Here is a 54,859-nt window from a genome sequence, read left to right as displayed (position 1 = left end):
CGATATCCACGGGCAGCGGCGGCAGCTGGAAGTGGCGGGCGAAAAGCTGCTGCAGCTGCCGGCCCAGCTCCACGTCGTGGCGGCGGTCGGCCCGGGTCACTTCGGTCAGGCCGTGCTGCGCGAGGATCAGCTGCATTGCCGCGGGATCTGCGGCATAGGTTTCCAGTGTGCGGAGTTCGACGATGCGGGACAGGTCGCGCCAGTCACGCAGGGCGGCATGATCAACCGGGGCCTGCAGGCAGGCCCGAAAGGCGGCATGCACCTCGCTGGTCAGTGCCTCGAGCAGGGCGGGGACACTGGCAAAAAAGTGATAGACCGAAGACGGGGGGATGCCGGCGCGTTCGGCAACGCTATAGATCGACAGTGCCGCCGTGCCCTGTTCCGCCAGTTGCGCGCGCACTGCCGCAAGAATTGCCGCAATGCGCGCCTGGCTGCTGGCCCGCGGCTTGCGTGAAGACGGCGGGCGGGGACGTTCCCCGGGCTTGCTCATGATTCCCGGCGTGTCAGGGGGCTTTGGCCGTGGCGGGTGCAGGGGCGGCATCCTTGAAGGCGGCCCATTGCGCATCAACCTGCGCAGTAGTGGCCGCACCCAGTTCTGGCATCAGCGACAGCCGGCGGCGGGTCTCCTTGTCCAGGGTGATACCGGGCTGGGCGCGCAGTTCTGCGGAGAGGAATTGGGCCGAATCGGCATTGGCATTGGGGTAAAGCGTCTCGCTGGTGATTTTTGCTGCGACTTCAGGCTGCATCATGTAGTCGAGAAACTGCAGGGCAAGATCGGGACGCTTGGCATTGGCGGGAATCACCATGCTGTCGACAAACATGACCGAGCCTTCCTCGGGGACGACAAATTCGACCGGCTGCCCGGCCGCTGCCGCATTCAGGGCGTCACCAACATACGCCAGCGCCACGCACAGGCTGCCGTTGTTGAGTTCGTCGATATACAGCTCGCTGTCGATCATGCGCAGGTTGGGGCGGACGAGCATCAGGGTCTCGCCGGCTTTCTGGATCTGCCGCGGCGAGCTGTCAGCCAGGGCGCGGCCTTTGTAGTTCATCACCAGTGTGGTCACATCGGTTGCCGCATCGAGCATGCTCAGCCCGCAGCTGGCGAGCTTCGCGCTCTGGTCTGGATCAAACAGCAGGCTCCAGCTTTGCGGTACCGGTCCGCCCAGCGCGGCCTCCGCCTGGGGCGTGTTGATGGCCAGGCCGATGGAACCCCAAAGGTAGGGGATGGCATAGCGATTGCGCGGGTCGAAAGCCGCGAGCTTGTTGAGGATCTGCTTGTCGAGGTGTTGGCTGTTGGGCAGCCTGGCCTGGTCAAGCGGCAGCAACTTGCCGCCTTGGATCAGCGCGGGAAGGTTGTCGTTGGAAGGGACGATAACGTCGAACGGTTCACCGCGCTCGACGGCGCCGAGCAACTCATCGGTAGAGCTGAAGGTCTTGTAGTCGACATGGATACCGGTCTGCTGTTCGAAATCAATCAGTACCTGTGGATCGATGTAGTCATTCCAGTTGTAGACGGAGATGACCTTCTCTTGGCTGGCAAGCGCCAGGCCGGGGAGTGCAGCGCACAGCAGGCAGGCAAGCAGGGTTTTCATGGGCAGCGATCCGTAAAGCTCAATGCGAGAGGGCGAAGGGGTGCGGCGCCTGTGCCCTTGTTGTTTATCCATCCTGCGCAGACCGCTGAAAGGTCTGCGCAGGCGAATGGGACACTGGGCTGGGCATCACTGCAATAGCTCGCTCCAGACCTGGTCGCGGGCCTTCTGCTGCGGTTCAGGCAGCGCTGTCAGCAGCGCCAGCCGGCGCTTGGTGGCTTTGTCGGGCACGATACCGATCCGGCTGCGCAGGCTTTCCGGCAGCAAGTCGGTGGAGGCTGCGTTGGCGTTCGGATAGAGGGTTGCCTTGGTGATCTTGGCAATCACATCGGGACGCATCAGGTAGTCGATGAAGCGATGTGCCTGAGCCGGATGCTGGGATGACCTGGGGATCGCCAGGCTGTCGATGAACAGGGTCGCGCCTTCATCCGGGATAAGAAACTCCACTGGCTGCCCGGCATCGGCCGCGGCCAGGGCGTCGCCGACAAAGGAGACAGCGACGCACAGGTTGCCGTTGGCCAGGTCGTCGATATAGCGCTCGCTGTCGACATAACGCAGGTGCGGCTTGACCTGTTGCAGCACTTCGCCGCTCCTGAGGATCTGTCCCGGTGTGGAGTCGGCAATGATCCGGCCGCGATAGTTCATCAGGCTGGTCATCACGTCATCCACGGAATCCAGGATGCTGACACCGCAACTCGACAGCTTGGTTACTTGCGCGGGGTCGAAAACCAGGCTCCAGCTGTTTGGCAGCGGGCCACCAAAGGCGGCCTCGGCCTTGGGCTTGTTGACGGCAATGCCCACGGCACCCCACAGGTAAGGCACCGCGTGGGTGTTGCCGGCGTCGAAAGCGAGCAGCTTCATCATCCACGACTGGTCGATGTTCTGGCGATTGGGCAGCTGGCTGAAGTCCAGCGGCAGCAACTGGTCGCGTTGGATCAGGTCTGCCAGGTCCGGGTTGGTTGGTACCACGATGTCAACCGGCGCGCCGCTGGCGAGCATTTCATTCATCTCGGCAGCAGAAGCGTAGGTCTTGTAGTCGATCTTGATGCCGGTTTCCTTCTCGAAGTCGAGCAGGACCTGCGGGTCGATATAGTCGTTCCAGTTGTACACGGTGAGAACGGTATCTTCGGCGGTGGCGAGACCGGGAAGCAGCGCAATGAACAGGCAGGCGATCAGGCGGCGCATCGGATTATTTCCCCTTGTGCTGCGCATTATTATCTGGAAACGAGCGAGAACTGTGGCTGCAGTGGTCGCTGTTTTAGCCTATCGGCGCAGGGTCAGGTGAATGTAGCAGCTAGGCCAAGCAAAGGACAACCGCGCGCCGGCAGCACGTGTGCTCGGGATGGGTTGGCAGTCTGACGGTTGGCCGGGGTATGCCGGATCGGGTGCCGGCATGTTTAAAATTTCAACCACCTGCCGTGAGCGATGTTTAGCGGGGCCAGACCCTCCGGGCAGTCCTGCGGGCCCTGCCTGTGCCCCCAAATGGGCTTCAGCGACCTATTTTGGCGCGTTGCTGGGGTGGCGAAGGACGAGGAGGGGGCTTCGTGGTGTGCTGGATTTTCGGGCTGTATTTAATTTTTTACAGCCCTATTGTATAAAAAAATGAACAGCGCTAAGCTCCGGAAAGTCCAAATAACAGCTAAAAAGCCCGGTGTTAAATGTCGCGCCAGTCGTTGAACGGTGAAATCGTCTGCGCCCAGCAGCCTGGCGCGAAGGCCCGCCATCGCGCTGGAACTGCAGGGGTTCGTGCCGCACGTCTGGAGCAGCAGGCGCTGATGCTGCCGAGCGCTTTGCGTCTTCGCCCAGACTTCTGGCGGCTGCCGCTAGGCTCCTTGCCCAGGATTGCACCTTCCCTTGCCGGGCAGCCCCTCTGCCGCCTTGTCGCCCGCGGCGGTGCGCACCGGCTGCCGCGCGGGCGCTCGCTTATCCAGCCAACTTCCGGATCATTGGCCTGCCAGACTGGAAGTGGGCGTAACAACACTGAGTCGGCTATAAACAAGGTCGGACTCTACACATTGAGGTCACTATGACTATCCCACTGGACCAGCTCACAGCCTGGTTGAAAGATCGCAAGATTACCGAAGTCGAATGCATGATCAGTGATCTCACTGGCATTGCGCGGGGCAAGATCGCGCCGACCAACAAGTTCATCGACGAGAAGGGCATGCGCCTTCCCGAAAGCGTGTTGCTGCAGACCGTCACCGGCGATTACCTGGCCGACGAGATCCATTACGAGCTGCTCGATGCGGCTGATATAGACATGTTCTGTCGTCCCGACCAGTCGGCTGCGTTCCTGGTGCCCTGGGCCGTCGAGCCTACCGCCATGGTGATTCACGACACCTTCGACAAGCAGGGCAACCCGATCGAGCTGTCGCCGCGCAATATCCTCAAGAAAATCCTCAAGATGTATGCCGACAAGGGCTGGAAGGCCATAGTCGCGCCGGAAATGGAGTTCTACCTGACCAAGCGTTGCGCCGACCCGGATTTGCCATTGCATGCGCCGGTCGGCCGCTCCGGTCGCCCGGAAGTCGGTCGCCAGTCTTTCTCGATCGATGCCGCCAACGAATTCGATCCGATCTTCGAGGATGTCTACGACTGGTGCGAGCTGCAGGAGCTGGATCTGGATACGCTGATCCATGAAGACGGCCCGGCGCAGATGGAAATCAACTTCCGCCATGGTGACCCGTTGCACCTGGCCGACCAGATCACCGTGTTCAAGCGCACCATGCGCGAAGCGGCGCTCAAGCATGATGTGGCCGTGACCTTCATGGCCAAGCCGATTACCGATGAGCCGGGCAGTGCCATGCACATTCACCAGAGTGTGGTGGATGCCAAGACCGGCAAGAACATCTTCTCCAATGCCGACGGCACCATGAGCCAGTTGTTCATGCATTACATCGGTGGTTTGCAGCGTTTCATTCCCGAGCTGCTGCCGCTGTTCGCGCCGAACGTGAACTCGTTCCGCCGCTTCCTGCCGGACACTTCGGCTCCGGTCAACGTCGAGTGGGGCGAAGAGAACCGTACCGTGGGGCTACGTGTGCCCGAGGCCACTCCGCAAAATCGGCGCGTGGAAAACCGCCTGCCGGGTGCCGATGCCAATCCTTATCTGGTGCTTGCCGCATCGCTGCTGTGTGGCTATATGGGCATGGTCGAAGGACTCAATCCGAGTGCGCCGGTCAAGGGACGCGGCTATGAGCGGCGTAACCTGCGCCTGCCGCTGACCATTGAGCATGCACTGGAGCGCATGGAAGCCTGCAAGGAAGCCGAAAAGTATCTGGGCGAGAAGTTCATGCGCGGCTATGTCGCCGTCAAGCGCGCCGAGCACGAGAACTTCAAGCGAGTGATCAGTTCCTGGGAGCGCGAGTTCCTGCTGCTTTCGGTCTGATCAGCGGATGCCGCAAAAAGTGGACTGTGCAGTTGGCATGTTTGCTGCTTTGAGTTGGGGCGGCTGATTTGCCTGCATGGATTAACCTGATAGCTGTAGTGCCGGCGACTTGATCATGCCGGCGCCGGTCGACAGTATGAGCATGCTGGCGATCAATCAGGACGATATTGCTCTACCGGTCAGCCGGGGCTGTTTGCGGTTTTGCCGCAGGCAGGGGCTGCAGGCGAGACGCCACCAGGCAAGTAATGAAACCGTGGTTGTTTATCAGCATCACCCAGGCTATGGCCAACGGCCGAAGCCGGTAATTCCTAACTTCAAGATTGGAGCTGGTTGCATGAAAAATTATTCCAAGACGCTGATTGCCCTGTCCCTCACTGGCGTTATTGCCGGATTCGCCCAGGCTGAAGACAAGCAGGTGCATGTCTACAACTGGTCCGACTATATCGCCGAAGACACCAATGCCAATTTCGAGAAAGCCACCGGCATCAAGGTGGTCTACGACGTCTTCGACAGCAATGAAGTGCTGGAAGCCAAGCTGCTGTCCGGCGCTTCCGGCTATGACGTGGTGGTGCCGTCCAACCAGTTCCTCGCCAAGCAGATCAAGGCCGGGGTGTTCCAGAAGCTGGACAAGTCCAAGCTGCCCAACTGGAAGAACCTGAACCCCGATCTGATGAAATCGCTGGAAACCGCTGATCCGGGCAACCAGTACGCCTTCCCCTACCTGTGGGGTACCACCGGCATCGGCTACAACGTGGACAAGGTCAAGGCTGCACTGGGCGTCGACAGCATTGATTCGTGGGACGTGATCTTCAAGCCGGAAAACATCGAGAAGCTCAAGTCTTGTGGTGTGTCGATGCTCGATGCTCCGCAGGAAATCATGGCCGCCGCGTTGTTCTACCAGGGCATGAATCCGAATCCGAGCAGCCCGGATGACATCGCCAAGGCTGAAGCGCTGCTGATGAAGATTCGTCCGAGCATCACCTATTTCCATTCGTCCAAATACATCTCCGACCTGGCCAATGGCGACATCTGCGTGGCCGTGGGCTGGTCCGGCGATATCTTCCAGGCCAAGTCGCGTGCCGAAGAAGCCAAGAATGGCGTGAATGTGGCTTACGTGATTCCGAAAGAAGGTGCAGCAGCCTTCTTCGACATGATGGCGGTGCCGGCTGACTCGAAGAATACCGAGAGTGCCCTGGCCTACCTGAATTACATCCTGACCCCGGAAGTGATTGCCCCGATCAGCGACTATGTGGCTTACCCGAACGGCAACGCCGCCTCGACGCCGCTGGTTTCGGAAGAGGTACGCAACAATCCGGCGATCTACCCAAGTCCGGAAACCATGAAGAAGCTCTACACCTTCGGTGAGCTCTCACCAAAAGTGCAGCGCGCGATGACCCGCAGCTGGACCAAGTTGAAGTCGGGCCAGTAAGCACCGCAACCCTCCAGCCAGCGCCGCCTGGCCGGAGGGTTCGAAATGAGTTTGGGCGGCACGAGCAGTTTGCGTAGCGCCGCCAGGTGGCGCTGCTGTGAATGGTTAAAGAGAACAGCGGGATAGGTTTTCCCTGTAGCAGCATCCCGCATCCGGCATTGTCTGCGGGGCTCGCTCGGGTCGGGTCAATGGCGCATGCCGCCGGCCTGACAATGGTCAAACCACCCATACGGATTTCAACCAGGCCAGGCCGATGGGCGTGGCTTTCGCTTCCAGCAAGAGGCTGGGAGATTTCTGCTGGTGACGTGTCGTCCCGACCGGCCACTTCCGCAGGAAGCCGATCAAGGTCGGGATATGTCAGGCGCTCGACATGCGCCGGCTGCCGAGCAGGGCTCTGCGGCAAATGGCAGGCACTGATCCGGGAACCAGGATGGACATTAATTCAAACAGGCCTGACCACCGTGGTCAGGCCTCCAAGCGTGGAGTTGTGGTAAATGGCAATAGCCTCCGGTGCACAAAAAAAAGCCCTCACCGGCAGCCAGCAGCCTGCTAAAGAGGTGTTGGTCAAGATCGACCGGGTGACCAAGAAATTCGACGAGACGGCGGCAGTGGATGCGGTATCCCTGACGATCAACAAGGGCGAGATCTTTGCCCTGCTCGGCGGTTCCGGTTCGGGAAAATCAACCTTGCTGCGCATGCTCGCCGGTTTTGAAAAGCCGACCGAGGGACGCATCTTCCTGGATGGCCAGGACATCACCGATATGCCGCCCTACGAGCGGCCGATCAACATGATGTTCCAGTCCTATGCCCTGTTCCCGCACATGACGGTGGCGCAGAACATCGCCTTCGGCCTGCAGCAGGACAAGCTGCCCAAGCAGGAGATCGATGAGCGCGTGGCCGAGATGCTCAAGCTGGTGCACATGACCCAGTTTGCCAAGCGCAAGCCGCACCAGCTGTCCGGCGGCCAGCGTCAGCGCGTGGCCCTGGCGCGTTCGCTGGCCAAGCGGCCGAAGCTGTTGCTGCTCGACGAGCCGATGGGTGCGCTGGACAAGAAGCTGCGTTCGCAGATGCAGCTGGAACTGGTGCAGATCATCGAGCGGGTTGGCGTGACCTGCGTGATGGTGACCCACGACCAGGAAGAGGCCATGACCATGGCCCAGCGCATCGCCATCATGCACATGGGCTGCATCGAGCAGATCGGCAGCCCGGTCGACATCTACGAGACCCCGATCAGTCGCCAGGTCTGCGAGTTCATCGGCACCGTCAACCTGTTCGAGGGTGAGGTGATCGACGACCAGCAGGACCACGCGGTCATCGCCTGTCCGCAGCTGGAGCGCAACATCTATGTGAACCACGGCATCACCACCTCCGTGGAAGACAAGCATGTCGGCTATGCGTTGCGCCCTGAGAAGTTGCTGGTGACCACCGAGCAGCCCGGCGACGACTACAACTGGGCGCGCGGCAAGGTGCATGACATCGCCTATCTTGGCGGTCACTCGGTGTTCTACATCCAGTTGCCAAGCGGCATGATCGTCCAGTCGTTCATGGCCAACTCGACGCGGCTGGGCACTCGTCCGACTTGGGAAGACGACGTGTTCGTGTACTGGGAACAGGACAGCGGCGTGGTACTGCGCTCATGAATATGCCAAAGCTCAAGACCCTCTATCCGCGGGGCCGGCACTTTGTCATCGGGGTGCCATTCGTCTGGCTCTTCGTGTTCTTCGTGCTGCCATTTGCCATCGTCCTGAAGATCAGCTTCGCCGAGGCGGATGTGGCCATTCCGCCCTACACCGAGATCACCAGCTATGTTGACCAGCAGTTTCAGGTAATCCTGAACCTCGGCAACTACTTCATGCTGGCCGACGATGCGCTGTACATTTCGGCTTACCTCGGTTCGCTGAAGATGGCCTTCATCAGCACCCTGCTGTGCCTGCTGATCGGTTATCCGATGGCCTATGCCATTGCCCGCGCCAGCAAGGAAGCGCAGACCGTGTTCCTGCTGCTGATCATGATGCCGACCTGGACTGCGATCCTGATTCGCGTCTACGCCTGGATGGGCATTCTCAGCAACAACGGCCTGATCAACAGCCTGCTGATGGGCATCGGCATCACCAGTGAGCCGATCCAGCTGCTGAACACCAACCTGGCGGTATATATCGGGATTGTCTATTCCTACCTGCCGTTCATGGTGCTGCCGCTGTTCGCCAACCTGGTCAAGCACGACCAGAGCCTGCTGGAAGCTGCTGCCGACCTCGGCTCCAGCACGATCAACAGCTTCTGGAAGATCACCGTGCCGCTGTCGAAGAACGGCATCATCGCCGGCTGCATGCTGGTATTCATTCCGGCGGTTGGGGAGTTCGTCATTCCGGAACTGCTCGGTGGTCCGGAAACCCTGATGATCGGCAAGGTGTTGTGGCAGGAGTTCTTCAACAACCGTGACTGGCCGGTGGCCTCGGCGCTGGCGGTGGTCATGCTGCTGATCCTGATGGTGCCGATCATTCTGTTCAACCGCATTCAAGCCAAGGAACTGGAGGGCAAGATATGAAGCGCTTCAGTCTCTCGAACTTCATGCTGTGGGCCGGCCTGACGTTTATCTACCTGCCCATGCTGATCCTGGTGATCTACTCGTTCAACGCGTCCAAGCTGGTAACGGTGTGGGGCGGCTGGTCGTTCAAGTGGTATGCCGGCCTGCTGGACAACAGCCAGCTGATGGGCTCGGTGATGCGCTCGCTGGAGATTGCCTGCTACACGGCGATCTCGGCAGTGATCCTCGGCACCATTGCCGCGTTCGTCCTGACCCGTATCGCCAACTTCAAGGGCCGTACGCTGTTTGGCGGCATGGTCACCGCGCCGCTGGTGATGCCCGAGGTGATCACCGGCCTGTCGCTGCTGCTGCTGTTCGTGGCCATGGCGCAATTGATCGGCTGGCCGGCGCAGCGTGGCATCGTCACCATCTGGATCGCCCACACGACCTTCTGCTCGGCTTATGTGGCCGTAGTGGTGTCCTCACGCTTGCGCGAGCTGGACTTGTCCATTGAAGAAGCGGCGATGGACCTGGGCGCGCGGCCGTGGAAGGTGTTCTTCCTGATCACCATCCCGATGATTGCGCCGTCGCTGGCGGCCGGTGGCATGATGTCGTTTGCCCTGTCGCTGGATGACCTGGTACTCGCCAGCTTCGTCTCGGGGCCTGGCTCCACCACGCTGCCGATGGAAGTCTTCTCGGCCGTGCGGCTGGGGGTCAAGCCGGAAATCAACGCGGTGGCCAGCCTGATCCTGCTGTCGGTGTCCCTGGCTACCTTTGTTGCCTGGTACTTCGGCCGGCGCGCCGAGCAACGCCGCAAGCGGGCCATCCAGCAGGCCATGGAGGCCATGGCGGATGAAGCCTCGGGTTCCAGCTGGAAGGGTGCTTCGGCGTCCTGAGACTGCTAACCTGCACTGCCGATAAAAGGGCCACGGATGTGGCCCTTTTGTTTTTCAGGTGAATTTCCCGGTGTAACGGAGGCTGCAATGAAACAAGCTGATGAGGCCGGTCCGGTTGAGCCGCGCTGGGTGCACAGGTGTGCGGCGGCCGGGCTTGATCCGCAGCGGCGGATGGCGGCCCGGCGCGCCATCCTCGAGGATCCGCAGGCACTCGACTGCACCCTGTACCGCGCCGACGAGGAGGATGCGGATGCCGAGGAAGAGGACCTGGGCGATGCCCGGATTCGCTTTGCCGGCGCCTTCCGGGCGCCTGCCGCATGGGGCGCGGCAGCGTGTGCGGAATACTTTGGCGACGACGATCCCGGGCTGTTCAGCTGCGCTTACATCGAGTGCGTGGCCGCGGTCTCCACGGCGGCGTTCTTCACCGCGGAGGTCGGTGACTATGTCGCGGTGATGACGGCCGCAGGGCAGGTCGAGATGTTCTTCGTGCATGACTGCAGCGAAGACGAGGCGGGCCGGCTGTGCGTGCTGATTCGCGATGACGAGCCGCTGTTCTAGCCAGCGTTCGGCGCCGCCAGTCATTCGTTGCCGGCACCTGCCCGACTAGTCGCCCTGCCCCGGCAGCTGGCCGAGCAGGCGGTAATAGAAGGCCGCGGCGGTGCCGAGATCCTCGATGGCAATCCGCTCGTTGAGGCCGTGAAAGCGCTGGGCGTCTTCCGGGGTCATGCGAATCGGTGCGAAGCGGAAGACATTCTGCGTGAGCGGCAGGAAGTAGCGGGAGTCGGTGCCGCCGAGGGTCAGGTTGGGCGCCACCAGGGTGTCGCCGAAGCTGTCGCGGATGGTCTGGCTGAGGTACTGGTACGCGGCGTCGTCCACGGCGGAAACCGCTGAAGGTGCGCGGGCCCCGGGCATGCGCTGGATGCTCACCTGCGGATCCTTGACTGCCGCCTCGACGTGCGCCTGTACGCTGTCAATGCTGTCGGCCGGATGAATGCGGAAGTTGACGATGGCACGCGCATCCGGCGGCAGGACATTCTCCTTGTTGCCGCCAGTGATGATGGTTGGCGCGATCACCGTGCGCAGTTGCGCCGAGCCGGCGGGCGTGCCTTCGAGCAGGCGCATGATCAGCGGGCCGAACAGCCAGCGGTTGGCCAGCGCCAGGCGCGGGACAAAGTCCTGCGCCGGGGCGATGCTGTCGAGGAAGGCTTCGGTTGGTCCTTCCAGATGGCTTTCGAACGGCGCCTGGCCGATCTGCTGCAAGGCCAGGCTCAGGCGGCCGATGGCGGTTTCATCGAAGGCCTGCGGCATCGACGAGTGGCCACCGATGGCAGCTGACTGCACTTTCAGGGTGACCGAGCCTTTTTCGGCGATGCCGACCATCGCCACGTTGGCGCGCACCCCGGGAACCATGCCGTGGGTGACGGCACCGCCTTCGTCGGACACCCATTCCAGCTGGATGCCCTGCTGCTGCAGGTGTTTGGCGATCAGCCGGTTGCCGTGATAGCCACCGATCTCTTCATCGGCGCCAAAACTGAACAACACGCTGCGCTCGGGCTTGAAGCCCTGGCCGAGCAGGGTCTCCGCCGCCTCGAGCATGGCGACCAGCGAGCCCTTGGTGTCGATGGTGCCGCGGCCCCAGACAAAGCCTTGCGCCAGCTCGCCGGAGAACGGCGGGTACTGCCACTTGGCGTCCTCTCCGGGAGCCACCGGCACCACATCCATGTGCGCCATCAGCAGCACCGGATGCAGTTGCGGGTTGCTGCCGGGCCAGGTGAACAACAGGCTGCCATTGTCGAACACTTCCAGCCGGCTGTTGGCCGCCAGCAGCGGGTAGGTGCGCAGCAGCCACTCCTGCATCTGCGTGAAGGCGGCGCGGCTGGCGGCCTGCTGTTCCTTGGCCACCCCGGGCTGATGGGCAATGGTCTTGAAGCGCACGGCCTCGCCCAGATGCCTGGCGACCCTGTGCGCATCGATCCCGGCCGGCAGGGCCGGGGTGCTGCTGCTCAGCAGGGGTGCCGGCAGCAGCGTGCGGCCGACGAGGAGCGCCAGCAGGAGCAGCAGCCCGAGGGCGATAAACCGGAAGGTGCGTTGCATGCGCTGACTCCTGCGGCGTGGCCGGTCAAGGGGTGAGGATCAGGGTCGAGCGGGTGTTGGCCGTGACGTCTTCCGCACTGAAGTGCTGCGGCACGTATTCGCCCTGGACGTAGGCTTCGGCCTGGTCCTGGTAGTGGCGGTCAAACAGCACGCCACTCTGGCCCACCGGGTTGATCCCGAGGCTGTGCTCGGGGTCGGCAAAATCCACCAGGCGGCGGGTCGAGGGGCCGTAGGCGACCTTCCATGGCGCGCTGCCGATGCGCGAGGACAGGTTGTTCGGCATCTCGCGGCCACCCGGCACGCTGAACGGACCGACATTGAACAGCTGGTCCAGCGGTTCCTGGCGGGCCAGCGGATGGTTGTGCGTGAGCGTGTGCGCCTTGCCCCATTGCCACTGGCTGCTGTCGTCGCCATAGGTCTTGCGCAGGTGCTGCAGGCTGGCCTGCCAGGCCTGCTTGACGGTGTCCGCGCGGGACTCCACCTCGGGCGTATTGCGCTGGTCCCACCACGGCGAATTGGCCGCGGCCGCCAGGCGCGGCAGGGCCAGGTCGAGCGCGCGGGTACCCAGCAGGTTGTCGAAGAAGGCTTCGCCCAGTTCGTCGCCCATGGCGTTGCGCGCCAGTTCATAGACCAGCTGGTTGAACAGGGTGGCGGGAACCGAGTCGAGGGCGTGATCGCCATTCCAGCCCGCCAGCTGGTCGACCAGGGCGCGCTCCTGCTGATCCGCGGCCGCCGCTTGCAGGTCATCCAGCAAGGGTTGCAGCAGGCGCTGCGGATAGCCGCTGGCGTTATCCAACTGTACGGCCTGGCTGTTCTGCAGGTCCCAGCGGATCGCCGGGTCGGCCAGCCGCTGGTGCAGGCGCTGCGCCCGGTCCGGCAGGTTGTAGTAGCCGGGCACCTGAATCCCGCTGGCGGGCACCGGCTGGTGGTTGGCGGAAATGATGTAGCCGCGGCCGGGGTTGAGTTCCTGCGGATTGTCGCGGAACGGGTAGAAGCCAAGCTTGTCGGCCTGCGCGGTGCTGCCGTTGAGGATGAACGCGGGGTTCACCCCGGCCGGGCGGATGGGCAGTGCGGCGGCGGCCCACCAGGCGATATCGCCGGCGGCCGAGGCCCACAGGATATTCAGCCCGGGCGCCTGGATCTGCTCTGCGGCCAGGGCTGCCGAAGCGGCATCGGTGGCATGGTTGAGGTCGTAGAAGCCGTTGAGAATCGGGTTGGGGGTTTCCAGGAAGCCCCACCACATGGCGACCGGGGTCTGGCTGCTGGCGATGCCGGCGCCCAGCGCATCGTTGATGATCGGGCCGTGTGGCGAGCTGTGCAGGGTCAGCTTGACTGTCTCGCCATCCTTGACGCGGATTTCCGCCTGCGTGGTGGTCAGGTCGACCCAGCGGCCCTGGTACCAGACCTGCTGCGGATTGTCCGGGTTGAGCTTTTCGGCGATCAGGTCGAGGTCGTCATTCTGGAACATGGTCAGGCTCCAGCCCATCTGCTGGTTGTGGCCGAGCATGGCGAACGGGTTGAGCGCCTGGTGGTGGCCGTACAGCTCGAAACCCGGCGCGCTGAGCTGGGCTTCGTACCACACCGAGGGGGTGGCAAAGCTGATGTGCGGATCTCCGGCGAGCAAGGGCTTGCCGCTCCCGGTGTGGCTGCCGGCAATCACCCAGGCATTGCTGCCTTCATACTGCGGCAGGCCGGCAGCCTGCATGGCCTGCTGGCTGATGCGGGCAATCCGGTTGAGTTCGCGCCAGTCGCTGGCGGCCAGTGCCGGTGCAGTGGCCACGCCCTCGGGATGCCAGTCGAGATCGAACGCCTGCAGGTATTCGGCGCCGAGCTGGTCGCGCACATAGGTCAGGGTCGGTTCGGTCCGCAAGCCGGCGGCAAACGAATAGGCCAGATAGCCGGCGATGCTGGCGCTATCCTCGGCGGTGAAGGCGCGCTTGGGGATCCCCAGCAGGTCGAATTCCAGCGGTGCCGGGCGGCTTTCCTGGTACTGGTTGACCCCGTCCAGGTAGGCCTGCAGGGCCAGCCACGCGGGCGACTGCCGGTCCTGCCGGGCGATCATGTCGCTGGCGCGGTCACGGATGCGCAGGGTGCGGAACAGGCGGTCGGTCTCGACCAGTTTTTCGCCCAGCACTTCGGCCAGTTCGCCGCGCGCCAGGCGGCGCAGCATTTCCATCTGGAACAGCCGGTCCTGGGCATGCACGTAGCCCAGCGCACGGTACAGGTCGAGCTGGTTCTGTGCCTGCAGGTGCGGCACACCGCGCTCGTCGTAGCGCACGCTGACCGGTGCGCTCAGCTGGTTGAGGCTGAGCTGGCCATCGCGGACCGGTTGCTTGCCGAGCAGGTAAACGGCAGTGCCGGCCGCGGCGGCGATAACCAGCGCCAGCGGGGCGAGAACGAGCGTTTTGCGGTGCATGGAATTCCTCGGTTTCTGGTTGTTGTGCGGTCGCCGTGGCGCGCAGCGCCGAGCAGCGCAAGGCCGCAGTTTGGCCCACTAGGGTTTGGTACGCCAGTCACAAAAACAGCCGGTGGCGAGGCTCTGGGTGGCGTTGACCGGCCTGCCGTCGAGCAGCGCCTGCAGTACCGGTTCGATGAAGCTGTTGCTGCTGTTGCAGGTTGCCCCCTCGCTGTAGGGGCCGAAATACGCCAGCCGGCCTGCCTGATCCCAGATCGCCACCGCCGGGCTGGCGGGCAGGTCTTCGGCTCCCGGCGGCAAGGCCAGGGCCGGCATGTGCTTCAGCGGATCCGGCAACTGGCCATGGCTGCCAGGCTTTTGTACCGCATAAAAGCGCACCCCGAGTGGTGCAAAGTGCGCCAGCAGTTCGGCCAGGTGCTGCTGGTTGCCGATGTTGCACGGGCAGGCCGGGTCCCAGAAATGCACCAGGCGGATCGGCCCGGCCCCGGCGAGTTCGGCCGGCAGCGTCAGGCGGGCGGCGCTGAACAGTTCGCTGCGCAGCTCGAACGGCCGGATGAAGCGCTGCTGGTACCACCAGAAGGCCGCCAGCAGGGCGAGCAGCCAGAGCAGGCCGAAGGCTGCGATCAGCAGGTTCTTTGTTGGTGCGCGCATGCTGCTCCGCCGGTTGGATCCCATCCGCCAAGCTTGCCATGGACGCGCCCGCAGCAGAATATCGGCGGGCAGTTTTACCGCCTATTGGCGAAGGCTGCTTGTCGTGGGGTGGGCGTAGAGGTTCAACCAATAACATTCATGGAAAGGCCGATGCCAGAAGCTTTTGCTCCCGATCTGTTGCGCGCCAGCCTGCGACCCTTGCTCGCGGATCCGCACGAGCCGGAGCAGGCCATGGCCTACCGGGAGTTCTACCGGCTGCAGTTTGCCGCCGCGGTGGACAGTCGCCTGGGCTGGATTGCCGCCGCCGGCTACCGGCTGGCGGTGCAGGCCTGGTGGCCGGCCCGGCCGCGCGCCACGCTGGTGCTGCTGCACGGCTATTACGACCATGTCGGCCTGTACCGGCACCTGATCGAGTGGGCGCTGGGCATGGAGTTTGTCGTGCTGACCTGTGACCTGCCCGGGCATGGCTTGTCCAGCGGGACGCCCGCCAGCATCAACGACTTCGCCGAGTATCAGGCGGTGCTCAAAGCCCTGCTGGAACTGGCCGAAGTGCTGCAGCTGCCGCAGCCCTGGCACCTGTTCGGGCAAAGTACCGGCGGAGCCATCCTGCTCGACTACCTGCTGACCGGTGCGCCGCGGCCGCAAATAGGCGAGACCATCCTGCTGGCACCGCTGGTGCGGCCGCGCGCCTGGTGGCGTTCGCGGCTTGGCTACCGGCTGCTCAAGCCGTTCGCCGAGAGCATTCCCCGGCATTTCTATGCCAACTCCAGTGATGCGCAATTCATCGATTTCGTGCAGTCGCGCGACCCGCTACAGGCGCGGACCCTGCCGGTGGCCTGGGTCGGCGCGCTGGCCCGCTGGATTCCGCGGATCGAGGCGGCGCCACGCTCGGCCCGAAGCCCGCTGATCGTGCAGGGCGATGCCGACCTGACAGTGGACTGGCAACACAATCTGCGCGTGCTGCAGGACAAGTTCAGCCAGCCGCCGGTTTGCCTGCTCGCGGGCGGACGGCATCACCTGGCCAATGAGGCACCCGCCCTGCGTGCCCGCTACCTGGCATTTCTCGCCGCGCGACTGGGCTAAGCCGTCAGTTGGCGCTGGCTGTGCCGGCCGGCGTGGGGGCCATCGCCGCGCGCAGGGCGAGCAGGGCGGCCTGATAGTAGTTGCGCCCGGCGGGCGACTCGCTGAAGCGGACAAAATCCGCCAGCTCGGCATCGGAGAGGTCGCGATAGACGTAGAGCAGGGTGTTGTCCAGGTCACTGCCGATCTGCTGCTGCAGGCGCGCGCGCTGGGTGTTCAGCAGTTCCTGGGTCTGGCCATTGCCGAGAACCCCGGGGAGCATTTCACTCAGGCTGTCCGCGGCCACGCCGGCCAGGGCCAGGCTGACTTCGGCGCCGGCTTCGCGGGCGGGCAGGCTCTTGCCCAGCTGGCTGATCAACTGGCGGCGCACCGCCCCGGCATTGCTGCGCGGCAGGCCCTGGCTGTAGAGCGCCAACTGGTCGCTGCGGCTGGCGCGCACTTCGTCGGCAATCACCTTGCTGCCCGTTTCGCTCTGGAAGAACTGCAATGCCGGCTGCGGATCGGCCAGGTTGCTGCGCAGGCTGCCAAGGGCGCGCTGGTCCATGGCTTGCGGGGCGAAGCGGCGGTTGCTGCTTTCCAGCAGCGCCTGGTACAGCGCCGGCGGCAGGGTGTCGCGGTAGCGCAGCTGGGCGGCAGCCAGGGCCTGGCTGAAGTTGGCCCGCTGCTGCGGCCAGCCGGCCACCTGGTACAGCTTGAGATAGTCGTCGGCCTGTACCGACAGGCTGAACAGCATGAACAAAGCGGCAAGCAAAACGCGCATGGAATCTCCTTGGCTGGCAGCAGCACCCGTGACACCTGTCGCGGGCGGCGGGCAGGGGCTTATTTTCGGCCCCATGGGTCTGCCTTGTCGAGGCGCTGGTAGAATCAGCCGATGAACACCTTGCCTGCCGACAGCCTGTCCAAGCGTCTGGTGGATGAGCTGGCCGAGCGCGGCTGGACCACCACCGACAGCTTTCTGCCGCCCGCGCTGACCCGCGCGCTGGCTGCCGAGTGCCGCCAGCGGCATGCGCTGGGCCTGCTGGCGCCGGCCGGGGTCGGGCGCGGCACGGCCCAGGCAGTGCGCGAGGCGGTGCGCGGGGATTCGATCCAGTGGCTGGAGCCCGGCCAAGCGCCGGCCACCGATGCCTACCTGGCGGCGCTGGAGACCCTGCGCCAGCAGCTGAACCGCAGCCTGTACCTGGGCCTGGAGGATGTCGAGAGCCACTTTGCGCTGTACCCGCCGGGGGCCTTCTACCAGAAGCATCTGGACCGCTTCCGCGATGATGACCGCCGTGCGCTGTCGGTGGTGTTCTACCTGAATGACGACTGGCAGGCCGCCGAGGGCGGCGCGCTGCGCCTGCACCCGGCCGGGCAGTCCACCGCGGACCTGCTGCCGCAGGCCGGCCGGCTGGTGCTGTTCCGTTCCGCCGAGCTGCTGCACGAGGTGCTGCCGGCCAGCCGCGAGCGTTTGTCGCTGACCGGCTGGTTTCGCCGGCGTGGCGCGGGGCTGTTCTGAGCATGCAGAAAGTCCTGGTCAGCCGTTGCCTGCTCGGCCAGGCGGTGCGCTATGACGGCGGCAGCCACGGGCCCTTTGCCCTGCTGCAGGATTGGCTGGCCGCAGGCCGGGTGGTGCCGTTGTGCCCGGAAGTGGCCGGCGGCCTGCCCGTGCCGCGCGCCCCGGCGGAAATTCCCGGCGGGCAGGGCGATCAGGTGCTGGACGGTCTGCAGCCGGTACTCACCGAACAGGGCGAGGATGTCAGCGCGGCCTTCCTGGCCGGCGCCGCCGAGGCGCTGCGGCTGGTGCGCGAGCAGTCCATCCGCATCGCCGTGCTCAAGGCACGCAGCCCGTCCTGCGGCAACCTGCACAACTACGACGGCAGTTTCAGCGGGCGCAAGGTGCGCGGCATGGGTGTTACCGCGGCGGCCCTGCAGCGCGCCGGAGTACGGGTGTTCAACGAGGAACAGTTGATGGAGGCGCAGGCTTTTCTGCGGCTACTCGACGAGCAGCAGAACTGACTGCCGTGCGTTATTCGACCGGCGTCTTGCGCAGCACCGCCACCTGTGCCGCCGTGGCATTGGCCGCTGCACCGTTACCCCAGCTGCTGCGCAGGTAGTTGGCCAGATCGGCAATCTGCTGGTCGTTGAGTTTGTCGCCGAACCCCGGCATGGCGATATAGCCGCCCTGAACCGGAATACCGAACAGCACCACTTTGAGAATATCGTTCGCGTCGGCCGCCAGTACGACCGGGTTGCCCGCCAGTGGCGGAAATACGCCGGGGATGCCGGTGCCCTGAGCCTGATGGCAGGCGCTGCAGTTGTCCACGTAGGTGGTGGCGCCGGCTGCCAGAGTGGTGTCGGGTTTATAGTCCGGGCTCATGGCGGAGCTGGCTGGCAGGGTTTTCAGATACTCGGCCATGGCCAGCAGGTCGTCTTCGGTCATGAAGCCAAGACTGTTGTGTACCACCTCAGCCATCGGCCCCAGAGTGGTTGATTTGCTCTTGTCGGCACCGGTCTTCAGATAAGTGGCGATGTCTGTCACGCTCCACTGACCCAGCCCGGTCTTGAGGTTGCCGGTAAGGTTGAGGGCAAACCAGCCGTCGATGTCGGCGCCGGTAAAGGTTTTCTTCTGCTCGATGCCTCCCAGCACATTGCGCGGCGAGTGGCATTCGCTGCAGTGACCGAGGCCTTCCACCAGATAGGCGCCGCGGTTCCAGGCCGGTGTCTGTTTGGGGTCGGGCTGGTAGCTGCCTTTGTTGAAGTACAGCTCGTTCCAGCCGAGCATGCTCAGGCGCAGGTTGAAGGGGAATTGCAGGTGGTTTACCTCCACCGCATTGCTCACCGGCGGCAGGCTCATCAGGTAGGCGAATAGCGCATCGCTGTCAGCCCGCGTGACCTTGGTGTAGGAGGTGTAGGGCATGGCAGGGAACAGGTATTGGCCCTTCTTGTTCACGCCGGCGTGAAGTGCGCGGTAGAAGTCATCGGCACTCCAGTTGCCAATACCAGTCTGCTGGTCCGGGGTGATGTTGGGTGCCAGCAGGTAGCCGAACGGCGTATCCAGGCGGAAGCCGCCGGCAAACGGCTGGCCATTCTGCGCGGTATGGCAGGACGTGCAGTCACCGGCGCGTGCCAGATACTCACCCTGCTGCACTTGCGTTTGTGCTGGTGCTGGTGCTGGTGCTGGTGCTGGTGCTGCAGCCTGTGCCTGCAGGGCAGTGCTCATGCAGGCCAATAGTCCAAGAAGGGTTAGCGAGGTGAACGGCGCAGCAATCCGGGGCATGGGCAAGTCTCTTGGGAAGGTTGGCTAAGTGGCCTGATCAGTGTGCGAGCATAGCAATCGGGCACAAAAAAGGGAGGCCTGAGCCTCCCTTGGATGTGCCATGGCGTGCTTAGAACAGCACGCGGCTACGGATGGTGCCTTTGACGTGCTGGATCTTTTCCAGAGCCAGATCCGAGTACTCGGCATCCACGTCGATCACCACATAGCCAACCTTGTCGTTGGTCTGCAGGAACTGGCCGCAGATGTTGATGCCGTTCTCGGCGAACACCTTGTTGATCTCGCTCATCACGCCCGGAATATTCTGGTGGATATGCAGCAGGCGGTGCTTGCCCGGGTGAGCCGGCAGGGCGACTTCGGGGAAGTTGACCGAGGATACCGAGGTACCGTTGTCGCTGTACTTGACCAGTTTCTCGGCCACTTCCAGACCGATATTGGCCTGCGCCTCGGCGGTCGAACCACCGATGTGCGGGGTCAGGATCACGCGATCCAGGCCGCGCAGCGGGCTTTCGAATTCCTCGTCGTTGGACTTCGGCTCGACCGGGAACACGTCGATGGCAGCGCCGATCAGGTGCTCGTCCTTGATGGCGGCGGCCAGGTGATCCAGCTCGACCACGGTGCCGCGGGCGGCGTTGATCAGGATGCCGCCCTTCTTCATGGCACGGATTTCCTTCTCGCCGATCATCCACTGGGTGGAGGCCAGTTCCGGCACGTGCAGGGAGACGATGTCGCACAGGCCCAGCAGTTCGTGCAGGTTGCCGATCTGGGTGGCGTTGCCCAGCGGCAACTTGGTCACCACGTCGTAGAAGAACACCTGCATGCCAAGGGCTTCGGCCAGCACCGAGAGCTGGGTGCCGATCGAGCCGTAGCCGACGATGCCGAGCTTCTTGCCGCGGATCTCGAAGGAATTGGCCGCCGACTTGATCCAGCCACCGCGGTGGCAGGAGGCGTTCTTCTCGGGGATGCCGCGCAGCAGCAGGATGGCTTCGGCCAGTACCAGTTCGGCCACCGAGCGGGTGTTGGAGTAGGGGGCGTTGAACACCGCGATGCCACGCTCGCGGGCGGCATTCAGGTCGACCTGGTTGGTGCCGATGCAGAAGCAGCCAACGGCGACCAGGCGCTTGGCGCAGTCGAACACCTCGGCGGTGAGCTGGGTGCGCGAGCGGATGCCGATGAAGTGCGCATCGGCAATCTTCACTTTCAGCTCTTCGTCGGACAGCGCGCCCTTGAGGTATTCGATGTTGCTGTAGCCGGCAGCCTTCAGCACGTCGACGGCATTCTGGTGCACGCCTTCGAGAAGAAGGAACTTGATCTTGCTCTTGTCGAGGGAGGTCTTGCTCATCGGAATACCTGTGCGCCACTGGAAGAAAAGGAGGAGGACCGGCGCCAAGGCCGGCAGCCCGCCAATCGGCTGTCTGGCTCGTTTCGCGGGGGGCGTATGCTAGCATAGGAGCCCCCCGAAACACCCATGCCTGGCCAATGAAGCGTGTTCAGGATGACCATGAATGATCCGAGAGTTACCCGATGACCACTTCCGCCCTGCTTGAAGCGCTGCAGTCCCTGGTTGAGCCCGGCAAGCTGCTGACCGACGCCGATTCCCTGAATACCTTTGGCAAGGACTGGACCAAGCATTTCGCCCCGGCACCGCTGGCGATCGTGTTTCCCAAGTCTGTCGAGCAGGTTCAGGCGATTGTGCGCTGGGCCAACCAGCACAAGGTGGCGCTGGTGCCATCGGGTGGTCGCACCGGGCTGTCGGCCGGCGCCGTGGCGGCCAATGGCGAAGTGGTGGTGTCGTTCGACTACATGAACCAGATCCTCGAATTCAACGAATTCGACCGCACGGCGCGCTGTCAGGCCGGCGTGGTAACCAAGCAGCTGCAACTGTTTGCCGAGGACAAGGGGCTGTATTACCCGGTGGACTTTGCTTCCAGTGGCTCCAGCCAGATTGGCGGCAACATCGGCACCAACGCCGGCGGGATCAAGGTGATCCGTTACGGCATGACGCGTAATTGGGTGGCCGGCATGAAAGTGGTGACCGGCGCCGGCGACATCCTTGAGCTGAACAAGGACCTGATCAAGAACGCCACCGGCTACGACATGCGCCAGCTGTTTATCGGCGCCGAAGGCACGCTCGGCTTCGTGGTGGAAGCCACCATGCGTCTTGAGCGTGCGCCGAAGAACCTGACGGCGATGGTCCTGGGTACACCCGATTTCGATTCGATCATGCCGGTGCTGCATGCCTTCCAGAACAAGCTCGACCTGACTGCCTTCGAGTTTTTCTCGGACAAGGCGCTGGCCAAGATCATCGCCCGTGGCGACGTGCCGGCACCCTTCGAGAGCGAGTGCCCGTTCTATGCGCTGCTGGAATTTGAAGCCAGCACCGAAGAAGTCGCCAATGAAGCGCTGGCGACCTTCGAGTTCTGTGTCGAGCAGGGCTGGGTGGTCGATGGCGTGATGAGTCAGAGCCAGCAGCAGCTGGAGAACCTGTGGAAGCTGCGCGAATACATCTCCGAGACCATTTCGCACTGGACGCCGTACAAGAATGACATCTCCGTCACCGTCAGCCAGGTGCCGGCGTTCCTGCACGACATCGATGCCATCGTCGGCGAGCATTACCCGGACTTCGAGATCGTCTGGTTCGGCCACATCGGCGACGGCAACCTGCACCTGAATATCCTCAAGCCGGAAAACCTGTCCAAGGACGAGTTCTTCGCCAAGTGCGCCACGGTGAACAAGTGGGTGTTCGAGACGGTGCAGAAGTACAACGGCTCGATCTCCGCCGAACACGGCGTGGGCATGACCAAACGCGATTACCTGGGCTACAGCCGCTCGGAGGCCGAAGTGGGTTACATGAAGGCGATCAAGACGGTGTTCGACCCGAACGGCATCATGAACCCCGGCAAAATCTTCCCGGTTTAAAGCTGCTGCGCTCGGCCAGGCGTTGTTGGCGCAGCCGTGAAAAATGCTCATTGGCTCCAGCCAATTCCGCTTTTTCCCGACTACGCCGCCTAGCCTGACCTTCGCCCGCGACGCACTAAACAGAGCCTGCAATGGAGAAGCTGCAATGAGCTACCAGCACCAATACCTTGATGGAACGCGCATTCACTTCCCGCTGGGCAAGGTGGTGTGTGTTGGCCGTAACTATGCGGAACACGCCAAGGAACTGAACAACCCGGTGCCGACCGAGCCGCTGCTGTTTATCAAGCCGGGCAGCTGCGTGGTGGCGCTGGATGACAGTTTCAGTATTCCGCATGACCGTGGTGCAGTGCATTACGAGGCTGAAATTGCCGTGCTGATCGGCAAGCCGCTGTCGAAAAAGCCCGATGCCGAAGAAGTCATGGACGCCATTTCCGGTTTTGCCCCGGCGCTGGACCTGACCCTGCGCGAGCTGCAGGACAAGCTCAAGGCCAAGAGCTACCCGTGGGAAGTGGCCAAGTCGTTCGACGGTGCCTGCGTGCTGGCGGCGTTTGTGCCTGGCGATGCCGTGAGCGATTTGACCGATATTGGCATTCGCCTGAGTTTGAACGGCGAAGTGCGTCAGGACGGCAACAGCCGCGACATGCTCAACCCGATACTGCCGCTGATCCAGCACATCTGCGGGCATTTCAGCCTGCAGCCGGGCGATGTGATCCTTACCGGCACCCCGGTGGGCGTTGGTCCGCTCAAGTCGGGCGACCGCTTGCAGCTGGAGCTGGTCGGCCATTCCAGCTTCACCACCCAAGTGCTGTAATGCCGGGATGGCAGGTCCGCGGGAGATGTGATGGACAGCAGCAAGAGCAGTTATCGTTCAGGACCCTACAAGGAGTACTTCGCCCAGGCAGTGCGGGTCGGCAATGCCCTGTACCTGGCCGGCCAGGTCGGGGTGGACGCGCACGGCGTGGTGGCTGCCGACCTGCCGGGCCAGGTCGAGCTGGCCTACGCGAATATCCGGCGGGTACTGGCGAAGTTTGGCGCGACGCTGGATAACCTGGTCGATGAGACCTTCTTCGTCACCGACATGCAGGAGCTGATGAGCCAGCTCGAGGCAGTCTACGCGCGGCGTCAGCAGGCCTATGGCAAGCCGCCGGAAGTTGCCCAGACGGTGGTGCAGGTGAGTGCCCTGCTGCTGCCGGAGCTGAAGATCGAGATCAAGTGCATCGCCCACCTGTGAGCTGCCGCAGGGTGGCCGGGTAGATACTTGTAAAAATTACACCGGCTCTGGCTATCATGACCGCCACCCGGGGCCAGCACTTGTCTGCCCCGGGGTCAGTCCTTTCTCCTGCCGAGCCTTGTCCCATGTCCCTGACCCTGCGCCGCTGCGTAATCGTTCTGCTGACCCTGCTGCTGGTGCTGGCCGGCTATCTGATGCGCTGGGATGCGCGCGTGCTGCTGTGGTGGCAGGAGTCGCAGAGCTCCGCCGAGCAGCAGGCGGCGAACCTGTGGCTGCCGGGCTACCAGGCGGTGGCGCAACTGGAGTTGCCCGGCTACGAAAAGGAAGAGTTTTCCGGCCTGGCCTACAGCGCCGAGAGCGACAGCCTGTTCGCCGTGAGCGGCAAGACGCCGCTGCTGCTCGAATTGTCGCGCGAGGGCCGGGTGCTGCGCCGCATCGAGCTGAAAGGCAGCGCCAACCTGGAAGGGGTGGCGGTGCTCGGTGACGGCTACATGGCGGTGGCCGACGAGCGCCAGCACCGGCTGTCGATCTTCCGCATCGACGCCGCCACCCGTACCGTCGAGCCGGCGCAGTACCTGCAGCAGATCGACCTGGGCTATGCCGAAGACAGCAACAAGGGTTTTGAGGGCCTGGCCTGGGATGCGCGCAACCAGCGCTTCCTGCTCGGCAAGGAAAAACACCCGGTGCAGCTGTTCAGCCTCCCGGCTGCCGGGTACCGGGTTAGCGGTCCGCTGCAGGCATTGACCGACCTGGGCGGCATCATGACCGACCTCGCCGGACTGGCGGTTGATCCGCGCAGTGGCCATGTGCTGGCCCTGTCGCAGGAATCCCATCTGCTGGTGGAGCTGGGTCAGGACCTGCAGCCGAGCAACTTCATCGCCCTGCTGCGCGGCCTGCACGGGCTGCAGCACTACATTCCGCAGGCCGAGGGGGTGGCGCTGGACCGCGACGGCAATCTGTATCTGGTCAGCGAGCGCAACCTGTTCTACGTGTTCCGCAAACAGCCGGGCGCGCACTAGCGACTGACTGTGGCGGCGACCGCGGTTTGCCGGGCCGCTGCAGGTCCTGCGGCTTCAACCCTGCACGCGGTCGAAGCCTTGCAGCCTATTGACCGCATTGATGCCGAAGCGTGCAGCGGGTGGTTGGAGTTGTAGCCTGCGCCGCTGCCGCTGCATTTTTCATCACTGAAGCCAGGGAAGTGCGGCTACTCGAGGCTCGGGTGACCTTGGATCGAGGTGAATAGCACGCCGGCACGATGGTGTGTCGGGCGGCGAGCGCGCTGTTTGGGGAGCAAGGCCATGTTCCGCGGGTTCCGGCTGGCGGGATCGGGGTGTCGCCGGATATGGCGGCGGGGCGTTACCGGGGCCGCGGGTGGCCGCACCGTCCGGTTGTTGGTTAGCATGCGCGTCCGCAATCCAAGGTTCGCCGGAAGTTGATCATGCCCAGACGCTGGTTGCTGCGCGTTGTTGTCCTGCTGGTCGTGTTGTTGCTTGGCCTGGCTGCGGGGGTGGTAGGGCAGAAGTGGCGGTTGTTCGAGCTGGGCTGGTTCAAATGGCAGGAGTGGAGCAGCGCAGCGGACTGGCAAGCGCGCTCGCTCTGGCTGCCGGACTATCGGGTGGAGATTGAGGCACTGCCGCTTGGCGGGCTGGAAAATGTCTCGGCGCTGACCTTCGATCCGGATCGGCGCAGCCTGTTCACGGTGACCAACAAGAATGCCGAACTGATCGAGCTGTCGCTGGCTGGCGAGGTGCTGCGGCGCATCCCGCTGAGCGGTTTCGGTGATACCGAGGCGGTGGAATACATCAGTCCGGGCATTTATGTCATCAGCGATGAACGCCGCCATCGGCTATTCCGCGTACATGTCGATGCCCACACGCGCTGGCTGGATGCGGCGGATAGCGAGCAGCTGACCCTGGACGTCGGCGCGTCGGGCAACAATGGCTTCGAGGGATTGGCCTATGACGCCGCCGGCAAGCGTCTGTTTGTTGCCAAGGAGCGCAAGCCGCTGCGAATTCTGCTGGTTGAAGGCTTTCCGCAGGAGGGCTACGGCCCGCCCGTGGAGGTGAGCGTGCAGGATGATCGTCTGCGCGATCGCCAGCTGTTTGTACGCGACTTGTCGGCCTTGCAGTTCGACCCGCGCAGCGGGCATTTGCTGGCGCTGTCGGATGAGTCACGCCTGCTGCTGGAGCTGGCTGTCGATGGCCGGCCGATCAGCAGCCTGTTGCTCTGGCCCGGCCTGCACGGACTGCAACGCAGTGTCCCGCAACCGGAAGGGCTGGCGCTGGACGATCAGGGGGTGCTCTACCTGGTCAGCGAACCTAACCTGTTTTACCGCTTCCGCAAGGTTGCGCCGGACTAGTGGCCTGTTTGGTTAGTCCAGTTAGTCAATTTCGGCGTCCGCGGCCCTGATACCGCGTTGCCACTCCTCGCCATCGCCCTGCCTTGACCCGCCCGGGCACCTTGTCTCAGAACCGCAGCCATCCGAACTTAAGTTAACCAACCAAGCAGGCCGCTAGTCAGGCGCGCAGCGTCTTCACGCCATCCTTGGTGCCGAGCAGCAGCACATCGGCGGGGCGGGCCGCGAACAGGCCATTGGTGACCACGCCGACGATGGCATTGATCTGCGCTTCCAGCTCCAGCGGGTTGGTGATCGCCAGGTTGAACACGTCGAGGATGATGTTGCCGTTGTCGGTCAGCACGCCTTCGCGGTACACCGGATCACCGCCGAGCTTGACCAGCTGGCGCGCCACATGGCTGCGCGCCATCGGGATGACTTCCACCGGCAGCGGGAAGTGGCCGAGCACTGGCACCAGCTTGCTTTCGTCGGCGATGCAGATAAAGGTTCTGGCCACCGCGGCGACGATCTTCTCGCGGGTCAGCGCGGCGCCACCGCCCTTGATCAGGTTCAGGTGCTGATCGCTTTCGTCGGCGCCATCGACATAGAACTCCAGGTCGCTGGTGCTGTTCAGGTCGTACACCGGAATGCCGTGGGCTTTCAGGCGCGCAGCGGTGGCATCCGAGCTGGCCACGGCGCCGTCGAAGTCCATCTTGTGCCTGGCCAGTTCGTCGATGAAGAAGTTCGCGGTGGAACCGGTGCCAACACCAATCACGCTTTTCTGCTCGAGTTGCGGAAGGATCAGCGCCATGGCGGCCTGCGCCACAGCCTGTTTGAGTTGGTCTTGGGTCATGCGGCACCGTGGGTTTGTGAAATCGGACGCAGATTATAACCGGAGAAAGCGCTAAAACCCTGCTGTGTCGGTGGTCGTGCAGCGAAACGCTGCGGTAGACTGCCGCTCTCCGCACCATTGCCAAAGATCAGTCCGATGCTCGAGCAGTACGTCAAGAAAATCCTCACTTCGCGCGTCTACGATGTGGCCGTGGAAACCCCGCTGCAGGCGGCCCGGCAGCTCTCCGAGCGCACCGGCAACCAGGTCCTGCTCAAGCGCGAAGATCTGCAGGCGGTGTACTCGTTCAAGATTCGTGGCGCCTACAACAAGCTGGCCCAGCTCAGCGCCGAAGAACTGGCGCGCGGCGTGGTCACCGCCTCGGCCGGCAACCATGCCCAGGGCCTGGCCCTGGCGGCCAAGCACCTGGGGGTCAAGGCCACCATCGTCATGCCGCGCACCACCCCCGAACTGAAGGTGCTCGGTGTGCGCTCGCGCGGCGGCAAGGTAGTGCTGCACGGCGATGCCTTCCCGGAAGCGCTGGCCTACTCGCTGAAGCTGGTGGAAGAGAAAGGCTACGTGTATGTCCATCCCTACGACGACCCGCACGTGATCGCCGGCCAGGGCACCGTGGCCATGGAAATCCTCCGCCAGCAACCGGGCCAGCTGGATGCCATCTTTGTCCCGGTCGGCGGCGGCGGGCTGATCGCCGGCATCGCGGCCTACGTCAAATACCTGCGTCCGGAAATCCGCATCATCGGTGTCGAGCCGGATGATTCCAACTGCCTGCAGGCCGCCATGGCCGCCGGCGAGCGCGTGGTGCTGCCGAGCGTCGGGCTGTTTGCCGACGGTGTGGCCGTGGCGCAGATCGGCCAGCATACCTTTGACGTGTGCCGTGAATATGTCGACGAGGTGATCACCGTCAGTACCGACGAGATCTGTGCGGCGATCAAGGACATCTACGACGACACCCGCTCGATCACCGAGCCGGCCGGCGCCCTCAGCGTGGCCGGGATCAAGAAGTACGTCGAGCGCGAAGGCTGCAGCGGCAAGGTGCTGGTGGGGATCGACTCCGGCGCCAACATCAACTTCGATCGCCTGCGCCATGTCGCCGAGCGCGCCGAGCTGGGCGAGAAGCGCGAGGCGATCATCGCCGTGACCATCCCGGAGAAGCCGGGCAGCTTCAAGACCTTTTGCGAGGCCATCGGCAAGCGCCAGATCACCGAGTTCAACTACCGCTATCACGATGACGGCGAGGCGCAGATTTTCGTCGGCGTGCAGACCCATCCGGAACATGACCCGCGCGAGGCGCTGGTGGAGAGCCTGCGTGCGCAGGGCTTTCCGGTGCTGGATCTGACCGACAACGAACTGGCCAAGCTGCATGTGCGGCACATGGTCGGCGGGCATGCCGCGGCGGTGCCGGACGAGTGCGTGTTCCGCTTCGAGTTTCCCGAACGCCCCGGCGCGCTGTTCAACTTCCTCAACAAGCTCGGCGGGCGCTGGAATATCTCGATGTTCCATTACCGCAATCACGGTGCTGCCGATGGCCGCGTGCTGGCCGCGCTGCAGGTGCCGCATGCGCAGCGCCAGCTGATTCCGGCAGCGCTGGATGCGATCGGTTACCCGTACTGGGATGAAAGCGAAAATCCGGCCTACAAACTGTTTCTCGGCTGAACCCACCAACCCTGGCGAGTCATCATGGACAATTATCTGCTGCTGAAAATCGCCCACAGCCTGCCCGGCGTGCTGGTCCTGCTGGGCGTGCTGGCGCATCTGCTGATGCTCTGGAAGGCGCAGAGCAGTGCCGACCCCGCGCTGCTGCAGCGCAAGCTGCGCAACACCCGGCGCTTCAGTCTGCCGGCGCTCGCCGTGCTGGCGTTGAGCCTGCCGCTGAGTGGCTGGTGGCTGGTGCATCTGGGCGGGTTTGCGCTGGGCCAGAGCTGGCTGCTGGCCAGTTCGGCGCTGTTCATCCTGCTGGTGCTGGCCGGCCTGCTGCTGGCGGGGCGCCTGGCTGCCTGGCAGGCGCTGGGCGCGCTGCCGGCACCGCGCAAGCTGCTGCGCCTGACCCTGGCCTATGCCGTGCTGATCGTCGGGCTGCTGCTGGCGATCATGGCGCTGATGGGCGCCAAACCGGCGTGAGCGAATGTTTTGCACGGCGGTTGCTGACCACCTACTCTCGACTTTAACGACCCAGTGAGGATCACCATGAGCACCTTTGAACAAGCCCAGGCGCAGATCAAGACCCTGAAGCGCCGGCCGGGCAACGATGACATGCTGTTTCTCTACGCGCACTACAAGCAGGGCGCGGCGGGCGATGTGAGCGGCGCCAGGCCGGGCATGCTGGACATGATCGGGCGCGCCAAGTACGACGCGTGGGCCAAGCTGGCGGGGCTGAGCAGCAGCGAGGCGCAGGCCCGCTATGTGGCCAAGGTGCAGGCGCTGCTCAAGGCAGACGGCTGATCGAACCTGTCGGGCCGGGTGCGGCGGCAGGCCTGCCGCCCGGGTTGCGACGCGCAGTGGTGCAGGATGTCCGGGTTTCCAGATGATCGAAATTAATCCGCTGAGAAAGCGCAAGCTGTACGCCTCCGACCTGAAGCTCGGCATGTACGTGTGCGAGCTGGATCGGCCGTGGAACGAAACGCCGTTTCTGTTCCAGGGCTTTCCGCTGCTCACCGTCGAGGAATTGCAGGCGGTGCAGGCATGCTGCAGTTTCGTCTTTATCGACGAGTTGCGCCGTGTCACGGTCAACCTTGACCGACCGGGAAATCCCGCTACAGAACCATTGCGGCATAACCGGCCGGTGGCGCCTGCTGCCGAGCCGGCGCGGCAGGTCCGGCGGCCGCCGGTGGCCACGCCCAAGCTCAGGCGTGCACCGCGACCGGTGCAGCAAATCAAGCGCGAGGCGCTCTCCGTCGAGGTGCAGAATGCCCGCGCCAGTCACCGCAAGACTTCGGCGGTGGTCAAGGATCTGTTTCTGGCGATCAAGCTGGGCCGCGGCATCGACGTCGGGGATTGCCGGACGGTGGTGCGCAATAACCTGGAAAGCCTGTTGCGCAACGAGAGTGCGCTGCTCTGGCTGTCGCGCATGAAGCGCCAGGATGACTACACCAGCCAGCATTGCCTGGCGGTTTCAGTGATGGCCATGGGCTTCGGCCGCTACCTCGGGGTGGATCGCATCGGCCTCGAGCAGCTCGGCCTGGCCGGCCTGCTGCACGATGTCGGCAAGATCAAGATCGATCCACAGATACTCAACAAGCCGGGCAAGCTGACGGCGGAGGAATTCGCCCAGATGCAGGCGCACGCTGAGATCGGCTACCAGCTGCTGGCGGAAAACCGCGACTTGCCACCCATGGTGCTGGACGTCACCCGCGATCACCATGAGCGACTCGACGGCAGGGGTTACCCGCGGCGCCTGGGGGCTGTGCAGATAGCCGATTACACGCGGCTGATCAGCATCATTGATTGTTTTGATGCGATCACCAGTCCGCGGGTCTATGACCAGGCACGCAGCGTCAAGGACGCCTTCAAGGTGCTGATGGATTCGCGTGAAACCCAGTACGACGCCGAACTGGTGCTGCAATTCATCGAATGGCTGGGCATCTTCCCGGTCGGTACGCTGGTCGAGTTGCACACCGGTGAGATTGGCCTGGTGGTGGAAAAGAATCCGGAGCTGAAACTGCGCCCCAAGGTAGTGGTGCTGATCGACCAGGATGGCCAGCGCTGCCCGCCACGCTTCCTCGATCTGGCGAAGGTCTGCGTTGACGCAGAATCCAACCCCTACCGCATCACGCGCGGCCTGCCGGATGGCACGCGCGGCCTGAACATGATCGATCCCGAGGTCCAGGCCTTGCTGGACAATCGCGAACTGCAGGACATGGATGATCCGGTGGGCACATCCAGTCCGCAGCCCTCATGACGGCCGCAGGGAAATGATCGGCCAGCCGCGCGCCTGTGCCGTGCTGCGCAACACCTCGTCCGGATCTACCGCGACCGGATGGCTGACCTGTTCCAGCAGCGGCAGGTCATTGCGCGAGTCGCTGTAGAAATAGCTGTCGCACAGGGTCATGCCCTGCTCATCGAGCCACAGCTGCAGGCGCCTGACCTTGCCTTCCTGATAGCAGGGAATCCCGGCCAGGGTTCCGCTGTAGCGGCCGTCCTGCATGCCGCATTCGGTGGCCAGCAGGGTGTCGACGCCCAATCGGCTGGCGATCGGGCCGGTAACGAAGCGGTTGGTCGCGGTGATGATCAGCAGCCGGTCACCCTGCTCGCGATGCTGCTGCAGCAGCGCCTCGCCCTTGGCCAGGATCAGCGGCTCGATCACTTCCTGCATGAACTCGGCGTGCCAGCGGGCCAGCTGGTCCATCGGTGTGCGGCCGAGAATCGCCTGGCTGAAGTTCTGGTAGGCCACCACGTCGAGCTTGCCGGCGCAGTAGTCCGCGTAGAACGCATCGTTGCGGGCCTGGTATTCGCTGGCATCGACATGCCCGTGCTGGCAGAGAAAGTCGCCCCAGCTGTGGTCGCTGTCCCCTGCCAGCAGGGTATTGTCGAGATCGAAGATGGCCAGGCGCACGGTAAAACCCCGGAAGAGCTGAAATGGACGCACAGGATAAGGGCTTTTGTCGCGCCTGCCCACCGCGGAGCCGGTGGCTGCATTGCCGCTCCGTCGGGCTTTGTGGAACAATGCCGGCATAAGCATTTTCGAGATTCCCACCGTGATTGATTCCGATGGTTTTCGCCCGAATGTCGGCATCATTCTCGCCAATGATGTCGGCCAGGTATTGTGGGCACGGCGCATTAATCAGGACGCCTGGCAGTTTCCGCAGGGCGGCATCAACCCGCAGGAGACGCCGGAAGAGGCGTTGTACCGTGAACTTAATGAAGAAGTCGGCCTCGAAGAGCAGGATGTGAAGATTCTCGCCTGTACGCGGGGCTGGTTGCGCTATCGTCTGCCGCAGCGGCTGGTGCGCAGCAACAGCCAGCCGCTGTGCATTGGCCAGAAACAGAAGTGGTTTCTCCTGCGCCTGCTTTCCGATGAACAGCGCGTGCGCATGGATGTAACCGGAAAGCCGGAATTCGATGGCTGGCGCTGGGTCAGTTACTGGTACCCGCTGGGTCAGGTCGTGACATTCAAACGCGAAGTCTATCGTCGCGCCCTCAAGGAACTTGCCCCGTGCCTGCCGGCACGTGACTGACAGACCCAGGAATCAGCATGCTCAACACGCTGCGCAAGATCGTCCAGGAAGTAAACGCGGCCAAGGATCTGAAGGCGGCGCTGGGGATCATCGTGCTGCGTGTGCGCGAGGCAATGAAAAGCCACGTCTGCTCGGTCTACCTGCTGGACCCGGAAAGCAACCGCTTTGTGCTGATGGCCACCGAAGGTCTGAACAAGCGCGCGATCGGCAAGGTCAGCATGGCCCCCAACGAGGGTCTGGTCGGCCTCGTCGGCACCCGTGAGGAACCCCTCAACCTCGAGGATGCGGCCAATCATCCGCGCTATCGCTATTTCGCCGAAACCGGGGAAGAGCGCTATGCCTCGTTTCTCGGAGCGCCGATCATCCACCACCGCCGGGTGATGGGCGTGCTGGTCATCCAGCAGAAGGAAAGCCGGCAGTTCGACGAGGGTGAGGAAGCCTTCCTCGTGACCATGAGCGCGCAGCTCGCCGGAGTGATCGCGCATGCCGAGGCGACCGGCTCGATCCGCGGCCTCGGCAAGCAGGGCAAGGGCATCCATGAGGCCAAGTTTGCCGGCGTGCCAGGCTCCCCCGGCGCTGCCATCGGCACCGCCGTGGTCATGCTGCCACCGGCCGATCTGGACGTGGTGCCGGACAAGACCATCGCTGACATCGATGCCGAACTGGCGCTGTTCAGCAGCGCGCTGGATTCAGTGCGGGCGGACCTGCACGCACTGTCGGCCAAGCTGGCGACTCAGCTGCGCCCGGAAGAGCGCGCACTGTTCGATGTCTACCTGATGATGCTGGATGACGATGCCATCGGTAACGAGATCATGCGCATCATCCGCACCGGCCAGTGGGCGCAGGGCGCACTGCGCCAGGTGGTCGGCGACCACGTCAAGCGTTTCGAGCTGATGGATGATGCCTATCTGCGCGAACGGGCCTCCGATATCAAGGACCTCGGCCGGCGCTTGCTGGCCTACTTGCAGGAAGCGCGCACGCAGACGCTGAGCTATGCCGAGAACACCATCCTGGTCAGCGAGGAGCTGACCCCGGGCATGCTCGGCGAGGTGCCGGAAGGCAAGCTGATCGGCCTGGTCTCGGTACTCGGTTCGGGCAACTCGCACGTCGCCATCCTGGCCCGCGCCATGGGCATTCCGACAGTGATGGGCGCGGTCGATCTGCCGTACTCCAAGGTCGACGGCATCCAGATGATCGTCGATGGCTACCATGGCGAGGTTTTCACCAACCCGTCGGCCGAGCTGTGCAAGCAGTACCGTGCGGTGGTCGAGGAGGAGCGCGAGCTGGCCAAGGGCCTCAGTGCACTCAGCAGCCTGCCGTGCGAAACCCTCGACGGCTTGCGCATGCCGCTGTGGGTCAACACCGGCCTGCTCGCCGATGTGGTGCGCGCCCAGGAACGCGGTGCGGAAGGCGTCGGCCTGTACCGTACGGAAGTGCCGTTCATGATCCGCGACCGCTTTCCCAGCGAGAAGGAACAGCTGGCGATCTACCGCGAGCAGCTGCATGCCTTCCATCCGCTGCCGGTGACCATGCGCACCCTGGACATCGGCGGGGACAAGGCGCTGCCGTATTTCCCGATCAAGGAAGCCAACCCGTTCCTTGGCTGGCGCGGGATCCGCATCACCCTGGATCACCCGGAAATCTTCCTGGTGCAGATCCGCGCGATGCTCAAGGCCAGCGTCGGGCTGAACAACCTGCGCATCCTGTTGCCGATGATTTCCGGTCTGCGCGAGCTGGAAGAGTCGCTGCACCTGATTCACCGTGCCTGGAGTGAAGTGCGCGACGAGGGTTTCGATATTGCCATGCCGCCGGTCGGCGTGATGATCGAGGTGCCGGCGGCGGTCTATCAGATTCGCGAGCTGGCGCGTCAGGTCGACTTCATCTCGATCGGCTCGAACGACCTCACCCAGTACCTGCTGGCAGTCGACCGCAACAACCCGCGGGTCGCCGACCTCTATGACTTCCTGCACCCGTCCGTGCTGCAGGCGCTGCGCCTGGTGGTCGATGGCGGGCATGCCGAAGGCAAGCCGGTGGGTATCTGCGGCGAGATGGCCGGTGATCCGGCCGCCGCGGTGCTGCTGCTGGCCATGGGCTTTGACAGCCTGTCGATGAACGCGACCAACCTGCCCAAGGTGAAATGGCTGTTGCGCCAGATCAGCAAGCGCATGGCCACAGAGCTGCTGGAGCAGCTGATGGGCATGGACAATCCGCAGGTCATCCACAGCACCCTGCAGCTGGCGCTGCACAACCTCGGCCTCGGCCGCATGATCAACCCTGCCGCCACCATCCAGGCATGAGTCCGGCGCCGGCGCTGGTTGCGCAGCGCCTGGCCGGCCTCAGGGTGTCCGCCGCCAGCGCGCTGGTCTGGCATGCCGGCGGACTGTGCCTGGTGGCCGACGACAACCGGCTGTTGCATTGCTACGACCTGGATGGCGGCTTCCGCGCTGAGCATGTGCTGCTGGATGAGCAATGGCCGCAAGAACCCACGGCGCGCAAGGCCATCAAGGCCGACTTTGAAATGCTCTGCCAGCTGCCGGACGGCTGGCTGCTGGCGCTGGGCTCCGGGTCCACTGCGCAGCGTCGGCGTGGCGTGCTGTGGCGACCGGGAGAGACTCGGATTATCGATTTGACGCCGCTGTATCTGGTGCTGGAGCAGCAGATCCCCCAGCTGAACCTGGAAGGCGCCGTGGTCCGGGGCGGTCAGTTGCTGCTGGCGCAGCGCGGCAATGGCGCGGGATCCAGCAATGCACTGCTCAGCCTCGATCTGTCACGGGTCATGGCGCAGCTGGGGCAGGCATGGCTCGGTCCGGAATGCCTGCAAGAGAGCGTGCCACTGCAGCTCGGTCAGCTTGGCGGCGTGCCGCTGACCATAACCGATCTGTGCCTGGACCTGCAGGGACGCCTGCTGTTCTCGGCGGCGGCCGAAGACAGCGCCTCGACCTATGCCGACGGCCCCTGTCTGGGCAGTGCCATTGGCTGGCTGGAAGCCGGGCAGGTGCGGGCACTCTGGCCGCTTGCCGGTGACGCCAAGATCGAGGGCCTCTGTATGGTGGGTGATGGTAGCTTGCGGCTGGTCAATGACCCGGATGACGCCGCTGCCCGCTCATGCCTCTACCGCTTGTGCTTGCCGGACTACTAGGCAGGTTTCCCCCAGCAGCACCCCGGCGGGGCCAAAGCGGCGCTCGGCGATCTGCCGCCGGCCATCCTGATGCACGATCAGCGCGGTGCTGGCGCAGGTGCCGTAGCCGGGGCTGGCAATGAATACGCTGGATAGCAGACGTTCGATCTGCACCCCCACGCCAGTATCCGGCAGGTCGGCGTCGGCGGCTGGCTGTGCGTCTTGCAGCAGGTTCAACAGCGACGCGGTTTGCGGCTCAGCCAGACAGTTGGCCAGCGCCGCCTTGGCGCGTTGCAGTTTTGGCCAGGGGCTGTCCAGATCTGCGTTGGACAACCCATACAAGCCTGCCGGCAATTGCTGGGCAGTGCCTTGCTGCTGGTTGAAGTGCCAGAGTTGTTGCGCATTGCCCAGCAGCAGATTGAACCCGGCATAGCCGGCAGCGCGCGCGCTCAGACCGCTCAGATACTCCTCGGCGGTTTGCCTCCCGTGCAGGAAATCGGCAACCAGTTCGCCGCGCGATGGCCCGCCCTGCGGCAGTTGCATGTCGCGGATGTTGGTCAGTGCGGCAAAGCGTCCGCTGTCGCTGATGCCCAGCCAGGTGCCGCCCGCCTTTAGGTCGCGGCCGGCATAGACGCCCGGGCGATCATCCCAGTGCGCCAGTGGCAGGCTGGGCCGCGCATAGAACTCGTCGCGGTTGGCGGCAACGATCAGCGGTTGCGGATGGCCGGGTCGCCAGGCAAAAACGATCAGGCACATGGGCAACTCCTGGTGGTCTGCAAGGCCATGATCATCGCGCCATGCAGGGGGAACGTCCAGCCGCTGGTAGCTCAACGATGGAGCCACCGGCATGCATCCGGTACCATGCGCCCTTTGTGTGGGCAGACCCAAGGGGTTGTGATGGAATTTGCGCTCTACCTGCTGCTGGGTGCCGCGGCCGGCGTCCTGGCCGGGTTGTTTGGCGTGGGGGGCGGCATCATCATCGTGCCGGTGCTGGTGTTCAGCTTCAGCGCGCAGGGCTTTGCCCCGGAAATCCTGACCCAGCTGGCAGTGGGCACCTCGCTGGCCACCATCATCTTCACCTCGATCAATTCGGTACGCGAGCACCATCGGCGCGGCGCGGTGGTCTGGCCCATCGTGCGCTGGATGGCGCTGGGCATCCTGCTCGGCGCCGGTTTTGGTGCGCTGACCGCGGCGGCGATCAAGGGCCCGCTGCTGCAGAAGATCATTGGCGTATTCGCCCTGGTGATTGCCGCGCAAATGGCCTTTGAGCTGCGCCCCAAGGCCAGCGCGCCGGTGCCGGGCAAGCTCGGCCTGACGGCGGCCGGCGGGGTGATCGGTTGGGCCTCGGCGATCTTCGGCATCGGCGGCGGTTCGCTCAGTGTGCCCTTCCTCAGCTGGCGCAGTGTGCCGATCCAGCAGGCGGTGGCCACTTCATCGGCCTGCGGTTTCCCGATTGCCGTGGCCAGTGCGCTGAGCTTCATGCTGATTGGCTGGCATAATCCACTGCTGCCGGACTGGAGCCTGGGGTTTGTCTACCTGCCGGCGATGGTCGGCATCGCCTTCACCAGCATGTTCTTTGCCCGCTTTGGTGCGCGCCTGGCGCACAAGCTGCCACCGCGCCTGCTCAGGCGCCTGTTTGCCCTGCTGCTGTTTTGTGTCGGTCTGAATTTTCTGCTTTGAGGAGTTGCAATGCTGGCTTATCCGCAAATCGATCCGGTGGCACTGGCCCTTGGTCCGCTGAAAATCCACTGGTATGGCCTGATGTACCTGATCGGAATTGGCGGCGCCTGGTGGCTGTTGTCGCGGCGACTGAAGGCTTTTGATCCAACCTGGAGCAAGGAAAAGCTCTCCGACCTGGTGTTCTGGTCGGCGATGGGCGTGATTCTCGGCGGGCGCCTCGGCTACGTGCTGTTCTACGACCTGGCAGCCTACCTGGATGACCCATTGCTGGTCCTGCAGGTGTGGAAGGGCGGCATGTCCTTCCATGGCGGCTTTATCGGCGTGATGCTGGCCTGCGCCTGGTTCGGCCAGCGCAATGGCAAGACTTTTTTCCAGCTGATGGATTTCATTGCGCCGGTGGTGCCGATCGGTCTGGGTGCCGGGCGCATCGGCAACTTCATCAATGCCGAGCTGTGGGGCCGCGCTACCGACCTGCCCTGGGCGATGATCTTTCCCACCGACCCGCAACAGCTGGCGCGGCACCCGTCGCAGCTGTACCAGTTCGCCATGGAGGGGGTGTTGCTGTTTGCCATCCTCTGGCTGTACACGCGCAAGCCGCGGCCGACCATGGCGGTCTCCGGGATGTTTGCCCTGTGGTACGGGATCTTCCGCATCATTGCCGAATTCGTCCGGGTGCCGGATGCCCAGCTCGGCTACCTGGCTTTCGGCTGGCTGACCATGGGCCAGCTGCTCAGCCTGCCGATGGTGGCGCTGGGTATCTTCCTGATTGTTCATGCGTACCGGCGCCAGGCCGCGCAGGGAGTTGCCTGATGAAACAGTACCTCGACATGATGCGCCTGGTGCGTGACACCGGCACCTTCAAGACCGACCGCACCGGCACCGGCACTTACAGCATCTTCGGTCACCAGATGCGTTTCAATCTGGCCGATGGCTTCCCCCTGGTCACCACCAAGAAGTGCCATCTGAAGTCGATCATCCACGAGCTGCTGTGGTTCCTCCAGGGCGATACCAACATCCAGTACCTGAAGGACAACGGCGTGCGCATCTGGGACGAATGGGCCGACGAAAACGGCAACCTCGGTCCGGTCTACGGCTACCAGTGGCGCAGCTGGCCTACACCCAATGGCGGCTCGATCGACCAGATCAGCAACCTCATTGCCATGATTAAAAGCAATCCGGATTCACGCCGGCTGATCGTCTCGGCGTGGAACCCGGCACTGGTCGAGCAGATGGCCCTGCCGCCGTGCCATGCGCTGTTCCAGTTCTACGTGGCCGACGGCAAGCTGAGTTGCCAGCTGTACCAGCGCTCGGCCGACATCTTCCTCGGCGTGCCGTTCAACATCGCCAGCTACGCCCTGCTGACGCTGATGGTGGCACAGGTCTGCGGCCTGCAACCGGGCGAGTTCATCTGGACCGGCGGCGACTGCCACCTGTACGCCAACCACCTGGAGCAGGCCGACCTGCAACTGTCGCGCGAGCCGCTGCCGTTGCCGGTGATGAAGCTCAATCCGACGGTAACCGACCTGCTGGCCTTCAGGTTCGAGGACTTCGAGCTGGTCGGCTATCAGGCGCATCCGCATATCCCGGCGCCGGTGGCGGTATGAGCCGGCCACTGTGCCTGATCGCCGCGCTGGCCGAAAACGGCGTGATCGGCCGTGACAACCAGCTGCCCTGGCACCTGCCGGCCGACCTCAGGCATTTCAAGGCGCTGACCCTGGGCAAGCCGATCATCATGGGGCGCAAGACCTGGGACTCGCTCGGCCGGCCGCTGCCGGGTCGGCTGAATCTGGTGGTCAGTCGCCAGGCCGGCCTGCAGCTGGACGGCGCAGAGGTTTTCAACTCTCTCGATCAAGCCATTCAGCGTGCCAGCCAGTGGGCTGAGCAGCAGGGTGCCGAGGAGCTGATGTTGATTGGTGGTGCACAACTCTACGAACAGGCCATGCCGCAAGCTGCGCGTTTGTACCTGACCCGAGTGGCGCTGAGCCCCGCGGGCGATGCCTGGTTCCCGGCCTATGTCGAGCAGGACTGGCGTCTGCACGACAGCGAGGCGCATGCGGCTGGCGAACAGACCCCGGCCTACTGTTTCGAGACCTGGGTGCGCAGCTAGCACCCAAGCGCTCAACCCAACCTACGTGGTGTGTGGCGCCGGTTCATACTTTTCAGCAAGCGCCCTGCTACTCGCTGCTCTGCAGCAAATCCAGCGCCTGCTGCAAAACCTTTTCCGACTCGGCGTGATCGCCGGCGTTGTGAAGCTCTTCGCCTTCGGCGCGCAGGCGTTTGACTTCGGCGAGGATCTGGCTGCTGGCCGGCGGATCGGTTTTCAGCAACTGGTCGATTTTGGCCATGTCCTGGGGGCAGTGCGAGGCCAGCAGGGGCGCGCTGAGCAAGGCAGCGCAGAGGAATAGGGCAAGACGGCGCATGGGGGGGTTCTCCGTGAATAAGGAGTGCCTTGTCAGTGTAGGTGATCAGTCTGTGGCGCCTGGATTTTCTGCCCAAAGGTCTGCAGTGCGCCCTTTCGGCCGGCTGACCCGGTCGAGCAGGTAGACCAGCGAGTGGTAGTCGATGCCGCTGTGCTGGGACAGGCCGATCTCGCAGGTGCGGCTGGTCGACACGCCTTCGGCGCAGACCTGCACGGCGTCCTTCAGCGAGCGCAGCGCATGGGCATTCAGCTCGGGGGTGGTGAAGCCCTTGTCGCCGGCGAAGCCGCAGCAGTGAATGCCTTCGGGGATGACCACCTGTTTTGCGCAGCGCCGGGCGATCTCGATCAGCCCTTCGGCCTCGCCCAGGTGCTGGGTGCTGCAGGTGACATGCACTGCCACCGGCGCCTCCTGCGGGGTGATCTCCAGCTTGTCGAGCAGGTGTTCGCGGATAAATTTCACCGGGTCGTACAGGCGCAGGCGACTGTCGGCATTGCCCTGCACCAGCCGCAGGGTGCAGGGGCTGGTATCGCAGTAGATGGGGTCCTGGCCATTGCGACTGGCTCTGAGCAGGGTGGCCAGCAGCTCGTCGCGCTTGTTGTCGCCCTGGCTGGCATAGCCCTTGGAGGTGAACGGCTGGCCGCAGCAGAGCTGGTCGAGACCGTCAGGGAAGATCACCGCGAAGCCGGCTTTTTCCAGCAGGGCGCGGGTCTTGTCGAGCAGTGTGCTTTGTTCGCTGTCACTGAACGCCGGCCCCATCGCCCGTGACACGCAGGCCGGCAGGTAGACCACCCGCGGACGTTCGCTGGGCGGCGCGGCCACCCACTTCAGCGCCTGCACCGGCTGTGGCATGGCCGCTGTCCACAATGGCGTGCCGAGCTGCCGGTGCAGGCCGGCGGCCCAGCGGGCCAGACGCGGAGCACCGAGCAGGCGCCGCGCCGTGTCGGCGGCCAGCAAGCCAAGGCGTGCGCCCTGCAGCGCCGTGGCGAAATGCCCGGCCAGCCAGGTTGCGCTGCCGCGGTGCCTGGCCTGCTCGCCGCGCAGCTGGCGTACCAGATCGCCGGTGTTGATCCCCACCGGGCAGCGCTGCGCGCACAGGCCGGTGGCGGCGCAGGTGTCGAGGCCGTGGTGCTGGTAAGCGGCCTCCAGCTCGGCGGTGTCGATGCCGGCGCGTTTCTTCGCCTGGATATCGCGCCAGATGACGATGCGCTGGCGCGGGCTGAGGGTCAGGCCGCGTGACGGGCAGACCGGTTCGCAGAAGCCGCACTCGATGCACTTGTCGACGAGCGCGTCAGCGGCCGGCAGCGGCTTCAGATTTTTCAGGTGCAGCTCGCGGTCTTCGCTGAGGATTACGTCCGGGTTGAGGATGCCCAGCGGGTCGAGCAGGCGCTTGATCGCCCACATCAGCTGGTAGGCCTCGCTGCCCCATTCCAGTTCGACGAATGGCGCCATGTTGCGTCCGGTGCCGTGCTCAGCCTTCAGTGCGCCGCCGAACTCCACCGCCACCAGCTGCGCCACCTCGCCCATAAAGGCCTGGTAACGCGCGACCTGCGCCGGGTCATCGAAGCCCTGGGTGAAGACAAAGTGCAGGTTGCCTTCCAGCGCGTGGCCGAAAATGATCGCTTCGCTGTAGCCGTGCTTGTCGAGCAGTTCGAGCAGACGGTTGACGCCCTCGGCCAGCACCTCGAGCGGGAAGGTGACGTCCTCGATGATCACTGTGGTGCCGGTCGCACGCACCGCGCCGACGGCGGGGAAGGTGTCCTTGCGGATCTTCCACAGCAGGTTGTAGACGGCCGGATCGGTACTGAAGTCGACCTGCTTTTCCAGCGGGAAATGCGCGATGGCGGCCATGATGGCGTCGACCTGCTCGTCCAGCAGGCTGGCGCTGGCCGCGCGCGATTCGATCAGCAGCGCGCAGGCACCGCCCGACAGCGCGCGCACCCACACCGGCATGCCCGGTTTGTCCTGCACCGAGCGCAGGCTGCGGCGGTCGAGCAGCTCCACCGCCGACACCGGCTGCAGTTTCAGCAGCGGCACCGCGCGGCAGCAGCTTTCCACGTCGGGGAACACCAGCAGGGCACTGGCCTTGTGCGGGTGCTCGGGCACGGTGTGGTAGGTCACCGCGCTGATAAACCCCAGTGTGCCCTCGGAGCCGACCATCAGGTGGCTGAGGATATCCAGCGGCTCATCGAAATCGACCAGCGCATTCAGCGACAGTCCGGTGGTGTTCTTCAGCCGGTACTTGTGCCGAATCTTCGCCGCCAGCTCGCTGTTGCCACGGGTCTGCCGGCCCAGTTCGGCGAGTTGCTGCAGCAGGTCGGCGTGGCTGTGCTGGAAGCTGGCCACGCTGGCCGGATCTTCGGTATCCACCAGCGTGCCGTCGGCCAGCACCAGGCGCAGGCCGGCGAGGGTGTGGTAGCTGTTCTGCGCGGTGCCACAACACATGCCGCTTGAGTTGTTGGCGACGATGCCGCCGATCCTGGCCGCCGCAATCGAGGCCGGGTCGGGGCCGATCTTGCGCTGATACGGTGCCAGCACGGCGTTGGCGCTGGCGCCGATCACCCCCGGTTGCAGACGAATCTGCGCGCCGTCGTTGCGCACCTCGCGGCCGTTCCAGTGGTCGCCCAGCATCAGCAGCACCGAGTCGGAAATCGCCTGCCCGGACAGGCTGGTGCCGGCGGCGCGGAAGGTCACCGGCACGCGGTGAACGCCGGCCAGTTTGAGCAGTTCGACCACTTCCCGCTCGCTCTCGACGCGGATCACCAGCTGTGGGATCAGCCGGTAGAAACTGGCATCGGTGCCGAAGGCCAGGGTCGACAGCGGGTCGTCGAAGCGCCGCTCTTGGGGAATCAGGCGGGCGGCGGCGTCGAGGAAGGCGGTGGGCAGGCTCATGGGTGCTCCGGAGTTATTGCGCGGCGTGTTTGAGCTCACGCACCAGCGAATCGGCACTGATCTCGCTGATCGAGCGGGCACCGGTGAGGGTCATGGCCACGCGCATTTCCTTGTCGATCAGCTCCAGCAGATTGCTCACCCCGGCACCGCCGGCGGCGGCCAGGGCGTAGACGAAGGCGCGGCCGAGCAGCACCGCATCGGCGCCGAGGGCGAGCATGCGCACCACGTCGAGGCCGGTGCGGATGCCGGAGTCGGCGAGGATCTTGATCTCGCCCTTCACCGCATCGGCAATCGCCGGCAAGGCACGGGCGCTGGACAGCACGCCATCCAGCTGGCGACCGCCGTGGTTGGACACGACGATGCCGTCGGCGCCGAACTTCACCGCGTCACGGGCGTCGTCCGGGTCGAGAATGCCCTTGATCAGCATCGGCCCGTCCCAGAAGTCGCGGATCCACTGCAGGTCCTTCCAGGAAATCGACGGGTCGAAATTTTCCCCCAGCCAGCCGATGTAGTCGGCCAGCCCGGTCGGGTTGCCGCGATAGGTGGAGATATTGCCCAGGTCATGGGGCTTGCCGAGCAGGCCGACATCCCAGGCCCAGCGCGGGTGGGTCATGGCCTGCAGCATGCGCCGCAGTGGCGCGTGCGGCCCGCTCATGCCGGAATGGGCGTCGCGGTAGCGCGCGCCGGGCACCGGCATGTCGACGGTAAACACCAGGGTGGTGACGCCGGCGGCCCTGGCGCGCTCCAGGGCGTTGCGCATGAAGCCGCGGTCCTTCAGCACATAGAGCTGGAACCACATTGGCCGGTCGATGCTTGGCGCGACTTCCTCGATCGGGCACACCGAGACGGTGGACAGGGTGAAGGGAATGCCCTTGCCTGCTGCGGCCTGGGCGGCCTGCACTTCGCCGCGGCGGGCGTACATGCCGGTCAGGCCGACCGGCGCCAGCGCCACCGGCATCGCCAGGGTCTCGTTGAACAGGCGGGTTTCCAGGCTCAGCTCGGCCATGTTCTTCAGTACGCGTTGGCGCAGGGCGATGTCGGCCAGGTCGCTGATGTTGCGCCGCAGCGTGTGCTCGGCATAGGCGCCGCCGTCGATGTAGTGGAACAGGAACGGCGGCAGCTTGCGCCGGGCGGCTTCGCGGTAGTCGGTGGAGGCGGAAATGATCATGGGAGTTCCCTCAGTGTACGAGCATGCCAGTGAACACATAGGCCTGCAGCAGGGTGATCAGGCCAACGAAGGCGGCGAAGATCAGGCTGTGCTTGAGGGTGAAGCGGAACAGATCGGATTCCTTGCCGACCATGCCGGTGGCGGCGCAGGCCACGGCGATGGATTGCGGCGAGATCATCTTGCCGGTCACACCGCCACTGGTGTTGGCCGCCACCAGCAGGGTGTCGTTGACCCCGATCTGGTGCGCGGTGGTCGCCTGCAGCGAGCTGAACAGGGCGTTGGATGAGGTATCCGAGCCGGTGAGGAATACTCCCAGCCAGCCGAGGAACGGGGAGAAAAACGGGAACAGCACGCCGGTTCCGGCCAGCACCAGCGCCAGCGTCGAGGACATGCCGGAGAAGTTGGTGACGAAGGCGAAGGCCAGCACCATGCCGATCGACAGGATCGGCCATTTCAGCTCGACCAGGGTTTCCCGGAAGGTGCTCAGGCCGGTTTTCGCGCTGATCTTCAGCACCAGCATGGAAATCAGCGCGGAGAAGAAGATCGCCGTACCGGTGGCCGAGATCGGGTCGAGCTTGAACACCGCCGGCATCGCCGTGGCGCTGGCGACGATCGGCGCGCTCTTGATCACCAGTTGATCGAGATGCGGAATGGCGAAGTTGAAGACGCTGGCGTACATCGCGCCGCCGGCGGCAAACAGTGCCTTGAACGGTTTCAGTGTCCAGATGGTCACCAGCACGGTGAGGATCAGGAATGGCGACCAGGCCTTGAGGATCTCGCCGAAGCTGTACGGCGACGGCAGGGTACTGCGCGCACCGCCGAAACCACCGGCAAAGGCGCTGACTTCACCACTAACGCCGGCAACCGCGAGCTTGGCTGCGCGGGCCGGCTGCCAGACCTTGAGGAACAGGGTCAGCGAGATCAGGCTGACCAGCGCCGAGGTGATGTCCGGCAGTTCCGGGCCGATGAAATTGGAAGTGAAGTACTGGGTCACGGCAAACGAGGCGCCGGCCACCAGTGCGGCGGGCCAGGTTTCCCGGATGCCGCGCCAGCCATCCATCATCGCCACCAGCCAGAACGGTACCAGCACCGACAGGAACGGCAGTTGGCGGCCGGTCATGGCGCCGATCTTGAACGGATCGATGCCGGTCACCTGGCCGGCCACGGTGATCGGAATGCCGAGCGCACCGAAGGCTACCGGCGCGGTGTTGGCGATCAGGCACAGGCCGGCGGCGTACAACGGGTTGAAGCCGAGGCCGACCAGCAGGGCCGCGGTGATCGCCACCGGCGCACCGAAACCGGCGGCGCCTTCGAGAAAGGCGCCGAAGGCGAAGCCGATCAGCAGCACCTGCAGGCGCTGGTCGTCGGTGATTGACAGCACCGAGCTGCGGATCACCTCGAACTGACCACTCTTCACTGTCAATTTGTACAGAAAGACTGCCGCCACGATGATCCAGGCGATCGGCCACAAGCCATAGGCAAAGCCGTAGCCGGCTGCCGCAAAGGCCATGTCGGCCGGCATGTCGAAGGCGAGGATGGCCACGCCGAGCGACAGCGCCAGGGTGATAGCGCCGGCGACGTGGCCCTTGAGGCGGAACACCGCCAGGGCGAGGAAGAAGAAAACGATGGGGATCAACGCGACCAGTGCGGAGAGTCCCAGGCCGCCGAGCGGAGTGTAGAGCTGCTGCCAGGTTTGCATGGTAATGGCTTCCTGATGGGGTTTGGTCTGCCGGCTGATCAGGTTCCGCATGCGCAGCGGTCGGGTGATCCTGTACGGCGGTTAATTGGTAATACCAATTTACAAATGCACCGTGTCAGGGTAAGAGTGGAATTTCAGGCTGTCAATTTTCTGCACTACTACTTTGGTATAAGAGCCTTGTGTTGCCTGGCTCTGCAGGTGCCAGTTAGGCTTGCATGCAGGCGTTGTTGCAGAGCTGTTTAACTGGTCAAACCAGTAGGAGATTGTTGATGGAAGTGGGCTTGGTGCAGCAGCGCCGTCTGTCGGATGACATTGTTGTGCAACTGGAAGCGCTGATCCTTGAGGGCAGCCTGAAGGCGGGTGAGCGCTTGCCGGCTGAGCGGGTGCTGGCTGAGCGCTTCGGCGTGTCACGGCCGTCATTGCGCGAGGCAATTCAGAAGCTGGCGGCCAAAGGCTTGCTGGTGAGTCGCCAGGGCGGTGGCAATTATGTAGCGGCGGAAGTTGGCTCGACCTTCAGTGACCCGTTACTGCATCTGCTCGAAAGCAACCCCAGCGCGCAGCGTGATCTGCTGGAGTTCCGCCATACGCTCGAAGGCTCTTGCGCCTATTACGCGGCCCTGCGCGCCACCGCGCCTGACCTGCAGCGCCTGCGCGAAGCCTATGACGCGCTGCAGGCGTGTTATGCGGCGGACAGCCAGATCAGCCGAGCCGAGGAGGGTGCCGCCGATGCGCGCTTTCATCTGGCTATCGCCGAGGCCAGTCACAATGCGGTGTTGCTGCATACCATTCGTGGCTTGTTCGAGCTGCTCAAACACAATGTCGTCACCAACATTGGCGGTCTCTATCTGCAGCGCAGCGAGACCCGCGAGCGCTTGCGCGAGCAGCACCGCGCACTCTACGAGGCGATCAGTGCCGGACGCGCCGAGGATGCCCGAACCTGTTCGCAGGAGCACATCGACTATGTGCAGGAAGTGTTGATCGAAGGTGGCGAAGAAGCCCGCCGCATGGCGCGCGCGCAGCGTCGCCAGGGCAGCTGAGGGGCTGGCCGGCGCGCGGCCGCGAACCGTTTCGTGCCGGTCTGGCCGGGGTCAGCTGCGGTAGCTGATACGGCCATCGACCAGGGTATAGCGCACCCGGCCGGGCAGTCGTTCCCCGAGGAACGGGCAGTTGCGACCCTTCGAATACCAGTGCTCGCCGGCCAGCGTGTGGCCCTTGGCATCGAACAGGACAATATCGGCGGGTGCCCCTGGCGCCAGGCGCCCGGCGGGCAGGCGCAAGGCGCTGGCCGGGCCGCTGCTCAGGCGGGCGAGCAGGGTCGGCAGATCCAGCAGGCCTTCTTCGACCAGGCGCAAGGCCTGCGGCAACAGCAGTTCGACGCTGCTGATGCCTGGCTCAGTGGCGCCGAAGGGGGCCAGCTTGGCGTCGGCTTCGTGTGGCTGGTGGTGGCTGGCAATGGCCTGGATCACGCCGCTCCGCACGGCTTCGCGCAGACCGTCGCGATCCTTGCGCGTGCGCAGCGGCGGCTGCACGTGATACAGGCTGGAGAACCCGCGCAGGGCGTCATCGGTGAGCAGCAGCTGGTACAGCGCCACGTCGGCGCTGACCGGCAGGCCACGGGCCTGGGCGGCCGCGATCATTTCGGCGCCGCGGGCGCTGCTCAGCTGACTGAAGTGAGCGCGCACGCCACTCTGCTCGACCAGCAGCAGGTTGCGTGACAGGGCCACGGTCTCGGCGGTCTCGGGAATTCCGCTGAGGCCGAGAAAGCTTGCGGTCGGGCCTTCATGGGCCAGGCCACCGGTCGCCAGATCGGCATCCTGTGAGTGGAAAATCACGGTCAGATTGAAGGTTGCGGCATATTCCAGCGCGCGGCACAGCACGCGGTTGTTGGCGAAGTTCGCCAGGCCGTTGCCGAACGCCACGCAGCCGGCATCGCGCAGGGCAACCAGCTCTGCAAGCTGCTCTCCGGCCAGTCCCTTGCTCAGCGCGCCAACCGGGTAGACCTTGGTATGTCCGGCTTCGCGGGCCCGATCGATGATCAGTTCGGTCACCGCCGGCGTATCCAGCACCGGGCGGGTCTGTGGCGGGCAGCACAGGCTGGTGACGCCGCCGGCGGCGGCGGCCAGGGTTTCGCTGGCGATGCTGCCCTTGCGGCTGTAGCCCGGCTCGCGCAGGGCGACGCTGAGGTCGACCAGCCCGGGTGCGGCGATCAGGCCCTGGGCGTCGATGCTGTGATCGGCATTGAAGCCGGCAGGCGGCTGGTCGAAGGTCACCAGCTTGCCGGCGTCCAGGTAAATGTCGCGAACCTGATCAAGGCCGCTGGCCGGGTCGATCACCCGTGCTCCGAGGATCTGTGTACGCATCAGTTGGGCTCCCCGGCTGCTGGCTTGAGTTGACGCTGGGCGTTCTGCCCGCTCATGGCCATCGACATTACCGCCATGCGGATGGCAATGCCGTAAGTGACCTGGTTGAGGATCACCGACTGCGGGCCATCGGCAACCGCCGACTCGATCTCCACGCCGCGATTGATCGGCCCCGGGTGCATGACGATGGCGTCCGTCCGGGCCAGTTTCAGGCGTTGCTCGGTCAGGCCGTAGAGCCGGTAGAACTCGCCCTCGCTGGGCAGCAGGCCACCAGCCATGCGTTCCTTCTGCAGGCGCAGCATGATCACCACGTCGACGTCCTTCAGGCCTGCGGCCAGGTCGGTGAACACGCGCACGCCGTATTGCTCGATGCCCACTGGCAGCAGGGTCTTCGGCGCGATCACGCGGATATCCGGACAGCCAAGGGTCTGCAGCGCCAGCATGTTGGAGCGGGCTACCCGCGAATGCAGGATGTCGCCGACGATGGCTACCGACAGCTGGCTGAAGTCGCCCTTGTGGCGGCGGATGGTCAGCATGTCGAGCATGCCCTGGGTCGGGTGGGCGTGACGGCCGTCGCCGCCATTGATGATGGCGACCTCGGGGCAGACATGCTCGGCGATGAAGTGGGCGGCGCCGGAGTCGGCATGCCGCACCACGAACATATCGGCGGCCATGGCCTCGAGGTTGCGCAGGGTGTCGAACAGGGTCTCGCCCTTGCTGGTCGACGAGGTGGAGACGTTCAGCGTGATTACGTCAGCCGACAGGCGCTGCGCGGCCAGTTCGAAGGTGGTGCGGGTGCGCGTGGAATTTTCGAAGAACACGTTGCACACGGTCTTGCCGCGCAGCAGCGGAACCTTCTTCACCGCCCGGGCGCCGACTTCGAGAAAGGAGTCGGCGGTGTCGAGGATCTCCGTGAGCAGTTCGCGCGGCAGGCCGTCGAGGGACAGAAAGTGGCGAAGCTGGCCCTGGTCGTTGAGTTGCAGCGGGCGCTGGCTGGCAATTGGCGTCATCGCGGTCTTCTCAGTGGGTGGCGAGGGTCTTGTGCTCAAGACGGAGCGGGTTCGGGCCGAGCAATTTTATCCGTTCGCCGGGCGGCAGCGACAGTGTGGCACCGACCACATCCGGGCGGATCGGCAATTCGCGGGCATTCAGGTCGAGCAGGCAAACCAGGGTGACGCTGGCCGGCCGGCCGTAATCGAACAGCTCGTTGAGCGCGGCGCGGATGGTGCGGCCGCTCATCAGCACGTCGTCAATCAGCACCAGATGCTGTCCTTCGATCTCGAACGGCAGGGCCGAGGGGCGCACCTGCGGGTGCAGGCCAGTCTGGCTGAAGTCGTCGCGATAGAAGGACACATCCAGCGTGCCCAGCGAGTCATCGCGGCCAAGGGCATCCAGCAAGGCCTGGGCTACCCACACCCCGCCGCTGCGGATGCCGATGAAACAGGGATCCTGAATGCCGCGGGCGCGCAGGTGGTCGCGCAGTTCACGGGCCATGGTCGGCAGTAGTTCGGCCGGGCTGGGTAACGTCATGGTGTTTCCTCGCTGTGTGCGCTCAGCCAGCCTTCCAGCAGCAGGGCGGCGGCCAGTGCATCGACCGGGTTGTCCCGGTAGCTGTTGCTGCGTTGACCGCGGGCTATTTGTTCGCCCTTGGCCGCGTAAGTGGTCAGCCGTTCATCGTGGGTGTGTACCGGCAGCTGGAAGCGCCCATGCAGCTGGCGGGAGAACTTCTCCGCGCGCGCGCTCATGTCACTGGGGCTGCCGTCCATGTTCAGCGGCAGGCCGACGATGAGTGCATCGGGCTGCCATTCGCGCATCAGGGCTTCAACTTTTTGCCAGTCGGGCACCCCATTCTGCGCCTTGAGCACGCAGAGTTCGCGGGCCTGGCCGGTAATCACCTGGCCAACGGCAACACCGATCTGTTTGCTGCCGTAATCAAAGCCGAGCAGCAGGCGCAGGGGCTTGGCGAGGGAGGGGGCAGTCATGCGTGGCCCGCCTGCCGGGTCAGCAGGCCGAGGTTTACCCCCAGGCGCCGGGCGGCGGCCTGCAGGCGCTGTTCAGGCGGAAGGTCGAAGAGGATGGCCGGATCCGCCGGGCAGCTGAGCCAAGCGTTGTCAGCCAGCTCGCTCTCCAGTTGCCCCGCGCCCCAGCCAGCGTAGCCGAGCGCAATCAGGTGCTTGGCGGGGCCTTTGTGGTCGGCGATCGCGAACAGCGCATCCTGGGAAGTGGACAGGCCCAGTTCGCCGAGGTCGAGGGTGGCCTGGAAGTTGTACCCCGCCGGATGCAGGACAAACCCGCGGTCGGTCTGTACCGGGCCGCCGGTCATGATCTGCAGGCGCTTGCAGTGTTCTGCCGGAATGCCGTCTGGACGCAACTGCTCGAGCACGTCGGCCAGGTTCAGGCCGCTTGGCTGGTTGATGACCAGGCCCATGGCGCCCTGATCACTGTGATCAACCAGGTAAACCACCGACTGGGCAAAGTTCGGATCGTCCATCTGCGGCATGGCAATCAGCAGGTGGTGCTTCAGGTAGCTGGGCGCAAGTGTCTTCATGGGCCTAGTTTCGGAGGTTGCGCCGCCAGCCGCAAGCGCCGGCTTGCAGCGAGCCGCTGCCGCCGATGTGCGTCACTGTCGGCCTGTGGTTATTGGCTGGACAGGCGGTCGCCGCGGTCAAAGCGCCAGGTGCGGATGATTTCCAGCCGATCAAACTCGTTCAGGTCGCCGGTGAAGGGGCTGTAGGGCGCGGCCAGGCGCACGATGCGCAGCGCGGCCTGGTCGAGTATCGGCTGTCCGGAGGACTCGAGAATCTGGACTTCATACAGGGTGCCGTCGCGATTGATCGAGACCAGCAGGCGCAGGCTGCCATAGATGCGGTTCTGCCGGGCCTCGGGCGGGTAGTTGAGATTGCCGACGCGTTCGACCTTCTTGCGCCACTCGTCTTTATACCAGGCGCCCTTGTCGCGCATGGTCGAGGCAGCATTCAGGCGCTGGATTTTCGGACGCTTGGCGTAGCGCTGGACGTCTTGCGCCAGTTCGGCCTCAAGGCTGGCAATGGCGTTCGACAGCTCGGAGCTATCGAAGGCAGCGGTTTGCTGCAGTGGTTTGGCGGGTTGCTTGTGCTTCTGCTCGGTCGGGGTTTTCTCCGGCTTCGGCGTGCGGGTAGCGACCACGGTCTTCTGGCTGATCGCGGTCTGCGCCGGTGGTGGAGCGCTGGGCGGGGTCACCTTGCGCACTTGCTGGTCCTGAAAGAGCGCCTGCTGCGTAGTCTTCGGGGCCGCCTTGTGCTCGAGGCTGCCGCTGCCCTGCTGGTTTTCCTGGGCAAGAAAGTCGGCCTTCTCGGGCGCCTTGTCGCTTTTGAAGCTGGCCAGGGTGATTTCCAGACTTTTGCTGACTTGCCCGGGGGTACTGAAGCTGAAGGTGACACCCAGAATCAGGGTCAGGTGCAGTACGGCCGCCAGGAACAAGGTGAAACCCAGGCGGTCCGCCGGGCGGACGCCACTGGTTGGCAATTTTGACGGGACTGATTCAGGGGGCATGGCGAGTGGTTTTTGCTGAATTGCCGGCAGTCTGCCGAGCAGGCGCTTAAATGTCCACGAACCCTATCACAGGCATGCACATGCGCTGCTGCGCATGCCTGTGAGTCTACGTCAGCGGTTTGCCAGCTTTTCGGCGATGACCTGCATCAGCCGCTCGGCGATCCTGGTATCGAAAGCCGCATCAATTTCGCGGATGCAGGTTGGGCTGGTCACATTGATTTCGGTCAGGTGCTCGCCAATCACATCAAGGCCGACAAACAGCAGGCCGCGTGCGCGCAGCTCCGGGCCTATCAGTTCGGCAATCTCGAAGTCGCGAGGACTCAGCGGCCGTGCCTCGCCGCGACCACCGGCGGCCAGGTTGCCACGCGTTTCGCCGTGCGCCGGAATGCGCGCCAGGCAGTAGGGCACGGGTTCGCCGTCGATCATCAGGATGCGCTTGTCGCCATCCTTGATCGCCGGCAGATAGCCTTGCGCCATGATCTGGCGGGCACCATGGTCGGTCAGGGTTTCCAGGATGACCGAAAGATTCGGGTCGCCATGGCGGTGATGGAAGATCGAGGCACCGCCCATTCCATCCAGTGGTTTGAGAATGACGTCACGCTGCTCTTCGGCAAACTCGCGCAAGATGTCGACGCGCCGACTGACCATGGTCGGCGGGGTGCACTGCGGAAATTGCGTGGCAAAGAACTTTTCGTTGCAGTCACGCAGGCTTTGCGGCCGGTTTACGATCAGGACCCCGGCGCGTTCGGCCTGCTCCAGCAGATAGGTGGTGTAAACGAACTCGTTGTCGAAGGGTGGATCCTTGCGCATCAGGATCACGTTCAGGCTCGACAGCGGCAGATCCAGTTCCTGATCCAGCTCAAACCAGTGCTTGGGGTCATGGAACACCTTGAGCGGGCGCATTTTGCCGCGGGCTTCACCGGCTTTCTGGTACAGGTCCTGCTGCTCCATGTAGAACAACGACCAGCCGAGAGACTTGGCGGCCAGCAGCATGGCCAGCGAGCTGTCCTTCTTGAAGGAAATCGCGGCTATGGGATCCATGACGATCCCCAGGCTAATGCTCATGGGGGCTCTCCTGAGTGAGTGATGACGGGCGCTTGTTGCGGTCTTGAATTGTTTGCGGAGGTTGGCGTGCCGAGGAGGGTTGGTCAAGTCAGCCACGTGTTCAGGTTGCTAGATTGCGCTTGGAGACTGTGTTAAAAAGACCGGACGATGGGTTTGCCCAATCGGTAGCGGGTCTCGGCGCAATGATGTAAAACACAATAATGAATCACCGAGGCGATGGAAGGGCGGACATGGAACAGCATTCCGAAGGTTTGAGGGTCATGGTGATCGACGATTCGAAAACGATTCGTCGCACTGCTGAAACTCTGCTCAAAAAAGTTGGCTGCGATGTTATAACCGCAATAGACGGTTTCGATGCGCTGGCAAAAATTGCCGACAGCCATCCCAGAATCATTTTTGTCGATATCATGATGCCTCGTCTCGATGGCTATCAGACCTGTGCGCTGATCAAAAACAACAGTGCTTTCAAGTCCACGCCGGTGATCATGCTGTCCTCCAAGGATGGTTTGTTCGACAAGGCCAAGGGCCGTATCGTGGGCTCCGATCAGTACCTTACCAAGCCGTTCAGCAAAGAAGAGCTGCTCGGTGCAATCAAGGCTCATGTTCCCGATTTTGTTCCTGTGGAACAGGTGTCCTGAATCCTGGCTCAGGCCAGCCAATCTAACTAATGGGGAGTTCCATGGCTCGTATTCTTATTGTTGATGACTCGCCTACCGAGGTTTACAAGTTAACCTCCATACTCGAAAAGAACGGGCATCAGGTACTCAAGGCGGAAAATGGCGCTGATGGCGTCGCCTTGGCGCGCCAGGAAAAGCCGGATGCGGTACTGATGGATATCGTCATGCCTGGTTTGAATGGTTTTCAGGCCACCCGTCAGCTGAGCAAGGATGCAGAGACAAGCCATATTCCGGTTATCATCGTTACGACCAAGGATCAGGAAACTGACCGGGTCTGGGGCAAGCGTCAGGGCGCACGCGACTATCTGACCAAGCCGATTGATGAGGCGACGCTGATGAAAACCTTGAACGCGGTTCTGGCTGGCTGAATAGCGCCCCCAGTCTGCGACTAAAAACTAAAATAAAAGAAGGTTAAGGCCGCATGTCGGACCTGCAGACACCCTTTCAGATCCTCCTTGGAATCGATCAGCATTGTCGCGCATGCGCGGCAGGGTTGCCGTCCCAGCAGGAAATGCAGCAAACCTGGAGTGGCATTGGCTTCCGCATGGGTGAGCGACGATTTGTTGCGCCCATGGGGGAAGTCAGCGAGGTTTTGCATGAGCCGCGCTTCACCCTGCTGCCGGGGGTAAAGTCTTGGGTCAAGGGAGTGGCCAATGTCCGCGGGCGCCTGCTGCCAGTGATGGATTTGTGCGCCTTCTTTGGTAACGAGCTGTCTCCGTTGCGCAAGCAGCGCCGCCTGTTGGTGGTGGATCATCACGAGATATTTGCTGGGCTTACTGTCGATGAGGTTTTCGGCATGCAGCACTTTCCCGTGGACGCCTTCTCGGAGCAGTTACCTCCGCTCGAGGCCAAGATCCAGCCCTTCATTCATGGAGTCTTCCAGCGCGAACAGGCCTGGCTGGTTTTCAGTCCCCATGCCTTGGCGCAGCATCAGGAATTTATCGAAGTGGCGGTTTAAGATTTTTCGGTTGGGTCGGCTATGCCGGCCTTTTGGCGTTGCATGGAAAACCTAAAGTTGAAGGTCCGGGTGGGGGCCAGATAATGAAAAAACTCGATGCAGGTAATCTTCTTGCGGGTTTGCGCAGCAACACGTTGATCACGGGATTATTCATAATCCTGATCGTGTCCATCGTGCTGCTGTTTGCCAACTTCTTCTACCTCGGACAGCAGGCAGGCTTCGATAAGGTCTACCTGTCGCAGGCAGGTGAGCTTCGCGTGCTGTCCCAGCAGATATCCAAGGCGGCCACTGAAGCGGCGACCGGAAAGGCGGATGCCTTCGGAGTGCTCAAGCAGGCCCGCGATGATTTCGATAAGGGCTGGAATTTGTTGCTGAAAGGCGACGACTCCATCGGTTTGCCACCCGCACCCGAACAGATGCAGGCCGAAATGGCTGCCGTTCAGGCCGACTGGGACATCATGCGGCAAAATGCGGACGGTATTCTGGCCGCGGAAAAAACCGTTACATCCCTGCATGAGCTGGCTGCGACTCTTGAAGATACGATCCCGCAGTTGCAGATCGAATACGAGGAGGTCAATGAGATCCTCTTGTCCAGTGGCGCGCCGGCCAATCAGGTTTCGGTTGCCCAGCGCCAGGCGCTGCTCGCCGAACGAATCCTGGGTTCGGTAAACCAGGTGCTGGCGGGCGACGACAACTCGGTTCAGGCGTCCGACATGTTCGGTCGCGACGCAAGTTTGTTCGGCCGCGTTCTGGACGCGATGCAAAATGGCAATGAAGCCATGGAAGTCACGCAGGTAACCGATAAGGAAGCGCAGGATCGGCTGGCGGAAATTTCCGAGCTTTTCCAGTTTGTTACAGGCTCGGTTGACCAGATTCTTGAAACCTCGCCCGAACTGTTTCAGGTTCGGGAGTCTGCCGACACGATTTTCACTGTTTCGCAAAGTATGCTGGCCAAGGCTTCTACTCTTGGCACCGGGTTCGAAAATCTCGCAGACAGCCGGTATTTCAATACACTCTTGGGCTATGTCCTTGGCGCCCTCGCACTTGGGTCGATTATTCTCATCGGCTTTGTAATGGTGCGCGCGACCAATCGGCGTCTGGCCGATACGGCTGAGAAAAACGAGCGGAACCAGGCGGCAATTATGCGTTTGCTGGATGAAATTGCCGACCTTGCGGACGGTGACCTTACGGTGAACGCCACGGTGACAGAGGACTTCACCGGTGCAATTGCTGACTCGATCAATTTCTCCATTGCGCAGCTGCGCGACCTTGTAGAAACCATCAACCTGACAGCGGTTCAGGTATCGGCGGCAGCCCAAGAAACCCAGGCTACTGCTATGCACCTTGCGGAAGCGTCGGAGCACCAGGCGCAGGAAATTGCCGGGGCATCTGCAGCGATCAATGAAATGGCGGTTTCGATTGACCAGGTATCGGCAAACGCCGCGGAATCCTCCGCGGTAGCAGAGCG

General features: G+C 63.6%; 53 protein-coding genes (2 of these 53 running past the window's edge). 30 read left to right on the top strand and 23 right to left on the bottom strand.

Going from position 1 to position 54,859, the window contains the following annotated elements:
• The 3 genes from ISX93_RS08120 to ISX93_RS08110 all read right to left on the bottom strand — a co-directional run.
• Positions 1–490: the 5' portion of a TetR/AcrR family transcriptional regulator gene (locus ISX93_RS08120; RefSeq protein ID WP_195778214.1), read on the bottom strand. 170 nt of this gene lie to the left of the window's left edge; the window shows 490 of its 660 coding nt (coding positions 1–490); its start codon is at positions 488–490; the stop codon falls past the left edge of the window.
• A gap of 13 nt (positions 491–503) precedes the next feature.
• Positions 504–1,595: an extracellular solute-binding protein gene (locus ISX93_RS08115; RefSeq protein ID WP_195778213.1), complete on the bottom strand. Its 1,092-nt coding sequence runs from the start codon at positions 1,593–1,595 to the stop codon at positions 504–506.
• 126 nt (positions 1,596–1,721) lie between these two features.
• Entirely contained in the window at positions 1,722–2,777 is a 1,056-nt protein-coding gene (locus ISX93_RS08110) for an extracellular solute-binding protein (protein ID WP_195778212.1), read from the bottom strand.
• Positions 2,778–3,618: 841 nt separating this feature from the next.
• Here ISX93_RS08110 and ISX93_RS08105 point away from each other — a divergent pair.
• From ISX93_RS08105 to ISX93_RS08080, 6 genes are all read left to right on the top strand, one after another.
• Positions 3,619–4,977: a glutamine synthetase family protein gene (locus tag ISX93_RS08105; RefSeq protein WP_195778211.1), complete on the top strand. Its 1,359-nt coding sequence runs from the start codon at positions 3,619–3,621 to the stop codon at positions 4,975–4,977.
• Between the two features lie 334 nt (positions 4,978–5,311).
• Positions 5,312–6,406, top strand: coding sequence for an extracellular solute-binding protein (locus ISX93_RS08100; RefSeq protein WP_195778210.1), 1,095 nt, complete (start codon positions 5,312–5,314; stop codon positions 6,404–6,406).
• Between the two features lie 494 nt (positions 6,407–6,900).
• Positions 6,901–8,046, top strand: coding sequence for a polyamine ABC transporter ATP-binding protein (gene potA / locus ISX93_RS08095; protein WP_195778209.1), 1,146 nt, complete (start codon positions 6,901–6,903; stop codon positions 8,044–8,046).
• Positions 8,043–8,951 carry an ABC transporter permease subunit gene (locus ISX93_RS08090; protein ID WP_195778208.1) on the top strand — a complete coding sequence of 303 codons (909 nt, stop codon included), beginning with the start codon at positions 8,043–8,045 and terminating at the stop codon, positions 8,949–8,951. The genes potA and ISX93_RS08090 overlap by 4 nt, the downstream gene beginning before the upstream one ends.
• Positions 8,948–9,826, top strand: coding sequence for an ABC transporter permease subunit (locus tag ISX93_RS08085; RefSeq protein WP_195778207.1), 879 nt, complete (start codon positions 8,948–8,950; stop codon positions 9,824–9,826). Before ISX93_RS08090 ends, ISX93_RS08085 begins: the two co-directional genes overlap by 4 nt.
• A 171-nt stretch (positions 9,827–9,997) precedes the next feature.
• Positions 9,998–10,384, top strand: a complete 387-nt coding sequence (locus ISX93_RS08080; RefSeq protein WP_195778327.1) for a hypothetical protein — start codon at positions 9,998–10,000, stop codon at positions 10,382–10,384.
• Positions 10,385–10,429: 45 nt separating this feature from the next.
• Here ISX93_RS08080 and ISX93_RS08075 read toward each other — a convergent pair whose 3' ends face one another.
• The 3 genes from ISX93_RS08075 to ISX93_RS08065 form a co-directional block, all read right to left on the bottom strand.
• Positions 10,430–11,920: a M20 family peptidase gene (locus ISX93_RS08075; protein ID WP_195778206.1), complete on the bottom strand. Its 1,491-nt coding sequence runs from the start codon at positions 11,918–11,920 to the stop codon at positions 10,430–10,432.
• 25 nt (positions 11,921–11,945) lie between these two features.
• The gene (locus ISX93_RS08070) at positions 11,946–14,336 is read right to left on the bottom strand and encodes a penicillin acylase family protein (protein ID WP_195778205.1); all 2,391 of its coding nucleotides are present in this window, start codon (positions 14,334–14,336) and stop codon (positions 11,946–11,948) included.
• 78 nt (positions 14,337–14,414) lie between these two features.
• A complete protein-coding gene (locus ISX93_RS08065) occupies positions 14,415–14,987 on the bottom strand; it encodes a DUF6436 domain-containing protein (RefSeq protein ID WP_195778204.1) in 573 nt (190 codons plus the stop codon).
• Positions 14,988–15,137: 150 nt separating this feature from the next.
• On the opposite strand from ISX93_RS08065, the gene ISX93_RS08060 reads away from it, so the two are divergent.
• A complete protein-coding gene (locus ISX93_RS08060) occupies positions 15,138–16,070 on the top strand; it encodes an alpha/beta hydrolase (RefSeq protein WP_195778203.1) in 933 nt (310 codons plus the stop codon).
• 4 nt (positions 16,071–16,074) lie between these two features.
• On the opposite strand, the gene ISX93_RS08055 is transcribed toward ISX93_RS08060, so the two are convergent.
• Entirely contained in the window at positions 16,075–16,827 is a 753-nt protein-coding gene (locus ISX93_RS08055; RefSeq protein ID WP_195778202.1) for a hypothetical protein, read from the bottom strand.
• Positions 16,828–16,938: 111 nt separating this feature from the next.
• On the opposite strand from ISX93_RS08055, the gene ISX93_RS08050 reads away from it, so the two are divergent.
• Both ISX93_RS08050 and ISX93_RS08045 read left to right on the top strand, forming a co-directional pair.
• Entirely contained in the window at positions 16,939–17,562 is a 624-nt protein-coding gene (locus ISX93_RS08050; protein ID WP_195778201.1) for a 2OG-Fe(II) oxygenase, read from the top strand.
• A 2-nt stretch (positions 17,563–17,564) separates the two neighbouring features.
• The gene (locus ISX93_RS08045) at positions 17,565–18,062 is read left to right on the top strand and encodes a DUF523 domain-containing protein (RefSeq protein WP_195778200.1); all 498 of its coding nucleotides are present in this window, start codon (positions 17,565–17,567) and stop codon (positions 18,060–18,062) included.
• A gap of 10 nt (positions 18,063–18,072) precedes the next feature.
• Here the strand turns inward: ISX93_RS08045 and ISX93_RS08040 are convergent, their stop codons facing one another.
• On the bottom strand, positions 18,073–19,266 hold the full coding sequence (locus ISX93_RS08040; protein WP_219841002.1) for a c-type cytochrome: 1,194 nt from the start codon (positions 19,264–19,266) through the stop codon (positions 18,073–18,075).
• Between the two features lie 166 nt (positions 19,267–19,432).
• On the bottom strand, positions 19,433–20,662 hold the full coding sequence (serA, locus tag ISX93_RS08035) for a phosphoglycerate dehydrogenase (protein ID WP_195778198.1): 1,230 nt from the start codon (positions 20,660–20,662) through the stop codon (positions 19,433–19,435).
• Positions 20,663–20,844: 182 nt separating this feature from the next.
• On the opposite strand from serA, the gene ISX93_RS08030 reads away from it, so the two are divergent.
• The 5 genes from ISX93_RS08030 to ISX93_RS08010 all read left to right on the top strand — a co-directional run bounded on the left by ISX93_RS08030 (position 20,845) and on the right by ISX93_RS08010 (position 25,829).
• A complete protein-coding gene (locus ISX93_RS08030; RefSeq protein WP_195778197.1) occupies positions 20,845–22,239 on the top strand; it encodes an FAD-binding oxidoreductase in 1,395 nt (464 codons plus the stop codon).
• A 145-nt stretch (positions 22,240–22,384) separates the two neighbouring features.
• Positions 22,385–23,050: a fumarylacetoacetate hydrolase family protein gene (locus ISX93_RS08025; protein ID WP_195778196.1), complete on the top strand. Its 666-nt coding sequence runs from the start codon at positions 22,385–22,387 to the stop codon at positions 23,048–23,050.
• Positions 23,051–23,080: 30 nt separating this feature from the next.
• The gene (locus ISX93_RS08020) at positions 23,081–23,470 is read left to right on the top strand and encodes a Rid family hydrolase (RefSeq protein ID WP_195778195.1); all 390 of its coding nucleotides are present in this window, start codon (positions 23,081–23,083) and stop codon (positions 23,468–23,470) included.
• Between the two features lie 125 nt (positions 23,471–23,595).
• On the top strand, positions 23,596–24,489 hold the full coding sequence (locus ISX93_RS08015; protein ID WP_195778194.1) for an SdiA-regulated domain-containing protein: 894 nt from the start codon (positions 23,596–23,598) through the stop codon (positions 24,487–24,489).
• A gap of 419 nt (positions 24,490–24,908) precedes the next feature.
• Complete coding sequence (locus ISX93_RS08010; RefSeq protein WP_195778193.1) at positions 24,909–25,829, top strand: SdiA-regulated domain-containing protein; 921 nt, start codon at positions 24,909–24,911, stop codon at positions 25,827–25,829.
• Between the two features lie 157 nt (positions 25,830–25,986).
• Here ISX93_RS08010 and rpiA read toward each other — a convergent pair whose 3' ends face one another.
• The gene (gene rpiA / locus ISX93_RS08005; RefSeq protein ID WP_195778192.1) at positions 25,987–26,658 is read right to left on the bottom strand and encodes a ribose-5-phosphate isomerase RpiA; all 672 of its coding nucleotides are present in this window, start codon (positions 26,656–26,658) and stop codon (positions 25,987–25,989) included.
• A 135-nt stretch (positions 26,659–26,793) separates the two neighbouring features.
• Between rpiA and ilvA the strand changes: the two genes are divergently transcribed.
• From ilvA to ISX93_RS07985, 4 genes are all read left to right on the top strand, one after another.
• A complete protein-coding gene (gene ilvA / locus ISX93_RS08000) occupies positions 26,794–28,308 on the top strand; it encodes a threonine ammonia-lyase, biosynthetic (protein ID WP_195778191.1) in 1,515 nt (504 codons plus the stop codon).
• A 24-nt stretch (positions 28,309–28,332) separates the two neighbouring features.
• Complete coding sequence (locus tag ISX93_RS07995) at positions 28,333–28,773, top strand: DUF2269 family protein (protein WP_195778190.1); 441 nt, start codon at positions 28,333–28,335, stop codon at positions 28,771–28,773.
• A gap of 66 nt (positions 28,774–28,839) precedes the next feature.
• Entirely contained in the window at positions 28,840–29,094 is a 255-nt protein-coding gene (locus ISX93_RS07990; protein ID WP_195778189.1) for an acyl-CoA-binding protein, read from the top strand.
• 82 nt (positions 29,095–29,176) lie between these two features.
• Complete coding sequence (locus ISX93_RS07985; protein ID WP_195778188.1) at positions 29,177–30,550, top strand: HD-GYP domain-containing protein; 1,374 nt, start codon at positions 29,177–29,179, stop codon at positions 30,548–30,550.
• On the opposite strand, the gene ISX93_RS07980 is transcribed toward ISX93_RS07985, so the two are convergent.
• A complete protein-coding gene (locus ISX93_RS07980) occupies positions 30,545–31,204 on the bottom strand; it encodes an HAD family hydrolase (RefSeq protein ID WP_195778187.1) in 660 nt (219 codons plus the stop codon). The genes ISX93_RS07985 and ISX93_RS07980 overlap by 6 nt on opposite strands.
• 142 nt (positions 31,205–31,346) lie before the next feature.
• Between ISX93_RS07980 and ISX93_RS07975 the strand changes: the two genes are divergently transcribed.
• Genes ISX93_RS07975 through ISX93_RS07965 form a run of 3 tightly spaced genes read left to right on the top strand, consistent with a single transcriptional unit; the run spans position 31,347 to position 34,965 of the window.
• On the top strand, positions 31,347–31,826 hold the full coding sequence (locus tag ISX93_RS07975) for an RNA pyrophosphohydrolase (RefSeq protein WP_195778326.1): 480 nt from the start codon (positions 31,347–31,349) through the stop codon (positions 31,824–31,826).
• Positions 31,827–31,843: 17 nt separating this feature from the next.
• The gene (ptsP, locus tag ISX93_RS07970) at positions 31,844–34,123 is read left to right on the top strand and encodes a phosphoenolpyruvate--protein phosphotransferase (RefSeq protein ID WP_195778186.1); all 2,280 of its coding nucleotides are present in this window, start codon (positions 31,844–31,846) and stop codon (positions 34,121–34,123) included.
• Complete coding sequence (locus ISX93_RS07965; protein WP_195778185.1) at positions 34,120–34,965, top strand: DUF6929 family protein; 846 nt, start codon at positions 34,120–34,122, stop codon at positions 34,963–34,965. Before ptsP ends, ISX93_RS07965 begins: the two co-directional genes overlap by 4 nt.
• On the opposite strand, the gene ISX93_RS07960 is transcribed toward ISX93_RS07965, so the two are convergent.
• Positions 34,930–35,700: an NRDE family protein gene (locus tag ISX93_RS07960; protein WP_195778184.1), complete on the bottom strand. Its 771-nt coding sequence runs from the start codon at positions 35,698–35,700 to the stop codon at positions 34,930–34,932. The two genes, ISX93_RS07965 and ISX93_RS07960, sit on opposite strands and share 36 nt — an antisense overlap.
• A gap of 141 nt (positions 35,701–35,841) precedes the next feature.
• Here ISX93_RS07960 and ISX93_RS07955 point away from each other — a divergent pair, with 141 nt between their 5' ends.
• Genes ISX93_RS07955 through ISX93_RS07940 form a run of 4 tightly spaced genes read left to right on the top strand, consistent with a single transcriptional unit; the run spans position 35,842 to position 38,731 of the window.
• Positions 35,842–36,624, top strand: a complete 783-nt coding sequence (locus ISX93_RS07955; protein ID WP_195778183.1) for a sulfite exporter TauE/SafE family protein — start codon at positions 35,842–35,844, stop codon at positions 36,622–36,624.
• A 9-nt stretch (positions 36,625–36,633) separates the two neighbouring features.
• Complete coding sequence (gene lgt / locus ISX93_RS07950; RefSeq protein WP_195778182.1) at positions 36,634–37,434, top strand: prolipoprotein diacylglyceryl transferase; 801 nt, start codon at positions 36,634–36,636, stop codon at positions 37,432–37,434.
• Positions 37,434–38,228 (top strand): thymidylate synthase, encoded by a 795-nt coding sequence (locus tag ISX93_RS07945; RefSeq protein WP_195778181.1) that lies wholly within the window; start codon positions 37,434–37,436, stop codon positions 38,226–38,228. Before lgt ends, ISX93_RS07945 begins: the two co-directional genes overlap by 1 nt.
• Entirely contained in the window at positions 38,225–38,731 is a 507-nt protein-coding gene (locus ISX93_RS07940) for a dihydrofolate reductase (protein WP_195778180.1), read from the top strand. Before ISX93_RS07945 ends, ISX93_RS07940 begins: the two co-directional genes overlap by 4 nt.
• Positions 38,732–38,798: 67 nt before the next feature.
• Here the strand turns inward: ISX93_RS07940 and ISX93_RS07935 are convergent, their stop codons facing one another.
• The 4 genes from ISX93_RS07935 to ISX93_RS07920 are packed head-to-tail and all read right to left on the bottom strand — an operon-like array spanning position 38,799 to position 44,800.
• Positions 38,799–39,044, bottom strand: a complete 246-nt coding sequence (locus ISX93_RS07935) for a hypothetical protein (protein WP_195778179.1) — start codon at positions 39,042–39,044, stop codon at positions 38,799–38,801.
• A gap of 45 nt (positions 39,045–39,089) precedes the next feature.
• Positions 39,090–41,933, bottom strand: coding sequence for an FAD-binding and (Fe-S)-binding domain-containing protein (locus ISX93_RS07930; RefSeq protein WP_195778178.1), 2,844 nt, complete (start codon positions 41,931–41,933; stop codon positions 39,090–39,092).
• Positions 41,934–41,946: 13 nt separating this feature from the next.
• The gene (gene lldD, locus ISX93_RS07925; RefSeq protein ID WP_195778177.1) at positions 41,947–43,101 is read right to left on the bottom strand and encodes an FMN-dependent L-lactate dehydrogenase LldD; all 1,155 of its coding nucleotides are present in this window, start codon (positions 43,099–43,101) and stop codon (positions 41,947–41,949) included.
• Between the two features lie 10 nt (positions 43,102–43,111).
• Positions 43,112–44,800: a lactate permease LctP family transporter gene (locus ISX93_RS07920; RefSeq protein ID WP_195778176.1), complete on the bottom strand. Its 1,689-nt coding sequence runs from the start codon at positions 44,798–44,800 to the stop codon at positions 43,112–43,114.
• 269 nt (positions 44,801–45,069) lie between these two features.
• On the opposite strand from ISX93_RS07920, the gene ISX93_RS07915 reads away from it, so the two are divergent.
• Positions 45,070–45,837 (top strand): FCD domain-containing protein, encoded by a 768-nt coding sequence (locus ISX93_RS07915; RefSeq protein WP_195778175.1) that lies wholly within the window; start codon positions 45,070–45,072, stop codon positions 45,835–45,837.
• A 51-nt stretch (positions 45,838–45,888) separates the two neighbouring features.
• Here ISX93_RS07915 and ISX93_RS07910 read toward each other — a convergent pair whose 3' ends face one another.
• From ISX93_RS07910 to gshB, 7 genes are all read right to left on the bottom strand, one after another.
• Positions 45,889–47,160 (bottom strand): dihydroorotase, encoded by a 1,272-nt coding sequence (locus ISX93_RS07910; RefSeq protein ID WP_195778174.1) that lies wholly within the window; start codon positions 47,158–47,160, stop codon positions 45,889–45,891.
• On the bottom strand, positions 47,160–48,170 hold the full coding sequence (locus tag ISX93_RS07905; RefSeq protein ID WP_195778173.1) for an aspartate carbamoyltransferase catalytic subunit: 1,011 nt from the start codon (positions 48,168–48,170) through the stop codon (positions 47,160–47,162). Before ISX93_RS07905 ends, ISX93_RS07910 begins: the two co-directional genes overlap by 1 nt.
• A gap of 10 nt (positions 48,171–48,180) precedes the next feature.
• Positions 48,181–48,690 carry a bifunctional pyr operon transcriptional regulator/uracil phosphoribosyltransferase PyrR gene (pyrR, locus tag ISX93_RS07900; protein ID WP_195778172.1) on the bottom strand — a complete coding sequence of 170 codons (510 nt, stop codon included), beginning with the start codon at positions 48,688–48,690 and terminating at the stop codon, positions 48,181–48,183.
• Positions 48,687–49,142 (bottom strand): Holliday junction resolvase RuvX, encoded by a 456-nt coding sequence (gene ruvX, locus ISX93_RS07895; protein ID WP_195778171.1) that lies wholly within the window; start codon positions 49,140–49,142, stop codon positions 48,687–48,689. The genes pyrR and ruvX overlap by 4 nt, the downstream gene beginning before the upstream one ends.
• Positions 49,139–49,708, bottom strand: coding sequence for a YqgE/AlgH family protein (locus ISX93_RS07890; RefSeq protein ID WP_195778170.1), 570 nt, complete (start codon positions 49,706–49,708; stop codon positions 49,139–49,141). The genes ruvX and ISX93_RS07890 overlap by 4 nt, the downstream gene beginning before the upstream one ends.
• A gap of 89 nt (positions 49,709–49,797) precedes the next feature.
• Positions 49,798–50,691 carry an energy transducer TonB gene (locus tag ISX93_RS07885; protein ID WP_195778169.1) on the bottom strand — a complete coding sequence of 298 codons (894 nt, stop codon included), beginning with the start codon at positions 50,689–50,691 and terminating at the stop codon, positions 49,798–49,800.
• A 111-nt stretch (positions 50,692–50,802) separates the two neighbouring features.
• A complete protein-coding gene (gene gshB / locus ISX93_RS07880; RefSeq protein WP_195778168.1) occupies positions 50,803–51,756 on the bottom strand; it encodes a glutathione synthase in 954 nt (317 codons plus the stop codon).
• 230 nt (positions 51,757–51,986) lie between these two features.
• On the opposite strand from gshB, the gene pilG reads away from it, so the two are divergent.
• From pilG to ISX93_RS07860, 4 genes are all read left to right on the top strand, one after another.
• Positions 51,987–52,394, top strand: coding sequence for a twitching motility response regulator PilG (gene pilG / locus ISX93_RS07875; RefSeq protein ID WP_195778167.1), 408 nt, complete (start codon positions 51,987–51,989; stop codon positions 52,392–52,394).
• A gap of 41 nt (positions 52,395–52,435) precedes the next feature.
• Positions 52,436–52,801 carry a twitching motility response regulator PilH gene (pilH, locus tag ISX93_RS07870; RefSeq protein WP_195778166.1) on the top strand — a complete coding sequence of 122 codons (366 nt, stop codon included), beginning with the start codon at positions 52,436–52,438 and terminating at the stop codon, positions 52,799–52,801.
• A gap of 53 nt (positions 52,802–52,854) precedes the next feature.
• Positions 52,855–53,391: a chemotaxis protein CheW gene (locus ISX93_RS07865; RefSeq protein ID WP_195778165.1), complete on the top strand. Its 537-nt coding sequence runs from the start codon at positions 52,855–52,857 to the stop codon at positions 53,389–53,391.
• Positions 53,392–53,474: 83 nt separating this feature from the next.
• On the top strand, positions 53,475–54,859 hold the 5' portion of the coding sequence (locus ISX93_RS07860; RefSeq protein ID WP_195778164.1) for a methyl-accepting chemotaxis protein. It continues 658 nt past the right edge of the window; only the first 1,385 of its 2,043 coding nucleotides appear in the window; the start codon lies at positions 53,475–53,477; its stop codon lies off the right edge, out of view.

This window comes from Pseudomonas sp. N040, assembly GCF_015637705.1.
Taxonomy (GTDB): Bacteria; Pseudomonadota; Gammaproteobacteria; order Pseudomonadales; family Pseudomonadaceae; genus Aquipseudomonas.
The sequence above is the reverse complement of the archived record's forward strand: the minus strand, read 5'-3'. Positions and strand labels throughout refer to the sequence as shown.

What these genes read in the sequence shown, in the direction of transcription:
- ISX93_RS08115 (WP_195778213.1), bottom strand. Translation starts at nt 1,595, where the DNA reads ATGAAAACCCTGCTTGCCTGCCTGCTGTGCGCTGCACTCCCCGGCCTG.
- ISX93_RS08110 (WP_195778212.1), bottom strand. Translation starts at nt 2,777, where the DNA reads ATGCGCCGCCTGATCGCCTGCCTGTTCATTGCGCTGCTTCCCGGTCTC.
- ISX93_RS08105 (WP_195778211.1), top strand. Translation starts at nt 3,619, where the DNA reads ATGACTATCCCACTGGACCAGCTCACAGCCTGGTTGAAAGATCGCAAG.
- ISX93_RS08100 (WP_195778210.1), top strand. Translation starts at nt 5,312, where the DNA reads ATGAAAAATTATTCCAAGACGCTGATTGCCCTGTCCCTCACTGGCGTT.
- potA (WP_195778209.1), top strand. Translation starts at nt 6,901, where the DNA reads ATGGCAATAGCCTCCGGTGCACAAAAAAAAGCCCTCACCGGCAGCCAG.
- ISX93_RS08090 (WP_195778208.1), top strand. Translation starts at nt 8,043, where the DNA reads ATGAATATGCCAAAGCTCAAGACCCTCTATCCGCGGGGCCGGCACTTT.
- ISX93_RS08085 (WP_195778207.1), top strand. Translation starts at nt 8,948, where the DNA reads ATGAAGCGCTTCAGTCTCTCGAACTTCATGCTGTGGGCCGGCCTGACG.
- ISX93_RS08080 (WP_195778327.1), top strand. Translation starts at nt 9,998, where the DNA reads ATGGCGGCCCGGCGCGCCATCCTCGAGGATCCGCAGGCACTCGACTGC.
- ISX93_RS08075 (WP_195778206.1), bottom strand. Translation starts at nt 11,920, where the DNA reads ATGCAACGCACCTTCCGGTTTATCGCCCTCGGGCTGCTGCTCCTGCTG.
- ISX93_RS08070 (WP_195778205.1), bottom strand. Translation starts at nt 14,336, where the DNA reads ATGCACCGCAAAACGCTCGTTCTCGCCCCGCTGGCGCTGGTTATCGCC.
- ISX93_RS08065 (WP_195778204.1), bottom strand. Translation starts at nt 14,987, where the DNA reads ATGCGCGCACCAACAAAGAACCTGCTGATCGCAGCCTTCGGCCTGCTC.
- ISX93_RS08060 (WP_195778203.1), top strand. Translation starts at nt 15,138, where the DNA reads ATGCCAGAAGCTTTTGCTCCCGATCTGTTGCGCGCCAGCCTGCGACCC.
- ISX93_RS08055 (WP_195778202.1), bottom strand. Translation starts at nt 16,827, where the DNA reads ATGCGCGTTTTGCTTGCCGCTTTGTTCATGCTGTTCAGCCTGTCGGTA.
- ISX93_RS08050 (WP_195778201.1), top strand. Translation starts at nt 16,939, where the DNA reads ATGAACACCTTGCCTGCCGACAGCCTGTCCAAGCGTCTGGTGGATGAG.
- ISX93_RS08045 (WP_195778200.1), top strand. Translation starts at nt 17,565, where the DNA reads ATGCAGAAAGTCCTGGTCAGCCGTTGCCTGCTCGGCCAGGCGGTGCGC.
- ISX93_RS08040 (WP_219841002.1), bottom strand. Translation starts at nt 19,266, where the DNA reads ATGAGCACTGCCCTGCAGGCACAGGCTGCAGCACCAGCACCAGCACCA.
- serA (WP_195778198.1), bottom strand. Translation starts at nt 20,662, where the DNA reads ATGAGCAAGACCTCCCTCGACAAGAGCAAGATCAAGTTCCTTCTTCTC.
- ISX93_RS08030 (WP_195778197.1), top strand. Translation starts at nt 20,845, where the DNA reads ATGACCACTTCCGCCCTGCTTGAAGCGCTGCAGTCCCTGGTTGAGCCC.
- ISX93_RS08025 (WP_195778196.1), top strand. Translation starts at nt 22,385, where the DNA reads ATGAGCTACCAGCACCAATACCTTGATGGAACGCGCATTCACTTCCCG.
- ISX93_RS08020 (WP_195778195.1), top strand. Translation starts at nt 23,081, where the DNA reads ATGGACAGCAGCAAGAGCAGTTATCGTTCAGGACCCTACAAGGAGTAC.
- ISX93_RS08015 (WP_195778194.1), top strand. Translation starts at nt 23,596, where the DNA reads ATGTCCCTGACCCTGCGCCGCTGCGTAATCGTTCTGCTGACCCTGCTG.
- ISX93_RS08010 (WP_195778193.1), top strand. Translation starts at nt 24,909, where the DNA reads ATGCCCAGACGCTGGTTGCTGCGCGTTGTTGTCCTGCTGGTCGTGTTG.
- rpiA (WP_195778192.1), bottom strand. Translation starts at nt 26,658, where the DNA reads ATGACCCAAGACCAACTCAAACAGGCTGTGGCGCAGGCCGCCATGGCG.
- ilvA (WP_195778191.1), top strand. Translation starts at nt 26,794, where the DNA reads ATGCTCGAGCAGTACGTCAAGAAAATCCTCACTTCGCGCGTCTACGAT.
- ISX93_RS07995 (WP_195778190.1), top strand. Translation starts at nt 28,333, where the DNA reads ATGGACAATTATCTGCTGCTGAAAATCGCCCACAGCCTGCCCGGCGTG.
- ISX93_RS07990 (WP_195778189.1), top strand. Translation starts at nt 28,840, where the DNA reads ATGAGCACCTTTGAACAAGCCCAGGCGCAGATCAAGACCCTGAAGCGC.
- ISX93_RS07985 (WP_195778188.1), top strand. Translation starts at nt 29,177, where the DNA reads ATGATCGAAATTAATCCGCTGAGAAAGCGCAAGCTGTACGCCTCCGAC.
- ptsP (WP_195778186.1), top strand. Translation starts at nt 31,844, where the DNA reads ATGCTCAACACGCTGCGCAAGATCGTCCAGGAAGTAAACGCGGCCAAG.
- ISX93_RS07965 (WP_195778185.1), top strand. Translation starts at nt 34,120, where the DNA reads ATGAGTCCGGCGCCGGCGCTGGTTGCGCAGCGCCTGGCCGGCCTCAGG.
- ISX93_RS07960 (WP_195778184.1), bottom strand. Translation starts at nt 35,700, where the DNA reads ATGTGCCTGATCGTTTTTGCCTGGCGACCCGGCCATCCGCAACCGCTG.
- ISX93_RS07955 (WP_195778183.1), top strand. Translation starts at nt 35,842, where the DNA reads ATGGAATTTGCGCTCTACCTGCTGCTGGGTGCCGCGGCCGGCGTCCTG.
- lgt (WP_195778182.1), top strand. Translation starts at nt 36,634, where the DNA reads ATGCTGGCTTATCCGCAAATCGATCCGGTGGCACTGGCCCTTGGTCCG.
- ISX93_RS07945 (WP_195778181.1), top strand. Translation starts at nt 37,434, where the DNA reads ATGAAACAGTACCTCGACATGATGCGCCTGGTGCGTGACACCGGCACC.
- ISX93_RS07940 (WP_195778180.1), top strand. Translation starts at nt 38,225, where the DNA reads ATGAGCCGGCCACTGTGCCTGATCGCCGCGCTGGCCGAAAACGGCGTG.
- ISX93_RS07935 (WP_195778179.1), bottom strand. Translation starts at nt 39,044, where the DNA reads ATGCGCCGTCTTGCCCTATTCCTCTGCGCTGCCTTGCTCAGCGCGCCC.
- ISX93_RS07930 (WP_195778178.1), bottom strand. Translation starts at nt 41,933, where the DNA reads ATGAGCCTGCCCACCGCCTTCCTCGACGCCGCCGCCCGCCTGATTCCC.
- lldD (WP_195778177.1), bottom strand. Translation starts at nt 43,101, where the DNA reads ATGATCATTTCCGCCTCCACCGACTACCGCGAAGCCGCCCGGCGCAAG.
- ISX93_RS07920 (WP_195778176.1), bottom strand. Translation starts at nt 44,800, where the DNA reads ATGCAAACCTGGCAGCAGCTCTACACTCCGCTCGGCGGCCTGGGACTC.
- ISX93_RS07915 (WP_195778175.1), top strand. Translation starts at nt 45,070, where the DNA reads ATGGAAGTGGGCTTGGTGCAGCAGCGCCGTCTGTCGGATGACATTGTT.
- ISX93_RS07910 (WP_195778174.1), bottom strand. Translation starts at nt 47,160, where the DNA reads ATGCGTACACAGATCCTCGGAGCACGGGTGATCGACCCGGCCAGCGGC.
- ISX93_RS07905 (WP_195778173.1), bottom strand. Translation starts at nt 48,170, where the DNA reads ATGACGCCAATTGCCAGCCAGCGCCCGCTGCAACTCAACGACCAGGGC.
- pyrR (WP_195778172.1), bottom strand. Translation starts at nt 48,690, where the DNA reads ATGACGTTACCCAGCCCGGCCGAACTACTGCCGACCATGGCCCGTGAA.
- ruvX (WP_195778171.1), bottom strand. Translation starts at nt 49,142, where the DNA reads ATGACTGCCCCCTCCCTCGCCAAGCCCCTGCGCCTGCTGCTCGGCTTT.
- ISX93_RS07890 (WP_195778170.1), bottom strand. Translation starts at nt 49,708, where the DNA reads ATGAAGACACTTGCGCCCAGCTACCTGAAGCACCACCTGCTGATTGCC.
- ISX93_RS07885 (WP_195778169.1), bottom strand. Translation starts at nt 50,691, where the DNA reads ATGCCCCCTGAATCAGTCCCGTCAAAATTGCCAACCAGTGGCGTCCGC.
- gshB (WP_195778168.1), bottom strand. Translation starts at nt 51,756, where the DNA reads ATGAGCATTAGCCTGGGGATCGTCATGGATCCCATAGCCGCGATTTCC.
- pilG (WP_195778167.1), top strand. Translation starts at nt 51,987, where the DNA reads ATGGAACAGCATTCCGAAGGTTTGAGGGTCATGGTGATCGACGATTCG.
- pilH (WP_195778166.1), top strand. Translation starts at nt 52,436, where the DNA reads ATGGCTCGTATTCTTATTGTTGATGACTCGCCTACCGAGGTTTACAAG.
- ISX93_RS07865 (WP_195778165.1), top strand. Translation starts at nt 52,855, where the DNA reads ATGTCGGACCTGCAGACACCCTTTCAGATCCTCCTTGGAATCGATCAG.